The following is a 51,503-nucleotide window of genomic DNA, read 5'->3' as shown; positions in this document are numbered from 1 at the left end:
GCTCAGGCGGCAGCTCCGGCAGAAAACCCGCCCGGCAGCTAGGCCAGCTGTACGGTTGCTCTTGATTTTCCCTTTTGAACCAAATATTCCGCGCGCGCAGATGCTAACCGGGACCTGGGGTCCCCCAAAACGCAAAAGGGCGCCAAGGACATGGCAAAGGAAAAGTTTGAGCGTAATAAGCCGCATGTGAACATTGGCACGATTGGCCACGTTGACCACGGCAAGACGACGCTGACCGCAGCGATCACCAAGTATTTTGGTGACTTCAAGGCGTATGACCAGATTGATGGCGCGCCGGAAGAGAAAGCGCGCGGGATCACCATCTCGACGGCGCATGTCGAGTATGAAACCGACAACCGTCACTACGCCCATGTCGACTGCCCCGGCCACGCCGACTACGTCAAGAACATGATCACCGGTGCTGCCCAGATGGACGGCGCTATCCTGGTTGTGAACGCCGCGGACGGCCCGATGCCGCAGACCCGCGAGCACATCCTGCTGGGCCGCCAGGTCGGCATCCCGACCATGGTCGTGTTCATGAACAAGGTCGACCAGGTTGACGACGAAGAGCTGCTGGAACTGGTCGAGATGGAAATCCGCGAACTGCTGAGCTCCTACGACTACCCGGGCGACGACATTCCGATCATCGCAGGCTCCGCTCTGGCCGCGATGGAAGGCAACAACCCAGAGATCGGTGAAGAATCGATCAAGAAGCTGATGGCGGCCGTGGACGAGTTCATCCCGACCCCTGAGCGCGCGGTGGACCAGCCCTTCCTGATGCCGGTCGAGGACGTGTTCTCGATCTCGGGCCGTGGTACGGTTGTGACCGGTCGTGTCGAGCGTGGCGTGATCAATGTGGGCGACGAGATCGAAATCGTCGGCATCCGCGACACCCAGAAAACCACCTGCACCGGTGTGGAAATGTTCCGCAAGCTGCTGGATCGTGGTGAAGCAGGCGACAATATCGGCGCGCTGCTGCGTGGTATCGACCGGGACGGCGTTGAGCGCGGTCAGGTTCTGTGCAAGCCGGGTTCGGTGACGCCTCACACCAAGTTCGAAGCCGAAGCCTATATCCTGACCAAGGATGAGGGTGGCCGCCACACGCCGTTCTTCGCGAACTACCGTCCGCAGTTCTACTTCCGGACCACGGACGTGACCGGCACCGTGACGCTGGCCGAAGGCACCGAGATGGTGATGCCGGGCGACAACGTGTCGTTCTCGGTTGAGCTGATCGCGCCGATCGCGATGGAAAACGGCCTGCGCTTCGCCATCCGCGAAGGCGGCCGCACCGTCGGCGCCGGCGTTGTGTCCAAGATCATTGAGTAACAACGCTCACGCGTTGTTACAGCGGTGACAGGCGATTGTTCACAGAACAATCTGCCGAGAACCGCACCAAAGAACAAAGAAGGCCGCTCCAAAAAGGAGCGGCCTTTTTCGTGGCCACCACTCGTTCGGCCTTGAACGGCACCGGCGTTTTTGTTGCCAAGACATCTGATTTCACGCCACCACGTCCAAAAAAGATCGCTTCGGTCGAGATGTTTCTCTACGAATTATCCCGTATTCTTAACTCGATAGCATGGTTAAAGAGCAACAGGATGATCAGCATTCCCCGGGTACCAGTTTTCCTGCTTCTCTCGCTATTGGCCGCCGCCAATATGAGCAGCAGCTTAGCGGCCAAACCCCTTCTGACGGATTCTCAGTCTACATACGCGTCTGCCTGTATCGCCGGAAACGACGCGCAGACCCGGTTGATCGAAATTTGCCAGCGTGGTCTCGAAGACATTGGCGCATCTGATCGCCAACGGATCACTATGCTGGAGAACCTTGCCTGGTCTTATATCGGTATCGACGATCTGGACCAGGCGGAGAAGAGCTTCGGAGAGATCCTTGTAATTGATCCCTAGGCTGAACCAGGGCTGCAAGGGCAAGCCTGGATTTTCCATATGCGTGATGACTACGCGTCCGCGATCAAGTTGTTCCGAGCGGCGGCGGCCCGCAAGCCAAGCGGGGCGAACATGGCAGGGCTGGCCTCAAGTCGTTACCATTCCGGTCAGATCAATCTTGAGGAATTCGAGAAAGATATGCGCGTAGCAATGGCGCTTGACCCCGACTACCTCTGGGCGGTTCGTGAATTGGGCTGGGTGCAGGCGTATGCGGGCCGATACGATGCCGCACAACAGCAATTTCAGGCGGCCATCGCAAAAAATGAAATGGATTCGAATGCGCAGTACGGATTGGCCTATGTCCTGACAGAGCAGCAATCCTGGGATGACGCATTCGATCATGTGACCCGCGCGCTGGAACTGCAGCCGGACTATGTTTCTGCTTTGTCGTTGCGGTCGTTGATCCTGCTGATGCTGAACCGTCCGAAACAGGCAATCAAGGATGCCGACGCGGTCATTGCCGCTTGGCCAGATGACGACGACGGTTATGTGCGCAAAGCACGGGCATTTGACGCGCTCGGGCGCCGAAGCGAGGCCAATGCCGTGCTGACCGCTGCCTCGCGCAGGGCGGATGAAACCAGCTACTTGCTGTTTTGGCAGGCGCGGCTTGCAACTGACGAGTGTGACTACGCAACGGCCCTGAAATTCATCGAGCGCAGCATCAAGCACGAAGATGCAAGCTTTCACGACCATCGTTTACATGCCGAAATCGCGCTTGGGCTGAAGTGGGTCTCACTTGCGCGTGAGGCGATAGATCAGGCGCTGTATCTGCGGCCGGGCGATTCTTTTGTGCTGTACACCAACGCTTTGGTTCTGATTCAGGAGCAGCGGTTCGAAGAGGCAGAGAGCGCTTTCGATAGTGCGATAGATGCCGGTCTGGACGCAGAGTATCTTGGTGATTTTCTGTCTGCCCTGGTCGGCAAGGGCCGTTTCATGCAAACCATTCAGGTGCGGGTCCGATATAGTGATCGTAAGACTAGCTCGCCCGAAGGGAAGTCTCTCGACATCTCCAACTAGAACGGCGCTCTAACCGTGCTAGAAACCGTTGTCCGGCACCCAGGGCTCGCGCCCCACCATCCGGTCGGCCTCGGCCGTGATGTCGTTCATGTGCTGTTCCAGGCTTTGCCGTAGCGCCTCGATCTGTTCCTCGCTGGCCTTGCGTGGCACTGTCTCGGTCCATTCCCGGCAGATCAACACGCCCTCGTTGCGCCAGGGGCGTGGCAGCAGCAACCGGTCCCAGGTGCCCGCCTCGGAGGCATGGCGGCTGGAATAGGTGATGCCGAACACCCGCTTGCCGGAACTGCGCGCCCAGACCAACGGCACGGTGGAGGAGACCCGTTCCGGCCCGCGCGGGCCATCGGCCGCGATACCGATCGAGATACCCTCTTTCATCTTGCCCAGCACTGCGCGCGAGAGCGCCACGTGACGGGTACGGCTGGACATGGCGATGGTGTCCATGCCGAAGAGCTTCTGCACCCGACCCACCATACTGCCCGCGCGCGCGGCCGAGGTGATCGAGCAGATGCGCCCCTTGTCTAGCGGGAAGAAATAGGGCGACTGCGCCAGCCGCTGATGCCAGAGCACCACAATCACAGGCTCGCCCTGTTCGGCAAGCGCGTCCAACTCCTCATACCCGATCCGTTGCCAGCTGGAATGTTTGCGCACCAGCCGGATGTACCACGCGATCCGGCGCGCGGCCCAGTTCAGGACCATTTCGCTATCGGCGATCTTCTTGCGCAGGCTCACGTTTGCTTTCCCCGGAAAACCGGCCCTTGTCTTACCCGATCACCGCAGCAGCGCAATCGGTTTTCTGAACTCTGCCAAAGTGGGACGTTGGAAAATTATGTGACATGAGGTCGAAACCCTCTTGAGTCCCGCGCCCCGCTGGCCTATTCCAAGCGCGGCCTTAGGGGTATAGCTCAGTTGGTAGAGCGACGGTCTCCAAAACCGTAGGTCGCGGGTTCGAACCCTGCTGCCCCTGCCATTTAAAATCAATTACTTACGGCATTTTGTGGCGGACCAACCTGGACCAGTTGGGAGCTTAGTTGGGAGTTTTTGTTCCCATTTCGTGCCGTTCGAGCTTGCGGATTGCTGATTCCGCGAGCTGCGAATCCCGGCTCAAATAGTGTTCATCCAAGATCGCGCCCACGTCTTTCAGGCTGTGGCCCGTGATGGTCGCTATCTCCGCTTCACTGCATCCAGCGATGGCCAGGCGCGTCACGGCGGTTCCTCTCAGGTCATGGAAGGTCAGGCCGGTCACCTTGGCTTTTGCCACGGCCTTGCGCCAGCTGGCGCTGAAACCGTGGCTTGTCCATGATGTGCCTTTGGATGTGGTCAGAATGGTGACCGCGCATTTTGATTTGGCTGCTTCGTCCAGGCGGGCCTTAAGGGGCGCAGCAACCGGGATGACAACCCGCCGCTTGGTCTTGCTCTGCCGCAACCGAATATGTGTACCGTCGTAAGCGGTCCATGGAAGTCGCAAAAGGTCGCCCTGTCGTTGCCCGGTCCAGACCGCAAGCATGTATGCAAGCGTGATACGTTCCGGCGCGGATACCATTAGGGCTTCTTCATCTGCGGCGGTCCATATGCATTCGGCGCGTTTAGACTGATAGAGCTTGCCCGGCTTTTCACACGGGTTTGCATCGGTCAGCCCGCGATCATAGGCCCATGCGAGGATCGAGGCGAAGGTGGCAAACACATAATCCGCCTGCCTTCGCGATTTCACGGCCATCTTGTCGCGCCATGACAGGAACTCTGCCCGCGCCCGTCGGTCTATGAGCGCATCAAGCGGGAAGTCCCCGAACTGTGTTTCAATCTTTTTGATATGCTTAGTGTAGTCGTCCAAGGTTCGCGGTGCGAGGCTCAACCATTTCGGTGTGTCCTGATACTTGTTCAGAAGTTCTTGGATGGTCCCCGTTGGCCCTTTGACCTTTTGCGCGTGGGCCTCGTTGTAAGCCGCAACAAAATCGGGGTCTCCAGGCTTGCCCGGCAGCGGTGGACCGCCTTTCCATGCGTAGTAAAAAACCTTGATTTCACCGCTGGCCAGCGTCTTCTTGACCCGGTTTATGCCCTTTAGCTTAACTCTCAACGTGCTTGGCCTTCCATTGGTCAAAGGGGCTTTCTATTGCGCTATCTCGATAGGGCAGACGGTCTGCCCATGCGTCAAGGTCTGAGCGATCATACAGCACGTTTCCACCATCCACCCTGCAAGGTAAATCCAGCCCGCGAAACTTGGAGGCAGACACCCCCAAATAGTGCGCCGCTGCCTTTGCCTGCATGAGTCTAGGTGGAAACTGGTAGGACATCACTCCCCCTCCGGTGTCTCTGGCATTCCAGCAAGCGCATTGTAACAAGCTAAGAAGGACTGCGCCGCATCTTGGTACTTCCACCAGATCGGAATCATCGGTGCGTTTGGATATCCGTTGTCCTCAACCAATTGGTACGGATCGCAACCCCTTTGCTTGCATATTGCTTTGGCTAGGTGCGCCACCTGCTCATTTCCCCGGTCTCTATAGAATTGCTCAGGCATCATGCTCCCCCCTCCGGTGGCTCGGACATCATGGCCAACACTCTGTTCTTGTATTGCTCCTGCATGTCTGGCCAGAGCAGGCGGAACTCCATGACATTGATAGAGCCTGCGAGCTTTGCTGCGGCGCGTTCAAGCTCGTACATGTTTCTCGGTGCTGGGTTCACAGGGTCGTTGATTGGCTTCCAGGTCATGGGGTGTCCTTTCCAGTCTCCATTCTCTCGAACTTTGGGCACTTCCGGCAAATGCGCTCCAATTCGAGATCACCACTCTCGTACCAGTCAGACCATTCGTGTTTGCACAGTGACAAACGCCACCTTCTGAAGCGCGGCAACAACCACATCAGAATGAGGTAAAACGATGTGCCACTAAGCACGCCCAGAATGAAGTCCATTCACCCATCCTCACTGGGGGAGAGAGCGGCGCGGGGTTTATCCAGCCACTCTCGGGAGACAAGTTTTGCGCCTGGCTTGAGACCTAGAGACTTCCTCAATCGTACGTTCTCCGCCCGCAGGTCTTTGATGGCTTGGGCGGCCTCCGAGTAGACCGCAAGCGCCGGATCACGAGGGTTCTCACCCAGACATCGACAGCAGATTACTTGCTCACGGTAGTTGATTTCCAAGGCAGGTGAGCCGCAATGAATGCAGGCTTTGTCATGAGAAAAGGCGTCCAACTTCCGCACCAGTTCGTCATAGTCAGTCATTGTGCTCTCCCTCAGATAGCAGGGCGCGGAGGCTATGGCCGCAGCATGGACATTTCGACAGACACTTGGCCTTAATGAGCTTTTTGATTGTCGGAACGTCTATTGTTCTGCCTGCCTTGAACCGGCCCGCAGTTGCAGGTGAAATGTCAGCGGCCCTGGCAATCTCTCGCACGCCCATGGTCTCGTATGGTTCGAGGCCATCCAGCTCGGCTTGTAGTTTGGCAATCCGCGACTTTATCTCTTCCGCCCTGTTCATGTGTCGCCTTCCTCTGCCAGAGCGCGGAGGGTGGGCGGCATTTCAGAGCCAACATCTTTCAGTGCTTCATCAAAGTCGGCAAAAACACCGATTAAGGCCCGCTTGAAGTCACGAGCATCTCCGTGCCATGACTTGTCCGCAATTGCCTCAAGCCTGTTTCGCGCCCACTGAGCCGTTTCGATTAGGTTCACGATTGCCGCCTCCCTCAGCCCTGTCTGGGTGTACTGGGGAAGTGGTGAATGCTTCGGCTTGGCTGCCTGTTTGGCTCTGATCTTCTCGACCTTGGTCCAGACGCGCGCCAGTTCGCGCTCAGCTTCGGCGTCTAGTGAAACCCCATGCGCGGTACAAAGGGCGGCGAGCGTGTTCATGACGCCACCTACTTCTTGCCCAAGCTCGCCAATCTCACGGCCATAGACGTAATCGACGAGCTGCATAGCCTCCGATTTTGTGCATCCACCTGCCTGAACAAGCTCAAGCGCTTCCTCTAAGAAGCGGTGATTTCGTTCGACCTTGTCTGCGCCAATCTCCTCGCCAAAGCACGTCAATATCCAATCGTGCACTCGGCTTTGATACGCCTTCACCTGCGCGGTGGGGCGGGCATCGGCGCGGACGAACTCAACGCCTGGATCTTCACCCGGCCAAGGCTCGTCACTGAGGAATTCAATGAACCATTCGTCGTCTTCATCAAGCTCGCAGTGAGCCCAAATGCGGGGTGGCGCTTTGTCTGAGTTACTCATGGTTGGGTGTCCTTTGCGGGAACATTAGTGCATCCAAGTTGAAAGGCGTCTGACGCGGCGCGGTTGCACATGTGAACGACAAGCTCGGTTAACTCGTTGACCTGTGAGACCGTCATTTCAGTGAGCCCGCTTCCAAGACACCAGCCCTGGATCAGTTCTTTGTTTTTTCGGTTGGCGCGCTCGCGAAGCTCTTTGTAGGCCTCTATCTTTTCAGGTGTTTGACCCATGCTCGCCTCCCTTCTTGAGGGCGCGGATGGTGTCGTAAGCCTCCCCTCGTGAAATCATGGAGCGCAGCATTGGGTACATCGCTTCTGCCGCTGCCTCTAAGGGCTATTCCATGCCGCATCGCGTTCGGCGCATGCCTCGCAAAACTCGTTCCAAACCTTTTGCAGGAAGTTGCAGGCCTCCTCGTGGTTGCCTTCCTCTCGGATTGAATTGATGAATGCGGCGGGAACGTGTGGTGCGTCCTTCTGTCTCTGCTCAGTCATGGCGAGCCTCTCCTGGATTTCTCATATGCGTCGATCACGGCCCAAGCCTCGTCATCGTTCAGCGGTATTGTCGCCGCCAATTCCCCATCGACAGACAAATGGTCCAGCGCATCGCAATTATCTTCAAGCACCTGCTCTGCACTGGTGCCGTAGAGCGTGATTGCGAACCTCTTGCCGTCCTTCCAGTGGCTGCATGTCCACGGCTTCATTCCACCAATCGTGGGCGTGTCGAATGCCGGGTGGTCTACCGGCGCTGGCCCTCTGTCCGTCATCTTTCTTCCTTTCATGGCATATCGGGGTGCAAGTCTCGCAGGGCGGTTATGAGGCGCTCGGGGTTGGGCATCAGAGGTACACAGAGTCCAAATCTCCGGCCTCGATGGCGGCCAGATACTTGTCCATCTCTTCCACTGTTTGTTGACTGGACTTGATTTCTCGCTGCGCCTCTGCGCGCTTCACAAGCACGTTCTCCCGCATTGTCTCGGGGTCTTTTTGGGCTCCAGCCTTCAAGTAAATCGGAGCGCTGTAGTCGTTGGAGTGCCGCGTATCGACAACGTCGTCTGGACGGTAGTAGGGCACTTTCCATTTATTGATGACGGTCATCTCGTTGGCATTGCCGAGAAACCTCAGATCAACAGCGGTCACATCAACCGGCTTGCTGTTGTCTGACCAAAACGTGTCGTACAGCTTTCCATCTCTGGCGATAGCGATGCGCGAGTAACAGTGATAGGACTGGAATGCGCCGAAGTCGTTGCGCTTCATTCCGTCCTTCCAGAGCCAGTTGTAAATGTCGCCGTCCTTCATCTGCTCTGCTCCTCTCATGGCATGTCGATTAGGCGTTCTCTGGTTATTGGGCAGGGATGGCCGGTGATTTCCTCGCCATCCGCTTTGACGGTGATCCTGCCATCCGGCTCTGTGCGCACGTACTTCCTCCTGCACGTATGGGCCATTGGGGCCGGAGGGCATGATGGTGCAGATCATGACGGGTTCTTTCGTTCGGAGAACAAGGCGATCTCCGCAGCGCGTAAACAGCTTTCACAAACCAAGAGATCGTTGATCCCGTCGGAGAGAGCTGCCGCGCGCTCAACTGAGTCGTCACACAGATCACATGAAACCCGCGTCCATGTGTCATTCCCGATGATCTGGTCAATGCGCTCAGGCGTTCTCTCTTCCAGAGTCAGCCCATTCAGTTTTTCTGTGATCCTTTGTTTTTCGTCGGATCCGCTTCCCTGATATCCTGCGTATCGCTGCGCCCACCTTTTCGGAGCACCAAGAGCTTTGCCTTTCCGTGTAACGATCTCGGTCATCACATCGCCTCCAATATCTGCGCCAGGAGCGTGCGGGTCATTGCGGACCTCCGAGACTGCGCAATTCCACGGGGATGCCCGCCTCTTTGGCGCGGTCGATGCCGTACTGCATTCCCTTGGTGATGCCGCGATCCGTGTAGACGACACTTGCCTGCGCCACGTCACGCCATGCGAGACCTGCGTCGATGCCCCAAGCCCTCTCGGTGGGTATGTCGTCGTCTAAGATGCCCGGCTGGGTGTAGAGTAGGTGCGATGCTATCGGGGCCTCCCCGCGAGACAGGCTGTCTCTGACGCACGCACGCGCGTATTTCACATTTCCCTCGACGTCTCCCGCATATGGGCTTTCGACAATCACAAGTCTCAATAGTCCAACTCCATATCGCTAAGGGCCGCGCGCACCACTGGGATGAACCCATAATCGGGGCCATAGAGCCGCTCCCAAGTCTCTTGAGCGTTATGGAAGCCCACTTTGTCCTCATCGCCGGGGTAGGGTCGCAGCTTGTTGTGGTGTGAGTGGCAGAGAGGTATTGCCTCACTGTCCGGCGTTCTCTTCTGTCCGTAGCGACCGCTTTTCCAGTGGTGCACTTCGGTCGGGCTATTCTGGGTCATTCCGAACAACTGGCAGATCACGCATGGAAGCTGTTTGACCCGACCCATGTGCTTCTTGCCCTCGCGCTTTTCCTTCGCGGTGAGCGGTTGGACCTTCTGGCCGATAGGGGGTAAGCCTGCGAGGTTCATTACGAGAACTCCCCGCAGCCGTTATGGAAATCCAAGACCTTCAGCTTGAACGTCTTTTGTCGGTAGTGGTTAACGAGATTGACGCCGCGCTCGTCCCTCATCTGGTACTCAGGGTGAGATCCAGATGTCTTTACCCATGTGAAACCCGTGTCTGCGCCGTCAACGAAGATGCGATTATCGCGCTTCAAAACTACTCTGTAGGCATCGGGGTTCACGGCGCTCTCCTCAGATTGGCATTCAGAGACCGGAACACCTCAACCAGCGTCTCAGCGGCCTTTCTCAGCCCCATAGCTTCCTCATGGGCGACGATGGCTTGAACGTGTTCTTCGACTGCCTCCAGGTATCTGTCGGACCCCTTGGCGGCCTGTCTGCGAGCCTCTGCGCTTCCGGTTGCCAACTCAAAAGCCAGAGCCTCGGCGCGCTTCACCATGTACTCCGCCCGGTCCCGGTTGCCCTTAAGTTGGGCAATCAGGGCGGCGTTATGCACAAGCCATTCGGTTGCGGCTTCGGCGCGTTGGGCGGTGATGGGGCCTTTGAGTTGGAATTCCATCAGACCTCCCTCCGCATCATGGCCAGATCGTATTTGACGATGGAGTTGGACACCTTCAGTGCACGGGCGATCTTGGCGGTAGTCAGCCCCTGTTCACGCAACCCCCTAACGGCTTCCCGACGCTGAACGATGTGTTTTGACACTTCACGCGGGGCCACCCGCTCCGGGGCTTTCCCAAATATCCCGAATGATCGACGCATACGGCGATTGCAGAGCTGGGCATCGGCCTTCATGGCGGCGAGGGGAGACATCATGCGGCCTCCTTCTTGTATTCTCGGTTGAGGTTGACGACCGTCTCATCGACCTTTGCTAAGAACTGCGTCACTGCCTCGGTAATCTGCTCGGAAAGCTCAGGGTCCAGCGGGACAGCCTGAACGAATAGCTGCATTTCCGGGGGCAGAGCGGGTGAGAATGAGACGAAGTCACACACTGTTCGCCCCGTGCAGATCATCTGCCAGTGCATTTGCAGGATGTATTTGCGGTCAATGTTTGCGCCGCTGAGCGTCTTGATGTGCGTGGCGGGCTGCGGGCACTTGATTTCAACAAGAGCATCCGCGCCAACCAGTCCATCGGGGCTCGCACCGGACATTGACAGGGTCGGGTGCGGGATAAATCCTACCTCTTGAACATCCACCCCCATCGCCAACTCATACATCGCGCGGGCTTGTGGCTCGGTCTCGGTGCCGTGCAGCATGGCCGCTGACTGAAACGTTTCTGTCGGCTCCCCGGTCAGGCGCTCACAAACAAGCTGCGCGTGATAGTTCTGGTACCCGGCTGTGGTGGGCTTCATCATCACATCAACGATGCGCGACGCCGTAACCTTTCCGAGGCGTTCATTGTGCCACTCGATAGTCCGTTGCTCAGTCATTGGCTTTGGCCTCCTGGTATTTTTTCAGGCGGTCCATTGCTTCCTTAAAGCGGGCGGCGGGGAACAATTGTAGATCAGCGCTGTCAGGGTCTTTGTGTCCGAACGCCAAATGGAATTTGCGCGGGTCCATCCCGCTTTCTTCCAGCTTGTCGCGAAGCTCCACGAACTGCTCAGACGAGACGGTTTCCGTTTGCTTGGGAATGTTGCCATCCGTGTCGTCACCGATAGCAATGTCCCATACTGCGCAGAACAGATAGCGCCGACCGTAGGACGTGGTGCTGCCATAGGCGTGCGTCTGTGTCTTGTTGACCGTACCTTTCGGTCCCTTGTCGTCAATCGGCACCTCGGAAACGTCGCTTTCTGAGTGCGATCCGCGCCGCAGGGTCCAGCGCATATTCAGATATCCGTCGCGACCGCCAGCTACCGGTACTGCGTTGAAACTAAATCCGTATTGGGTTGCAATCGGCTTGCATTCGTCGTAAATATTGTTTAGTTTCGCGTACTTACTGCTGGTCTGGTCATTGTTGTGACGCGCGGCGATCTTCGGCATTTCTGCCTGCGCCTGCGCAAACGCCTCATTGAAGGCCGTCTCTGCGGCCTTGTCCTCAAGACGCTCTTTCATAGCGAGCATCCGTTCCAGCTTGTCGATATCGGCGTTCGGGTCCATCGCAACCCGCTCGATCATCGTCACCATGGGGTCAGCGGGCAGCAACGAATGATCCTCGGTGCCCGGTACCGCTGTCGTCTCTTGCACTTTCGCGACTTGGTTCATTCTCTTATCTCCTCGCCCCGCACCCGAAGGCGCGGGGACTTGCTGTGAGCCCTTGGGCTCGGTGGGCCACCGGGGGTGGTGGTTAGTCGTTGAAAAGGTGCTTGGGCCAACTGACGATGAGGCCACGGCCAAGGCTGTCGATATGCGGGGTGTACTGAGCCAGGTCGGCGCAGACGCTATCGCCGAGCGCGGCTCCCAGCTTCACCATCTGGGCCTCGCTATCGAGCGTGACCGCGTATCCCTCGTGAGATGAGCGACCGAAGTATTCGCCGTAGAACTCACCCTCTATGCCGGAATTCATCACGGCCATTTCGAAATCTTCGAGGTCTAACTTTTCCATCATCATCTCCATTCGGTGTTCAAAAGACCCGGTCAGGCCGCGCTGTGGTGTGGGTTAGTCGTACCGCCAGCGAAGGCGCTCGTTCAGTTGCTCGACCTCCTTTTCAAGGTCGGCAATGCGCGCATCTTTGATTTCGTCTGCGTAGAGCTTTGCGAGTGTTTTGCGCACTTCCTCGGTGCGGTAACCTTCGGGGCTGATGTACTTTCGGTTCGCCCATTTCTCGCCACCAATCAGTGCTTTGACGCTGTTCTCAACCATGTCCCGCATGACACCAGCAGCGTTGTATTCGGTGTCGCAAAACAGGTAGTCCCGGAAAGCGTCCCAGACCTGAGACTGTATCTCGTCCATGAGCGGCTTCATGACCGCTTTGGCCAGCTTCTCGGCGTGCTCTTCTTGCCAGTGAACAAGGAAACGGTTCGCCACTTCTGACGCCGCTTTGTACTCTGCGCCAAGGGTTGGGCTGCTCTCAGCAAATTCAGTCTGTTCTTGCGAGTAGCCCATCCTCAGTACCTCTCTTCTTCATGGTTCAGCAGGACGTCGTTCACGTCTGTTATTGCTGTCGTCAGTATCTTTCCGACCTCAATCCCGAGCATGAACGCGATGGCCATGGCTAAGAGGGTCAGGCAGAACTTGTTCATGCCTCGCGCAAGCTCACGGCGGCGGAGTTGGCTTGCTGTGGGGAGGGTCATGCGTCACCTCGGGCGGCGAGCCATTCATCCCAGGTCAGGACCTTGCCATCCACGATGGTCTTGGCCACCTTGACGTGAAGGGCTACGTCCTCACCGACCAAATCAAGAGTGGCTTCGAACATGGCTTCCGGCTCACGGCGATCAAACGCGCACTCACCGCAATATTGAAAGGAAACCGGACCGAGCGCGGAGCAAGCAGCACCAAGCGCCTCTTTCTCTTGGCAAACGTCGCAAAGATATGTGGGCGTCTCACTCATCACTCATCACCTCCAAGGGGTCCAATAGGGAACAAATCCCAGTTCGTTTCGCGGTCGGGGGTCATGACTTGCCCCACGAGAGAAGAGGAACGGAATGGACGTCCCGGTAGGTTAGATTGAACCGGGCTACGGCCCTTTCGCGGTCCGCTTGGCTGAGAGACGCAAGGGCATAGAATGCAGCCTCCACAGGGTCTCTTTGCTCTGCTGCACGCATGCGGCGGGCATTCTCGGTGTATTCAAAACGCGTCATCACTCGTCTCCATTCTCAGGTCTAAGTATCCGGGCCACGTTCGGGCCGTAGAGCTTGGCAGGGTCGGTCATGACGCGCCTGCCGACTTCTTAACGCCGTCCAAATCCTTGATGATCTTCGCTAGGGTTGCGCGTCGGTGAAGCCGTCCAGCCTTCTGACTAAAAACTCCGCCGAAGCTGTGATTGGGCGCGTCTGCATGCTCAAACCACACGAGCACCTTGCGGAAGCCGCGACGCTTCAAGGCCGCCTTGAATTGACTATCACTCATGTCACGCATCACTCGTCTCCATTCTCAGGTCTAAGTATCCGGGCCACGTTCGGGCCGTAGAGCTTGGCAGGGTCGCGGAAGGTCATGCGTGCCAAAAAGTGCGAATTGTAGGAAACGCGATGGAACGCATCGAGCGTCGCTCTGGTTTCTGGGTGCCGCGCGCGGTTCATCACTTCGATGAAATCGAGAACGAACAGGCGCTCCTTCAAAGTTCTGTCGTTGCACCGCAGCAGCCAAAGCAGGGCTGCAACAGCAACACCAGCCAAGGCGGCGGCAGGGGGTATGGCGTAATAGGCGGTCATTGCTCGCCCTCGGGAAGGAGGGACTTTAGGAACTCGACCTCGGCACGGGCGGCTTCGTGAAAGGCTGGAAGAAACACGTCCAGCGCCTCCACAGCATCGTCATACGGGGTATCATCGCAGGCAGGCTTTCCTGTGCGCTCCATCACCGGACAGCCGCGACAGCAGGAATCCATGAAGAGTTTGCAGAGTGGGCAACTAATGGCTCCAACCAGAGCCTCTGTGTTGCGCTCAACCGTCGCGTTCTTCTCCCACTTCTCAATACTGGCCTTGAGGGCTTCTAGAGTGCGCTTGTCCATGGTCAGATACCCTCGTCCACGGCTGTGAAATGGTCCTCGATCCGATCCACCGTTTCAGGTGTCAGAAACCGCATGGCGATTTCGCGGGGGTAGAAGTTGGTCAGTGAGCCGCTTTCGACCTCAACGCCAACAAGCAGAAGGCCAGTTTCGGTTTCATCGAAGTAACCAGTGCAACCCTCGTTCTCGACGTTCTCTTTGTCGGTTTCTTCAATCCAGTTGTCAGTGATGTCTTCGGTGCGGTCGCAGAGCGGCGCGGTCCGTGTCCGGGCTATCTGTGTTCTGTCGAAAGGCATCGTCTCAACTCCCCACCAGATGACCACGACCGGCATCGATAATGGCCTGCTCAATGGAAGCTTCGCGCGCCTCAATTGCCTCTGCGTCCAACGGTTCGGATTCGGGCTCAGCCTCTACAAGCTCCGCACCAAAGAGTTCGGCCAGCTTTTCGATCTGCTCCCAGGCTTCCTGACGATGGGTCTTGGCCATGGCTTGGGCGAAATCATCATCGACCCCCTCAAGCGTGATGAACTTGGTGATGCTCTCGGAGATGCTCTGTGCGCAAGTCCTGGCGTAGTAGCGGTCAATTCCAGTTGGTGTTTGCATCGTCTCAACTCCGTTCTGTTGAGATCAATGTAGGGGGACAAAAGTCCCCTGTCAATTAAAAAGGGGATAATAGTCCCCTAAAAGTTTGCGGCCAAAAATTGGACTTTCAGCCAGAGCGCAAGAATCAGTAACCACTGACTTATCTGCTGCGCGTTTCTGCCCGGTCAGGATCGCCCAACAAAAAACCCCGCCGGAGCGGGGTTGGTGCAGTCCCCTGGTGGGGGAAGATCAGGTTAGGCGCACGTTCCGCCAGATCGACATAAAGATAATCACGGCAGCATAGATCAGCGCTAAGAACAGTGTGACCTCACTGCCCGCTGTAGAGTCGATTGCTGGTGTGAAAGAGGGAGCGCCTTTCATTTTGTCCAGTGCGTCCATATCGAACTTCTCTGGGAAGGAAAGCTTATAGGAACTGTACAGCATGTTTAGCAGTAGGCACACGATAGGCACCAGCGCCATGCAGTTGGAGACCAAATTCAATGTTAGGTCTACGCTGGATTTATCGCGCTTCTTGTAGTGGCACCAAGCCACGACGCAAAGCGCAATCACTGGCCCCGCAGTTATCGTAAAAAAATTTATCTGAGCGGGCGAAATAAGCAGCACAGTGGGGAGGTTAGATCACATGCGTAAGCTTGGCCGCAGCCAGACCCAAGGCTCCCACCAGCGCACTAAGCGCAATTCCGGTCACCGGAACCAAAAGCGCCGGACCGCCAAATGTGCTCAACATGACGGATGCCGTTACCGCGACGATGAAGAAGATACGAAATGCTTTAATATACTTAATCACAACATAGGCTCCTGTATCTTTCATTCTGGGCATAGATAGTTGCGCCTATCAAGCTTGACAAATCACATTTTCCAGCGCCGACGACAGAAAATCACACAAAACTCGTGAGCAATCCGTTTCTCCATAGATTCCAGATAAGTGCAGATTCGGCAACCTGACACAAAAGCGGTCAACTACTTAACTGGACAGGTATTTCCCGCTCGCGGTATCGTGAGGTGGGGGTGCGCATGACAAGCGTGAAGTGCCGGGAACGCCGTGAGTTCCTGAAGCGATACGACGAGGTTACGAGGATGCTGGGGGTTGAGCAGCCTGCAAGATGGCTGTTTCAGGCACTTGACCTTGAGCCGATAGGTTGGTGGCGCAAGGACTTAGCCGAAGGCGCAGGAATATCCCGAGGCAACATGGACGGTAAGATAGATCGCAATATCGAGGCGGGTTACCTGTACGTAAAATCCCGTAAAATATACATTTCAGATGCAGGTTCACGCGTCCTTAGTCAGGTTGAACAGCAGACAACCCAGATAGTCCTCGGCAACCAGAGGGGGTTCACGGACGACCTGATTCGTCATTTTCGCGATCTACCCCGAAATACGATTGATCCCCGAGCGAGAACAATTCGTTACGAACGGCGCATCAATCCGATTTTCGAGTAAATTGAGACTCTTAACCGTGTCATTTTTGTAATCGGCGTTTTTGGTGTGTTCGTTGACCCAGTGTCAACATGACAGATATGATTTTGAAAGGCTCATTGAAATCATGAGCTTACTAGCATGTTAACCATGCTGGTTTTTTCCTGACAGGAGGCACAACCCGTGCAGGGGGCGCTTTGGAGCGCATGGGTAGGCTTTGTTCAGGGTGGGGAATATAGGGGAAGTGATGCACGACCAAGAAATTGTCTCTAGCGCGCGTTCAATACGCGAAAAGAGGGCTCAGTACATTAAGATGCTGAAAGAGGTAGTCAGTCTGACCCTTGGCTCTTCCGCCCGGCGATCCCTCGTCCAGAAGCTTTCCAGAACTGACGCTCTTCAGGAGATAGCCGATTGTAAATCGAGACTAGCTCAGCTTGGTCTCCAATGTCCTCATCATCAAGAAACTGATCAATCGTCAGGCCCAGAAATTTAGCTACCTTCTTCGCGTCGTCTATGTTGGTTGAGCGCTCTGGTTTCTGGTTCACCTTCTTTAGCTGTTCATACGAAACACCAGACCCCTCAGCGATCGATTTAAGCGAGCGCTTCTTCCCATCTGTGCCTCTAGTTTCTACCGCTTTCTTGAGCGCTTGATGGAATGTGAGTGTCATAAGGGGACAGTAGTCCCCAAGCATTGGCGAATAAAGGCGACAATAGTCCCTTGACTAAAGGGGATAAAAGTCCCCATATTGAGGTCATGACACAAAATGACCTTCTGGATCAAATTCGCGAATTCGCGTCCGCAAAGGGCTGGGCACCGGCGACGGTGACAAGTCGAGCTGTGGGAAACAGCCGTCTCTTCGCGAGGCTTGAGGAGGGGGGAAGTTGCACCTTCTCCACCGCTGATCGGATCATCGCGTTCATCAAGGACAATACGGAAGTAGCGGAGGCCAACCAATGACCTCCGCCCTTCACACTCAGTTTCAAACTTCGAACTCGTCACAGGTTCGAAATAGGAACGGGTGTACTCAAATGTCATGGTCAAAAGTTATGGAGCCGCGCGACTTCCGCGCTTTTTTTGCTCTGCGTTGGTCGCAATTCCTGCATGAAAACTACCGGAACGCCGAAGAGGTCTCGGTAGAGTTCGGGGTCAGGTATCAGACCGCACTCAATTGGTGGCAAGGCACCAACCGCCCATCGGGTGACGTTGTTGCAATGGCCTTTCTTTCTCACGGCGAAAGTCTCGCAAAGCACATGAGGGCAACCGCTTGACCCCAATTCTATACGCAATCCGCGCAATGGTTCGCGGCCTTATCCGGCTCTTTCTCTGGGCCGGGTTTCGGTTGGAATGGGTCGCTACGCGACTTGTTCCTCTGCAAAAAAATTTGACCAAACGAATTGAGGGGAAAGTCGGTGGCTAATTCACCTGAAAATCCCTCCCCAGCATCCCGCCCGCGCCGGGTAAGCGCGCAACAGAATTCGGCACCCCTCTCACGGAACGCCGATAGGACAGCAGGCGAGCGGTTTTCTCGTACTCCTGACGCAAGCCTGAGTGCAAGCCTCTACCCGGCGGGGTGTCCGAAGCCGGGGTCACACATTGGAGGGCGTCATGGGTGAGCGCTTAACGGTCGATCTGCTTGAATTGATGCGCTTGGCCTTCATTGAGGGCTTCAAAGCATCTGGCGAGGGTTACAACGGCGAGTATCCATTCGACTATTGCGACAGCCGGATTTCCCGTGAGCTTTCAGAAGACGCAGAGCGCTCAGTATCAGAAATCCTATCCGCGCTAAGAGCAGAGCAAATCGACACCCCCGCCCCAGCACATACAGGGGGAACGGCACATGGGTAAGTTGAAAGTTCTCGACCTCTTCAGCGGCATAGGCGGCTTCAGCCTTGGCTTGGAACGCACGGGCGGGTTTGAAACCGTGGCCTTCTGCGAGATCGAGGAATTCCCGCGCAAGGTCCTGCGCAAACACTGGCCGGAGGTGCCGTGCTATGAAGATGTCCGGAAGCTTCCCTTTCATTTGGAAAGGCTCCAAAGCGCAGACGTTGTTACGGCGGGCTTTCCGTGCCAGGACATATCATTCGCTGGAGATGGTGCCGGACTTGCCGGTGAACGTTCCGGCCTTTGGTGGATGGTGCGCCGAACCCTTCGCATGGTACGACCACGGCTCGCGCTGCTGGAGAACGTGGCAGCGCTGCTTAATCGAGGAATGGGAACGGTACTCGGAAGCTTGGCCGCGATCGGGTATGACGCGGAATGGCATTGCGTACCGCTTTCGGCCCATGGCGCTCCCCACAGACGGGACCGAGTTTGTATTCTTGCCTACCCCGAGGGCGAACGCTTCTCAGAAGCGTGGAGAGTTCGATATCAACAACAAGCGGAATGGCTTTCCCGCTGCCGTGAAGCGGCTGTTTCTGCCGACACTGGGCAAAAACGAGACCAAGGGCGCAAGCAGGAAGAGGTATCTGGGGTCACCGCATTTTCGTGGTGCAAAGATGTCCGAGGGGTTGCGGACCTGCGAGAGCGATCCGACCTACCTACACCCCTCTTTCGCGGAGGCTGTGATGGGGTTCCCGATTGGGTGGAGCGAATCGCCGCCTGCGGAAACGCATACTCGCCCGTAGCGGTTGAGGGTCTTGGCCACGCCATTCTCCAAGCGGAGGCAGGCCAATGACTGAGCATCTCGCCCTTGTGGCTGAGTTCGTAAAGCGAGGGCAGGGGCAATGAGACGTGCTGCAAAGGTAGATGACAATCAGCCCGAGATCGTGAAGGCGCTGCGCAAAGCGGGTGCGACAGTCACCCCTACGCATGCGGCAGGAGATGGCTTCCCGGATCTGGCTGTTGGCTATCGGGGCTTCAACTATTTCCTCGAAGTCAAGGACGGCAACAAGCCACCTTCAGCACGCAAGCTTACCAAAGACCAAGTGGAATGGCACGACAAATGGCGCGGTCAGGTTGCCGTAGTGAAGAGCGTTGACGAGGCGCTTGAAGTGCTGGGAATCGAGCTTCGGGGGTCCGTGCATGCAGGAGATTGGCAGCACGTTGCAGACTTGGCGCGAAAGATAGTCGAGGGGCAAAAATGAATGGACGGATGGTTCGCGGTCAAGCACGGCATCAGGAAGCACCCGATATTCAAGGGCAAACCCGCACGTCTTGGGGCATGGGTCGCAATGCTTGATGAAGCCGCATATTGCGACACCGAGCAGGACGTTGGCGGAGTGCTTGTGTCGGTGAAACGAGGCGAGCTTTGTGCATCACAGGCAATGCTTGAGGATATCACCGGGCTAAGCCGTCAGCAGCTTCGCACGCTTCTTTCGGCGCTTGAAAGGTCCGGGGCCATCCAAACACGACCTGCCACAAAATCAACCAAGAGTCGAACCATAGTAACCTTTTGTAATTACGACAAATATCAGACACCCCAACCAAGCACCAACCAAACATCAACCAAAGACCAACCAACAAAAGAACAAATAAACAATATTCCCGTAGGGACGGGCGATGAAACGCCGTCGAAATCTTCGGGTTCGATTTTATGGGCGGAGGCGAAGTCAGTCCTATCGGCAGCCACCGGAAAACCACCAAACTCATTCGGCGGGATGATTTCGAAGTGGATATCCGACAGCAGTGAGACAGAGGCGTTCAACGCGATCTGGGCGGCACGGGACAAGGGGACCGGCGATCCTGTCGGATACGTCAACGCCATACTGAGAAACAAACGCCAGTCTGGCAGCGGCAGCAAGCAGAACGCTGGGGCATTTGGAATTCTGAAGGAGGTCGGGTGATGGATATCGACGCCTTCGAGGAGCGGGCAGCAATCATGGAGTACGATGGCGGGCTATCCCGGTTCCGGGCCGAGACGCTTGCCGCCAGGGCACAGGGATTTGAGCGGCATGAAGCGATCCGCATCCGAGATTCTCAGCAAGCACGGGATCACCGTGAGGCGACAACACGGCACGGTCAGAACGACATGCCCCGAGTGCAGCGACGGCAGGCGGAAGAAAAAGGACCCCTGCCTGTCGGTCAGCTTCTTGGCGGATGGGGTGGTCTGGCACTGCTGGCATTGTTCGAACTCGGGGGGAGAATGGTATGACGATGGACGTTCAGACATGGCTCCAAAGCGTTCGCAAACTGGACGGCGCTGTCTTGGCGGATATGGGGGTAAAGGCTATCAGCCATCCGCAACTCGGGGAGTCGGTGGCGTTTCCGTATCGTCGCAACGGCGAGCCCTACGCGGGTAAGTTCCGCTCTGTTGAGGGCAAGGATTGGCGCTCAACGCAAGGGGTGCCGCGTGGGCTGTTCAACGAGGACGCGCTCAAAGACGAGGGGCCGATTGTCATCACCGAGGGGGAGATTGATTGCCTCTCGGTGATGCAATCTGGTTATCTGCGTGCCGTATCCCTCCCCGATGGGTGGACCGAGGATGGCGGCAAGCGGGATTGCTTGCTTGCAGAGGAAGCGCGACTGAGGAAGTCGCCGTTTGTCATCGTGGCGGGGGATAACGATGCCGCAGGGCGAAGCCTGCCAAAGACCGTTGCCAACATTCTAGCCGGGCATGAGGTCAAATACGCAGTTTGGCCGGATGACTGCAAAGACGCCAACGATGTGCTGGTCAAGCATGGGGAGGGTGAGCTTTCCCGGTGCTTGGTTGAGGCCAAGACGGTAGATCCTGAGGGGGGATTTATTACCGGTATTTCTGACATGCCGCCCCTGCCACCAAGGCGGGTACTGAGGGTGGGTATGACGCCCTATGACTTCTGCTTAGCCTTCGAGGTTGGAGCTATGTCGGTGGGTACAGGCACGCCGGGATCGGGCAAGTCCACGTTCACGACGTTTGCGGCGTTTCACATCGCCAAGCACGAAAACATCCAAGTCGGCTTTCTCTCGTTTGAAACCCATCCGCACAGGACCAGAGACCACCTTGCACGGCTCCAAACCGGCAAGCCTTGGGATGCGCTTTCGGAGCCGCAGCGTGTTGAGTGTGGCGCGTTTCTGGATCGTCACTTCCGCATCGTTCACCGGACCTACGATGACACGCCGGGCCATAACCTCGGCTGGCTACAGTCCATGATTTACACGTTGGCGGTTCGGGATAACTGCAAGCTGATAATCGTGGACCCGTGGAACGAATTGGAGCACATGCCCGAGCCTGGGGAGAGTGTTACCAACTACATCAACTTCGCGCTTCAGCAAATACGGACGTGGGCAGAGAAATACGACACGCACATCTGTGTCATTGCCCACCCCCGCAAGATGATGACGGACGGAAAGCCGCGTAGCCCGACCGGGTATGACATCGCGGATTCAGCGGCTTTTGCGAACAAGCCTAGCCTTGGCTTTACGGTTCACCAGGAGGTGGACGAGGACGCCGGTGAGCAATGGGTACGCCTGTCAACGTGGAAGGTCAGGGACACCCAGCTTTACGGGTTTGAGAAGGGGTATGCGCGCCTGTCGTTTGACTCCGACCGCATGAATTACCGCAAATTCGAGTCCGCAGCGAGGTACAAGACATGATCCGCCGCCGCTCCGTTCAGGTCGAGATGCCCGAAACCGCTGGCAGCAGCAAAATCGCGCCATCAACAGCAAGCGTCACTGTTGCGGCTGCACCCTGGGAAGAAGAAACCAAGGACGAACGCAAGGTTTGCGCGCATCCGGACTGCTCAAAGGTTTTGTTCGACAACAACATATCGGGCGTTTGTCGCGAGCACTTTCACACCGAGTACAGCAAGTGCTTTGGCCGTAAGCGCGCAATCGGCAGGAGGGCAGGGTCGTGAGGGGTTGGATAGGTGCGATAGTCGCGGTGGCACCATTCAGCGTGCTCCTGGCTCTTATTTTCGATTTCTCGGATTGGGAGGCTTGGGCGCTTCTGGCATCGGCTTTTTGGTGGAGTGCGCAGCAATGAGGAACACAGGCAGATGAGCATACACGAGGGACAGTGATATGGGCAAAGGTGACAGACGCGGCAAAGCCAAGAAGAAGTTCGAGTTCACTGAACTGGCCGAGGCTCCACGCAAGAAAGCCAGGGGCCGAAAGCGAATGGAACAAATCCAGCGTGAGAAGGTGGACCGCAACCCCGGCAAGGTGGCCTTGCAGGTGCGCGCACGCCAAATGGGGCAAGATGACTGGCGGCAAATGCAGGCACAGGCCCTCGGAGAGCCCGCAGGACGGGCGATATACCTCTCTCACAAGCCAGACGACGCTGCGAAGCTCTGGTCGGTCTACGCGGGGCTCACAGCGAGCGAGGCGCGGTACCACAGAATTGTTCTCGGCAAGAGCATGGCGGCAAAGACCGCGAAGATAGAATTTCTGCCGGATAGGTTTGAGGCACGCGCCGACGACCAACCAGACTTGCGTAGCGAGGATGAGCGGCACAGGGATGCCACCAACGCATGGGATTCATGGCTCAATATGCTGAATCTGTTAAGTTTAGGAGATAGGGCGGTTATCGAGTCCGTATCGAGGGGCTGGGTGGAGCCCGTGAAGGACGGTGAAGTGACTATTCGGGGCAGGCAATTCGTGGTCGCAATAGAAAAACTACAAGCGGTGGTTGACTGATGTTCGGGAACGCCGTAGTATCATGCCAAGGGCATGGCGTGTTTCAGTGACGGGACGCGCCTTTTTGATTCAGGAGTTCGCAATGATCGAGGGTCTAGCATCCAGTGTTCTTGGCGGCCTTCTTGGCGGCGGCTTGTCTCGCCCGGAGTATCGTAGCCCACCAGTTAGTGCCCGAGACGAAGCGGAGCGTGCCTCAGCAATGGCGGAGGTTCTCAGGATTCAGAGGTCGGGCGGCAAGGTGAGCGTCCGAAAGATTGAGGGTAAGTGGACAGTAGTTCGCCAAGTGTAACCGCCTTCCTGTCGCCACACACGGTGTGTCGTCACGAGCGCGGCGCTTCACGCGGAAAGGCAGAGGTGCAACAGACTCGGTAGGTTTGGCAAAATCGCTGTCAGTCATGAATGGCAGCGAGAGTCGCTGAACTGAAGGCGGGATCAGGTCCGCCCCGCGCTCATACCTACACACCAAGGTACCACGTGTAGGTAGCAACTAGAAAAATCGTGTAGGTCCTAACGTACAAATGGTGGAGCAAAGTCAGGAATTCTAACAATGCCTTTTACATCCGACATGGTGAACAAAGAGTGGCTCAAGCAAGCAACGCCGGATTGGATGAACACAGACCTGACGGCAACTGATCGGGTGGCGGCTTACTTTGAGCTAATCACTGGTCGCAGGCTCACGAGGCAAGAGAAGATTGCGTTGCCTGCAGTTATCTCGGGTGATTTCGACCATCAGTGAACATCATAGCAATCACGGCAGATATGCAGGGGTGTCGATTGTAGCGACCCCCTTTAACGATATCGGAATTCCGATAACGGGTACGCCCAGCCTCCGGGGCGGGAGCGGGGGCGACGAATTCACAGCTTGCGATAGATCAGAACAAGCAAGGCTAAGTTAGCGGCCCCAAGGACCAGGGTCAGAACCTCAATCATTGCTCACCTTTCTCCACGCGGGAAGGCCATAAGCAAGAGCAGCACAGGCTAGGCCAATATATTCCGGGGCACCTTCACGTTTGTATTTGGTAATAGTATCTGGTGCCACGTTCAGGCGTCTATGGGCTTCTCGGCCTGATATGCGCATGTGATCGAGCCAAGCGTTGAAGTCGTCTGCTGTCATTGATTTGGCCTTCCGTTGTGGTTATCTTTCTGGAGAGGCCGGAGGCTTTCGCCCCCGACCCGCTTGGTTACTTCCTTCTGGCGGTTATCAGTATGGCCACCGAGACCGCCAGTTGGAGAACCTGAAGCGCTAAGCTGATGTAATCCATCTTCTTAACCTCCAGTGTCCGATCATCTTGCCTGACCGTGTAGCGTGGTTGGCCTCATTGCCTTCCATGTCCTAAATATAGGACGAATAGACCGGCAGTGCAATAGCAAATGTCCTAAAAATGGGATGAAAACGCGGGAATTTATCCCGATAACCAGAGGCACGGCACCCCGAAAGGGACTGTGCGGGCAGCAAAGGAAAAACCATGGCACGTGAACTTCGCATCTTTCAGCCGGACAACCTTCAAGGCCAGATGTCAGCATCAATCATCACCATTCCCGAGGACAACAAGATTTCCGGGATGCGGGTCATCGAAAACGACGGTGATCGTCAGTCTGCCATCGACCTGATGGACAAGCTTGAGGCCAGTGCGGGTCAGAGTGGGTAGCGGTGCCCGCATCAATCACATCTTTCCGTTGAGTTCTTGAAAACTTGGGGTTGTCTTTGCGCTAGATCAGAGACAGCCTTCGGGTATCAGATTGACATGTTTGATACGGACAGAACTACGGAGGCGGAATGCCAGTTTTCAAGGATTTTTTGGCAGGTTTTGACTACGACAAGCCGAACGTTATGAACCGGCTTGAGCAGAGGTACAGACATATCGTGGAGCCCTTCAAGGGCGATATCGAAGGGGGCAGGGTTCTAGACCTCGCCTGTCATGATGGCCGTTGGTCTTATGCGCTCGCCCACGCCGGGGCAAAGAGCGTCGTTGGTGTTGAGGGGCGTTCCGACGTTCTTGAGAGGTTCAAGACCTACCGCCAGTGCGAAGTCACTGAGCGCATCGAGCTTCGGTGCAACGATCTGTTCGCCGAGCTAGAGTCAGAGGTTGAGGCCGGTGAAAAGTATGACGTCGTCGCGATTTTCGGCGTCTTCTATCACCTCGTTGATCACTTCAGGCTGCTTGATCTAGCTAGGTCACTGGGGCCGAAGCTGATCATTGTAGACAGCAACTTCGCATCCAGGGCGCACCCGGTCATCCTGTTGAGCCAGGAAGGCACAAAGAGCGACCTGAACGCAATTCCGGGGAAGTATGGGCAGGACGCCGCAGTTACTGGCACACCATCATTCTCCGCAATGGAGTTAATGGCCAAGTCTATCAACCATAGTATCGAATGGATCGATTGGGGCAACTTGGCGGAAGATCAAAGGGGCGGGCTGAAGGACTACTTTCAGCCGGTCAACCGAAAGAAGATGCTGGATGATCCTTTCTGGGTAAAGCGTGCCACCTGCGCATTACGCCCGAACACACTAGCTAGTTAGCCAGGAGCAAGTGACATGCCGGGTTGGCACAGCACCAGCAGGCATGAGCGTGGGTATGGATACGAATGGGTCAAGCGGCGCGATCGCATTCTGGCAAGGGACGGCTACCTTTGCCAGCCATGTCTGCGCAAGGGCAGGCCGACACCAGCGCAGGAAGTAGACCACATCATCCCCAAGGCCCAAGACGGCACGGATGACGATAAGAACCTACAGAGCATTTGCACTCCATGTCACAAGGCCAAGACCAAGGCAGAGAACAGTACCAAGCAGCAGATAGGTGAGGACGGATGGCCATTGTAGGTATCTCGCAATCGGGAAAGCGCATGCGGGCACAGTATCGGCGTCGCCTTTGGGAGTCGTTTGTCTCGCGCTTAGATCGGTACGTTGATCGCGCCATAGAGGGCACAGTGCAGGCCGTTGTGTTCTGCTTTGTGCTTTGGTTTCTGGGGGCAAGCATCGCCATCAACCTGTAGGGTGGGGCCTCCAATCTTTACAGCCTTTAGTCTGGGGACCGGCGGCGGGAGCCACTTTTTCATAAACCGTTACCGAAAGGTTTTACGTTATGGGATCTCGCGGCAGGAAATCTAACGCGGAGCTAGAGGTTGTCACGGCGGGCGTTACAGAAAAACTTCTGCGACCTGATCCGCCAATGACGCTCACGCAAGAGCAATCGGAGATATGGTGGTCGGTGGTTGAGAGTCTGGCAGCTGACTGGTTTCAGCCCGACACCTACCCGCTGCTTGAGTCCTATTGTCGGCACGTCATTTCGGCTCGAAAAGTTGCGCAGTTGATCGCGGCTGCTGAGGCGGCAGAGGAATTGGACGTAGGCGAGTACGACCAGTTGTTGAAGATGCAGGAGCGAGAGGGACGGGCGCTGTCATCCCTGGCGACGCGGATGCGGATTTCTCAGCAATCAACGACCAACCATCGGGGCAACAAGGACCCGAAGAAGAAAAAAACACCTTGGCAGAAGTGAGGGTCTACGCGCCGTCTGAACGGTCGGAGCGCAACATAGAATGGATCGAGACCTACTGCCGGGTTCCAGAGGGGAAGCTGGTAGGCCAGCCGATCGTTCTGCGTGAATGGCAGCGAAACATCCTGCGCGGGATATACGATGGCAACACGCGCCGGGCGATCATCAGTTTCGGTCGAAAGAACGCAAAGACCGCCCTGACAGCGATGCTAAATCTGTTGCATCTTGTCGGGCCTGAAGCGGTTGCGAACTCTCAGTTGTTCTCGGCGGCACAATCTCGGGATCAGGCGGCAATCTTGTTCAACTTGGCTGCCAAGATGGTGCGAATGAATGGGACGCTGTCCGAGTATGTGATTGTGCGTGATACGGCAAAGGAGCTTGCCTGTCAGGAATTGGGGTCAAAGTACAAGGCCCTCTCAGCAGAAGCGGCCACCGCATATGGCCTTTCGCCTGTGTTCGCGGCTCACGATGAGCTTGGTCAAGTCAGGGGGCCACGGTCCGATCTGTACGAAGCCCTCGAAACTGCGAGCGCGGCGCAGGAGATCCCGCTTAGCATCGTGATATCCACGCAGGCCCCGAACGACGATGACTTGTTGTCGATATTGATTGAGGACGCCAAGGCGAACCCAGACGGGAGAACAAAGCTATTCCTATTTACAGCGGACCCGGATGCTGACCCGTTTGAGGAGGCAACCATTCGGCAGGCCAACCCTGCGTTTGGAGACTTCCAGAACGCGGATGAAGTGCTGGAAATGGCTGAGGCGGCGCGGCGTATGCCCTCGCGGGAGGCCGAGTATCGCAATCTGATCCTCAATCAGAGGGTTGAGACGAATGCACCGTACATTGCCAGAGGTATCTGGGAGAAGAACGGCAATCCTCCGGCGGATTTCGACGGCCCAGTGTATGCGGGGCTTGATCTGTCGGCCACGGCAGACCTCACGGCCTTTGTACTGGTTGGCCAGACGGGTGATCAGGTTAGCGTGGAATCGACGTTCTGGTTGCCCTCTGAGGGGCTAGCGGAGAAGGCCAGAGCAGACCGTGTGCCCTATGACGTGTGGCGCGATCAGGGCTGGTTGCAGACCTGCCCTGGCAAGACAGTCGATTATGAGTACGTGGCGGCATTTCTGAAGGATCAGTTGAGCCGATACGACATTCGGAAGATTGCGTTCGACCGATGGAACATGCGCAACTTCAGGCCCTGGCTGGAAAAGGCAGGCTTTACGGAAGACGAGTTGGAGCGGTTCGTGGAGTTTGGGCAGGGCTTCCAGAGCATGTCCCCTGCGCTGCGTGATTTGGATCAAATGCTGCTGAATGAACGGATGCGGCACGGCAAGCACCCTGTTCTAAGCATGTGTGCCGCAAACGCTGTTGTGAAGATGGACCCGGCGGGCAACCGCAAGCTGGTGAAGCTCACGCAGAACCGGCGGATAGATGGAATGATTGCCTTGGCGATGGCTGTATCGACCATGGCAGAAGCGGATGAGACGGATGGCCCATCTGTCTACGAGGAACGTGGGATTTTGATGGTGTGATATGGGATTCTTCAATTGGTTCAGACCTAAAGAACCCGCGTCGCAGCCGCAGGCAGCATATACCGGGCCAACTTACGATGTTGGAAGGATAGATAATCCGGCGGAACTAGAGGAGTTTCTACGAGGCGGGAATGTAACCCTTTCGGGCAAGGTGATTTCTCGTGAAGCTTCGATGAAGGTGGCGGCGGTCTATCGCTGCACAACCTTGTTGGCGGGAGTTGTTTCGGGATTGCCGGTCGAAGTGAAGGACTTGGGCAACACTCGCGACGAAGCGCATCAAGTATCACGTCTGCTAAATCGAAAAGCTAACCGCTGGCAGCATGGCCGTCAGTTCCGCAAGCAGTTGGAATTTGCTCGGCTGATGTACGGGAATGGGTACGCGCTGAAGGTTAGAACCGGCAATCGGATCACCTCTCTGCTCCCTATGCTGCCTCATGCAGTTACATGCGAGCAAATGCCGGATGGTTCACTTGATTACACTTATCGGGACAGGTTTGGGCGCGAATTCAAGCTAACACAGGAAGAAGTCTTCCACGTTCGCGGACCGTGCTTCGATGGGGTTACGGGGCAGTCTGTGCTTGGGTTCGCAAGGGAAACAGTTGGGTTCTCGCTGGCGGTTCAATCGCATGGCACAAACCTATTCGAGCGCGGAACTAACATTCGCGGTGCCTTCACTCACCCGGCCAAGCTTTCGCCGGAGGCATTTGAGCGTCTGAAAGAGTCAATGGACAAGTTCAATGGTGTCGATGGCGATCGCGCATTCCAGACGATAATTACCGAAGAGGGAATGACTTATCAGCAGATGGGCATGACCTCTACGGACGCTGAGTTTGTGGAGAATAAGAAGCTAGGAATCACTGAAGTCTGCATGTTCTTTGGTGTGCCGCCACATAAGGCCGGGTTCACCGAGAACCAGACATCCTACGGGCAAGGCGTCGAGCACCAGAATATCGGCTTCATCGATGACACGGTGAGCCCAATTTTGGACGAGTGGGAAGGTGCAATCGAGCGCGACTTGATGCCGAACGAACTATCGAAGCGCTGCGAGATCAACACCTACAAGCTCCAGCGTGGTGACCAAGACACTCGTTGGAAGGCCAACCGTATCAAGCTGGAAATGGGCACACATAGCCCCAACGAAATCCGCCGCCTTGAGGGCGAGCCAGAAAGACCGGGTGGGGATGTTTACTACGATCCACCGGGTGTTCCCCAGAAAGGAGAGGGCGATGTCGTTGAAGACACTGCCGGAAATCAAGGCGTTTGACGCCCTGTCCCAGAAGAAATGGTCGTTGCGCAATGACGCCGTGAGTAATTGGGACAACAGCATCCACGCTCGCGAGAACGGCGAGGAAGAAATCGACATTTACGGTGTTATTGGTGAGGACTTCTGGGACGAAAGCACCTCCATGAAGGATGTTGCGACGCGGCTTGAGGAAGTCGGCCCTGGCGATGTGGTTGTGAATATCAACTCTCCGGGTGGTAGCTACTTTGACGGCGTCGGGATCTACAACGCGCTGCGCCAACATAAGGGGAAGGTGACGATCCGCGTTCTGGGTCTCGCTGCATCTGCTGCCTCTGTGATCGCAATGGCGGGTGATGAAATCCAGATGGGTGAAGCGTCCACCATGATGATCCACAAGGCCTGGGGCGTCACCATCGGCAATGCCGACGACAACCGGGACGCCGCCGAGGTGCTGGACAAGTTCGACGCCTCTATGTCTAAGCTCTACGCCACGCGAATGGATGAAAGCGCCGAAGACGTTCTGGCGATGATGTCCAAGGACACATTTTTCAGCGCCGAAGAAGCGATTGAGGCCGGTCTTGCCGATGGTTTCTTTGGTGATGCGGAGATTGAGCAGGATGCTAAGGCGTCCAGCAATTTGGCTGCGACACGTGCCGAGCTTCTGTTTGAAGACGCACTTCGCGCCCAACATCCGAACATGACCCGATCCGAACGCCGCGCGCTTCGCTCGGACATGAAAGGGGGCAAGCTGAACGCTGCCCCAACCGTCAAGCCGAGCGCTGACGACCTCACTGCCGCTCTAAATGAGTTGGCGAAATCAATACATTCATAAGGAAACGGGACATGAAACACTTCATCCCCCCTCAAGAGGCGCGCGGCTTGGTCAAAGCGCGTGCTGAAACTGCCATGACGCCGGTTGCGGCTGTCGAGGCGGTCAATAAGGCCTTTGACGCGTTCAAGGCCGAACTGGACACCAAGCTGAAGGAAGAAATCAAAGCTGGTGTTGCGGACGTCATCACGACCGACAAAATCGGCAAGATCGAAGCGTCCATTTCGGATGCAATGGACGTCATCGAGACTCAGAACGAGAAACTCGCGGCGTTGCAGATCGGTCAGCCTGGTCCTGATGGTCCCTCGAAGGAAGAGCAAGCCTACGCTGGGCACTACGAGACCTACATGCGTACTGGTGACGAGACCCAGGTAAAGGCGGCCATCAAGGCTGGCGATATCCGGGCTGCTGCATCTGTAGGAACTGACGCAGACGGTGGTTATACATCTCCTGTCGAGTGGGATCGCACGATCACTGATAAGCTGGCTGAGGTCTCTCAGATGCGCAGTTATGCGTCTGTGCAGACCGTGACGGGTCAGGGCTTCAAGAAACTCTACAATCTGCATGGTGCATCGTCCGGCTGGGTCGGTGAAACCGACGCGCGCCCGGAAACCAACACTCCGACGCTCGGTGAATACACCTTCGCCTTCGGTGAGATTTATGCCAACCCCGCCGCCTATCAGCGCATCTTGGATGATTCCGAGATTGATATCGCTGCATGGCTGGGTGAAGAGGTTCGCTTGGAGTTCGCACAGCAGGAAGGTACTGCATTCCTGACTGGTGACGGTGTCAACAAGCCGAAGGGCTTCCTGAACTACGACGCTGCTACTGAAGGCGGCCTGCCTGCCGCCCAGCAGCATCCGCTGGGGCCGATTGGCGAGGTGAACACCGGCGCTGCGGCTGCTCTGACGGTCGATGGACTGATTGATCTGGTCTATGACCTGCCGGATGAGCGTATGGCTGGTGCCGAGTTCTTCATGAACAAGTCCACCGCCGCCGTGGTTCGCAAGTTCAAGGATGCGGACAATAACCTGATCTGGAACCCGCCGGTTTCTGCCGGTGAGCCTTCCACGCTGTTGGGTTTCTCTATCCGTCGTCTGTCGAACATGCCGAATGTCGCAGCCAGCGCCATCCCGATTGCGTTCGGCAACATGATGGAGACCTATCGCATCTTTGATCGGTTCGGCGTCCGCGTTCTGCGTGACCCGTACACCGCAAAGCCGAAGGTGCTGTTCTACACCACCAAGCGTGTTGGCGGTGGGCTGTGGAACCCCGAATGGATGCGCTACCACCGCGTAGCCGCGTAAGTTGGTTCTTTGGAGGGGCGGGCGCCCGCCCCTCTTGTCGAGCCAATGGAGGTCGATATGCCCAAATTCAAGAAAACATGGTTTCATGTCGTCCCTGGCGACAAGTACAAGCGCCAGTTCAACACCGGCGAGGACTGCCCAGAAACCTGCGTCGATGCGGCGGCAAAAGACGGCGTGATTGATCTTCCGAAGCCAAAGCGAAAGCCCAAGGCTGAAAAATGAAGCCCGTTCTCGTCACGCCCCCCGGCCACTACCCGGTGACACGGGAAGAGGCCAAGATGCACCTGCGGGTGGATGATTCAGACGAGGATAGCCTTGTCACGGGTCTGATTGCGGCTGTGACGGCGTATCTGGACGGCTGGAGCGGCATTTTGGGTCGGTGCATTGTCACGCAGACGTGGCAATTCGGTGTTTCGGGTTGGTCAGGCTGTATCAGGCTGCCGTTTCCCGACGTGTCTTCGGTCGAGATCAAATACCAGGACGCGGACAATGTTGAGCAGACGGTTGACCCGTCTCTGTATGAGGTCGTTGCGGACGCTACGGGCGTCTCTGTGTGGTTCAGGGACGGCTTTTCGGGGCCCGATCTTTACGACGACATGCAAGAGCCCATTACCGTGTCGCTGACGGCTGGATATGGCGGCTCTGAGGACGTCCCAGCGCCCATCAAGCAGGCGATCCTGCTCATGGTCGCGCATTTGCATGAAAACCGGGCCTCGGCATCTGATCTTAGGCTGATGGAGGTTCCCATGGCGTTCAACGCGCTGGTGCAGCCTCATCGGCATATGGTGGTGGGATGATCGGCAAGCTGCGCGAGCGTGTCGCGTTCGATGCCCCCATTGAGGTCAATGACGGATATGGCGGGCGCGAAGAGGGATGGGATGAGCAGTTCAAGCGGTGGGCTGAGTTCATTCACATGCGTGGTAATGAGACGGTTGATGCTGCCCGGTTGCAGGGACACGAAATCTACAAGGTAAAAATCCGGCAGAGCAAAGAGGCGCAGGGCATCCTGTCCGGTTGGCGGATGAGGGATACCCGGCGCGGCACCGAATACAATATCAGGTCTGTCGATAACGTTGCCGACAAGCAGTGGATATATCTGACGGTCGAAAGTGGGGTCGCGGTATGAGCGTTTCCGCTGAGCTTCAGAAGGCCATCTATGACACTCTCATCGCCGACGCGGCTGTTTCCGCGCTGATTGATGATCGGGTTTATGACGGTCGCCCGAAGGCAAGCAACTTTCCGTGCATCACTTTTGGTCCGTCTGACACGCGGGCAGATGACATGGAATGTATCGACGGAAGATTTGAGACGATCCAGTTGGATGTGTGGTCGCGCGATCAAGGTAAGATGCGGCGTTGCAAGGAAATCATGGATGCTGCCCGCAACGCGCTCCACTTTGCGGATTTGTCTCTGACGGTTAATGCGTTGGTTTTGATCCGCGTCGAGAGCATGAGGATTTTCATGGAAGGCGGCGGTTTGACCGCCCACGGAGTGATAACCGTTGAGGCGGATTTGGAGCAGGCCTGATGGTCGAGGGGTTAGACAAGCTCAACCGCAGGTGGAAGGCCATTCCTGAAAGGGTGAAGGTTAATGTTCGTGCTACTATGGAAGATTTGGCGAACGATATCGTTGAGGAAATGTGGAGTCGGGCACCTTATGACGACGGTGTTCTACAGGCGTCCATAGGATGGACTTGGGGCGAAGCTCCAGCGGGGGCGCTGACGATAGGAACAGTTGGTGGCCGCGAGTTTGGCACTATGCGGATTACGATCTTCGCCGGTGGTGGAGAAGCTTTCTACGCAAGGTTTCAGGAATTTGGGACCGTCGAAATGGCAGCTAATCCATTCTTCTTTCCGGTATGGCGAGCCCATAGGAGGGGCGTTAAGGGCCGAATTTCCCGCGCGATCAGTAAAGCAATCCGAGAGAGTTAGGGCCTCAGTGACTGGCAGTATGCCATTAGTCGATTTTCATATTCTCGCATGAAGCTCATACCCTGTTCATTCAGCGTGATTGCCCCCCGAGATATCCCTTCAACCTGAGATTCAGACGCAACACCTTCGTTCACCTGACTGACAATGAACTGATGTTCATCCCAAACGAACTCACTGTAGTCGTGAAGGAAAATTCGCACACCTGCGTGGTGATCCAGGCACGCAGCGAAGTCGTTCGCGAGCGCGCCTGAAGCAAACGTGCAGAACACTACGGAAATCCAACGCATATTGGGTGCCTCATGAAAATAAAGGTTCTTAGTAACACTACATATCGTGTTTCTTCGGCGCTGTCGCAAGGCTTCACGGCTGGCAGCGAAGTTAACGTGCCAAAGGCTACCGCTGAAGCGCTGATAGCGCGCGGCGTTGCTGAGGCCATTCAAACCCCATCCAAAAAAGGAGACTGATCTTATGGGAACGGGTAATCAGACCACGCGGTTGGTCGTCCAACTCGGTGATGGCGCAACGCCAACCGAGAACTTCGCACATACGTGCGGGGCAAATAGCTTTGGCGTCACGCTGACGAACAATCTTGGCGAGAACACAGTTTTGGATTGCGACAATCCGCTTGACGTGCCCGCATCGATTGTGCGGCATCTCGAAAGCCAAGACACCAGCGTGACAATTGCTGGTATGGTTGCAACTGAGGCGTGGCCGACATGGCGTCAGTGGTCCGACAATGGCACGGAAAAGAATATCCGCATCTTCCTGGATGAGAGCGCCGCCGACAACGGTGGTTACTGGGGTCTTCCAGCGTTTTGCCAGCAGCTTGAACTGAACAAGGAAAGTTCTGGCAAGGTAACCTTCTCGGCTACGATCAGTGGTGCCGGTCAGCGCACATGGACTGACGCGACCTGATGGTCGAGGTTGTAACGGAGTGGGCGGGAAAAGAGCGCTTATTCTGCCTTGATTTTGGGCGCGTTCTGGACCTTGAAGAGGCTTGCGGTGACGCGATTGGCTCAATCTTCGTTCGCGTGGCCTCCGGTCGCTACAAGGTGTCGGACGTGTATCACACAATGCGCCTCGGGCTTGTCGGGGGTGGTATGTCGGTCATTGATGCCAAGCGTATTATGGTGGCGCATTTTGACACGCGGCCTTACGCAGAAAATGCTGTGATTGCTGGTGAAATCCTAGCATCTCTTATGGTTGGCGTTGAGCCTTCGGATGAACAGACTTCGGAAGCAGAGGCTATAAAGTTCTCCGAAGTTAGTCAGATTTGCCGGGAGTTCAATATGTCTCCCGAGGACTTGCGGCGGATGCGATATTCTGACTTCGTGAACCTCGTTCGAGGTTTCAACGCCGCTTCCAGCCGTCAAGCCGATCACATCAGCGAAGAAGAGTTCGTAGATATCCTCAATCGGTATGAACCGGAGGCGGGTTAATGGTTCAGTCAGTCGAGGATAAGCTCGTTGTCCGTATGGAGGCGACGCTTCGCAAGTTCGAACGTCAGATGGAGCGTGGTCGGCAGGTAGCAGAGAACTCGGCTAAGGGTTCCGAGCGCGCTTGGCGGCGGGCTGGCGAGCAAATCACGGCAAATTCAAACCGTGCCGCGACAGGGCTGCAAAGGCTTACAAACATTTCTGGACGCGGTCGCTTCGTGATTCAGAACACCGCCAACCAAATTGGCGATATGGCGGTTCAGTTGGAATCTGGCACTGCAAAGAGCCGCATACTTGCGCAGCAGCTTCCGCAGTTGTTTGGCGGATTTGGGGCTCTTGGTGGCGGCCTTGGTTTGGTAGCACCTTTGCTTGGCACAGTGGCCGCCCTCGCTATCCCGATGGGTGCCGCGCTACTTCGAAGCTCGGGTGATGCTGTTAGCCTCGATGACGCAATGAAAGACCTGAATAAAACGCTTGGCGATATGGATCGCGTTGCGGAAATCGCCAGTGCTAGTTTGGATGAGTTGCAGGAGAAATACGGCCAGAACGCTCTAGCGGTGCGTGAGCTTTTCCAAGAGCTTGTTGCGGTAAACCAACAGCAAGCACTCAACGCCGCTCAAACAGCTATTTCTGCCGCTGGTGACGAACTGGCGGGCATCGAAGAAAAGCTGCGTGATTTCGCGGGCGCGCGGCGGGAACTGCTGCAGGCGCAAGACTTGCAGGCAGATAGCTCGTTTGCTGTTCTGCCGTCCGAAATCCAGGCCCTGGAAGAAGAGATGCGTCTCTCGTTGCAGGCGCTACAAGAGGAATTCAATCTAACATCCGCCCAAGCGTTTCGCATAGTGGATGCGCTGGATGCCATAGAGCAGGCGAACGGGCCGGAGGCGGCAGCACAAGCCGTGCAGGGATTGGCTTCGGCGATTGCTCAGGCGGCAAGCGAGGGTGCCAACCTAAGCGATACTCTGACCGGCGTAGCCTCTGCCGCCGCGACTGCATTTGCTGCCGTTTCGCGCACCGTGGAACTTGGTCGAAGGGTAGTCGAAAACACTGAGTCGGGCGTACCATTGTTTGACCAGCTTGGTCCGGGGGAGAGCTTACTGCCGCCTCGTTCGGATAAGGCTCCGGCGCGCAAGCGACGCACTGGAGGGGGGCGATCACGTGTTGATCCCGGTCTGGCGCAAGCTAAGGCCCTGATTCAAAGCACTCGCACCGAGGCCGAGAAGTATGCTGATGAGCTTGAGCGTATAGAAGACCTGCACAGGCGCTTCCCCCAACTGGTTACTTCAGAAATACGAGACAAGGCAGTGGCCGCGCTGAACGAAAGCATGGATACTGTCAAGGATGCCGCCAAATCGATGGAGACAAGTTTTGAGAGTGCATTCGCCAACTTTGTGACTGGTGCAGGCAGCGCTCGTGATGTGGCGGCGCAATTGCTGAACGATCTTGCTCGCCTAGCAGCGCAGTCGGCATTCAGTTCCATTGGATTCGGCAACCTATTCGGTGGCATATTCGGGAACGCCAACGGCAACGCCTTTCAGGGCGGTCGCGTCACGCCCTTTGCGACCGGTGGCATCGTTAACTCGCCAACGCTGTTCCCGATGCGTGGCGGCACTGGTTTGATGGGTGAGGCTGGGCCGGAGGCTATCCTCCCGCTGACGCGGATAAACGGAAAACTCGGCGTGCGTGCAGAAGGCACAGGTGGCGGCACATCGCATGTCATGGTCGAGCTTGGCCCCGGTTTGGAGGCGAGAATCTTGCAGCAGGCAGCAAATCAGTCTGTGCGCATCACTCAGGCGGGGATGGCAGCGGTTGAGCGCAACACTGGCCCCGTCGTTGATAATCACTTGGCTCGAAAGTCCTGATCCATGCAGCGTCAGTTGATCAGAGTCCCGCCCAGCCTAATGCGGGCGATGAGTTTTGACTGGGATATCGATTGGCGTGGCCAGCCTGCATCGGATCGCACAAGCGGCAACAGTCAAGTCGTCTACAATGCCTTCCCGCGCTGGGTTGGGTCTCCACAGATACTTTTGCGTAAGGAGCAAATCAGGAATTGGCGCGCCTTTCGTGCAACTGCTCAGGGTCGCGTTGGTATATACCGAATACGGCTCTGCGATCCGGTTGGATTTGGATTGAGCGAGACAGGCGCGGGCATTGGCTCCAAGGGCGTGCCATTCTCGACCAGCACCTTCTTTTCTGCTGACGTTGGCTTTGCTTACGACCCGAAGGCCACGGTGAACATCGCTGCGGATGCGGGATCAGAGCAATTGACGATCACGAGCCCTGATGTCGCACCCAAGGTGGGTCAGATCATGAGCTATGACGACTGGCCCTTTCAAGTGACGACAGTTCGAACAACGGGTGCTGACACCTACAGCATTGGCATTCAGATGCCGCTGCGTTCGGCAATCACAGCGGGAGAGTCAGTCAGTTTGGCCGGGATTGGTCGCTTTGAAGCTGTCGAAGATGGAATGGGCAATCCCACTTATGGTGCTGCACATGTCAGCACGCCTCGCCTTCAGTTTCGGGAAGTCCTGACGCGATGAGCTTTTTCCCTGCCGACTATAACCCGCGTGATCCGGTCATCGCGGCGCTTGATCTATGCGAGATCGATACGCCGGACGGGCCTGCGCGTTTCATGGTTGGCGTTGATGCCATGTTTGTGGATGTGAACCAGAACGAATGGTGGGGCTCGCAACTCATCGGCGTCACCAGTTTATCTGCGGCGATTGACGGCGCTGCGCCTGAAGGCAATGTCACGTTGTCCTATTTCCAGGACCCCAACGCAGACAACCTGGTTGGGCAGGTGCGAGAACTGGGACTCGACTATGTGAAGGGCCGCCCCATCACGTTCTACTTTCAGCCGATCCGGTCGCAGGCTGAGTTCATGAAGCCAACGACGCCGCCAATTCAGTACATGCAGCGCACCATGCGAACGATCACCACTTCGCGCACTGGCGCGCAGGATCGATCCATATCGCTGACCTTTGAGGCGTGGTCAGAACAGCGCCGCGCTGCCCGTCGGATTGTGCTGAACACCGAGGGGCATTCGAAGTTGCTGGGAGTGGATAATCCCTCCCTCGAGAAGATGCCAACCACCGACTTCGAAGAACAGAAGTTGTTCGGATGACGCCGCTTTATCGCGAGATTCACAGATGGAAGACCCTGCCTTTCATCTGGGGAGAGACCGATTGCATCATGTGCCTGAGCGACTGGGTGCGGCAGGTTCGCGGCGTTGATCCGGCTGAGAGCGTGCGCGGCACATATGACAGCCGTGGCTCCTGCCACCGCGAGACCGGGTATTTTCGCGATCCTGTCGGCGTATTGGATGGCTATCTGCGGCCTTGCGGGACTGAGCGAACGGAAGACCCAAAGCCGGGCGATATCGGGCTCATTCTCGCGCGAGAGCCTGATGGCCGGATCAGCCCGTGTGGAGCGCTGTGGCTGGGGGAAGCTTGGGCCTGCCGCAGTCCCGGTCTGACAACGACAATCAGCCCGAAAATGGCACCTGATGCGCTGGCAATGTGGAGCGTAGGTTATGAGGCGTAGCTTGCTCATTGCGGCCTTGCTGGGCTCAACGATGCTCACACCGGAACCTGCCGAGGCTCAGCCGCCGGTGGTGGGTTTTGTCGCGGGGGCGCTTGGGGTGGGCGCGGGTGCAGCCGCAACTATCGGTATTGCCACTGCGACAGGAACCGCGTTTGCAGCCGGGGCTGCCTTTGGCGGCTCCCTCCTTGGGGGCTTTTTGGTCAAGACAGTTGTTGCGGTCGGCCTATCGAAGCTCGCACAGAAACTGCAATCCCGCCCCGAGGTCTCGCAACTGCCGCCATCGGCCAGGATGGTGAACTTCGCACAGCCAAAGGTTTATGCCGAGACGGTCTACGGTATCACGCGGAAAGGCGGGCCTCTGGGCTTCACCGGGTTCAAGAATAGCCGACGCTATTATGTGCCGATCCTTGCGGCGCATCCCATCAACGGGATTGTGCAGCACTGGCTTGATGAGCGGATCGTTGCCCTCAACGGCAACACGAACCAGAACAGCAGCAACGTAACGACGTCACCCATATCGGGTCATGGCCGCGTTGATGTCTTCACAGGTGATCCGGGCCAGACGGCCAATCCGGGCCTTGTGTCGGCGTTTTCGGAGATCACAAGTGCGCACGACTTCGCAGGTCTGGCGGGTGCATATCTCTGGGCAAAACGGCCTCCGCAAGAGAACTTCACGAACATATACCCGTCTGGCCGACAGTGGGCCTGGGCACCGGTCTTGGAAGGCAAGAAAGACCTCTACGATCCGCGTGACGACACCACGAAGTACGAGAACAACGCCGCGCTTGTTCTGGCGAACTGGATCACTGACAAGCTCGGTCGCGAAGTGGATTGGGATGAGGTTTCCATTGAATCCGACGTTGCAGACGAGTTGGTCACCATCAAGGATGGCGGGGTGCAACCACGCTGGACGCTGAATGGCACTATCAGTGATGAGCAGGAGTTTGAAGAGCAAAGGGCCTTGCTGGCGGCTAGCTGCGACGCCTTCATCTACGAGCGAACCGACGGGAAGGTCGGTTTTACGCTGGGCCGCTGGATCGAGCCAACCATAACGCTCACCCCGGACGATTTCGACTCCCTCGAAATCACCGAGGGGCAGTGGGGTGGGGGCGCTCCCGATGAAGTGGCTGTTACCTACATGGAGCCCATCAATAACTGGCGGGAGGCTCCGAGCGGCACATGGATCGAAGAAGAAGTCGCAAAGCCAATCAGAGACGAGCCATCGCTTCCGCTAGTCAACAGCCACAACCAGGCCGCCCGTCTGAACAAGCGTTTCGCAAAGGCAAAGCGGGCCAAGTATCAGCTTCGCGGCCAGATCGGACTTATGGGCTATGAACTTCTGGGTGGTGGTGAGAACGGAAAGGCGCACCGGTTCTTCCGTGTCAATGACGGCGAAGGGCTGGATGCTGTCTTCGAGGTTGGGGAGATCGCGAAAGAGGGGATAGCCACCTTCACGTTGGAGGCGCGCAGTGCCGAGGAATCGGATTTCGCCTTCGATGCTGCCACGGAAGAGCCTGATCGCCCGGAATACGGTGAGGTTGAGAATGACGGGACGCTTCCGACGCCTTCTAATGTGCAAGGCGCTGCGCTTGCTGCGTCAGTGATCGCAGTCACATGGGACGCCCAAGCTGATCCGATCTATGATTTCGAGGTGCGCTATCGCGTCACGGGCGCTGCCGAATGGAAAAGAGACTTTGCCGCCCCGACTGCTACCTCGATAGCGCTTTCCGGCTTCATGACCGGGGAAACCATCGAGATTCAGGTCCGGCACACGAAGCTGGGCATCGGTTCCAGCGATTGGGAGCCAGACCCGGCGCTCGAAGTGACAACGCTCTGATCGCCTGATCCAACCCACAATAGAACAGAGGCCAGCATGGTAAGAAAATCCGTGGAGGTTGCCTATTTTGGCAACCCTAGAAGTGATGCGTATTTGCCGGATCGTGACGACCTTGAAGTGGTCATGTCTCGCGCGCCTCTGAACTTCGACCTGACCGCCGACTTGCTCGCAGACAACGAGTTGACATACCTGCTCGGTACTCGAAACACCGTCGAGGCGGGCGAGCAGATATGGGCAGATCATGCGCTTTACGAAGTCGCGGCCTCGGGTGCGTCGGATCATCACGAGACAACGGCAGGCGGTATAAAACTCTACGAATCCGGTTACGTCTTTTCCAATGAGACGCGCCTGCTTGCCGCGATATCGCGCATCGGGGCGTCCTACCGGGATGGAACAATCATTTCTTCGCCGGAGGCGCGATGGACCAAGGCAAGTGGGGTTTGGACTGAGCTATACACCGTTGAGGATGCAATTGCCCTGATCGGGGCGAAGCTCGATGACGCCGTAAATGCCGTTGCGATCAACAGGCTTCAACAAATGTCCGCGCGTACATTTGTTGGCAATCCTTCAGGTGCACTCGCTACTCCAACATCGATGGGTCTCACACAGGGCCTCGATATGCTGGGCTTCACCGGCGTGAATAACGGTGCGGAGAGGTCTCTTGGCCTTCCCTCCGACTACACGGACGCGGCGGTTACCGAGTTTCGCTTCGGCAGCCTGACCACGAATGCGTCTGGTACCACCAATCACGTTTATACCGACCCTTTTCCCACTCAGTGCCGAGGCGTATTCTGCCAATCGCAAGGCCCCATCGACACCAACGTTTATGAAATCCAAGTCGCCAACTTCCAGAACGCGACAAATTTCGACGTCGTGGTTAACCAAAAGAACGACACTGGCAGCACGCGCGTCGCTCGCGCTATCTCGTTCTGGGCCTGGGGGGACTGACGATGTTCCCGCAGCGCGTCAACGAGCTTTCAGTCCGAGCGGGCGGCAATACCACCCGGTTTGGTGAGTTCGACGGGATGGGGGCGCTGGCCCCTGGTGAAAGCATCCTGGGAGATACCGTCTATGTCTTCTATCGCGGCTATGACAAGAAAGAGACCATAGGCGGGAAGTACCAGCTCAGCCTGATGACCGCCCCCAGATCGGAGTACGCGAAACCTGGGATCAATGGTGACTGGAGAGTCACCCCTCTGATCCCGCCGCCCTCGGACTATGCGCTCATTGAACCCGCATTTTCTGCCGCTGCCGATGACCAATGGCGCGACCTGCTTTCAATTGTCGTGGATGGCACGATCTACATCTATTCGATGGTCGTTGGTGCCACCCAGCGGATGGTTCGTTTCTCCTTCGATGAAGTGGGGGAAATCATGACATACGACGGTGAATGCCTTTGGAATGGCGGCAGTTGGGGCGCGAACATTGGGGCGGTGTACCACCACAACAATAACTGGTTCGTGGCCTGTGGCGTGAATGCGGATGATGCAGCACTTGGACAGGCCAAGCGGATGAGACGCTCAGCTACCGGTGTTGGAGATACCTGGACCGGGCAAAACGACATCATGCAGCCCACGGGCGCTGATGGTGACATCGATCGCTACAGCTATGTGACCGGGTGGGGCTGGCAGGACGCCAGTTACGCCTACATGATGGTGCCCTCGATCGGGCATGTCGATCACATCGACTGGCCGGAAGGGATTACGCTGTTTCGCACGCCGCTGTCGATACTCGATCAGACCGATAACACTTGGGAGAAATACCCGTATCCCATCATGCTTCGAGACCCCAATGAGAGCGCCACGTGGCAGCTTTCCTACGCTGATATGGGAGATGGCTTTCGTGGGTCATATCTTCATTGGGGTATCGACAATCTGGAAGCGGTCGGTGCTACCGAAATGCTGGATGATCGGGACATTCCCTATAATGGCAACGACGCAGATTTCTTTCCGACCAGCTACAAGAACGTGATCAACGTCAAATGGGGCAGTCGGCTTGCTCTTGAGGACTGGAATGCCCCGCCGGTCGTGCCGGATCGCTATCGCATCCAGAACGTTAAGACCGGGCAATATATGGTGGCAACCGATGTCACGGAGAATGCCCTGTGCCAGGGGCAGGCGCTATCGGGAACGGATCGTGACTTCTGGGACATCTCGTATGAGAACGGCTTTTCGATCCTGACGAATGCCGCATCAGGGAAGATCCTCCGGGTGCGCGACAATGGGCGCGGCAACAACAAGTTCTGCGCGGTGTTCGACAGCCCAGGCACAGGTAGCGCCAACTATTCCGGTCAGTGGCTGATCAACCCTGTCCACGACATTCGCTCGAAGGATGGAACGTTCATTGCCGGGGGGCGAATGGTTCAGATCACGAACCGATACAGCAGCCTCCGGCTCAAGATCAATGAAACCGGCGATCAGATCACGCAGCGCAAGGACGCGCACGGGACCGACGGTTGGTGGCGATTGCTGAAGGCGGTGTGACGTGAAGAGGTTCGCACTTGAAGTCCTGTCGGTTGTTTCCCGGCTGATAAATGTTCTGCTGGGCGGAAGTGCCGATATTACTTTCTCAGCCCGCTCTCACGTTGAAGAACTCTGGACAGAGCGTTGGATTGACGCGCTTTTCTCTCTGTTCGGCGAGAAGGAACATTGTCGCAAATGGTGGGAATGGGAAGTGAAGCGGTCGCGCCGCAACGTGGAGCGCCACGAATTTGAGGACTGGTTAAGATGAGCGATGGTAAGTGGCATCTCGATAAGCGCGTTCCGGTGGCGCTTATTTTTGCACTGGCGGCACAGTTTGCGATGGGGGCCTATTGGGTGGCGACGACTGAGGCCAGGCTCGCAGGGATCGAAGAAAAGGGCGCGGCTACCATTCGTGAGATTCAGTCTCTTGAGGCGGCGGATCGCAGGCATGAGCAAGAGATTTCACAGACACAGCAACAGTCATCCATCTTGGTTGAGCGGTTAAATTCAACAATCGACAGCGTGAACCGACTTCAAGGCGAAGTTGAAGAGACCAACGACCTCCTGCGTGAAGTTCTGCGCGGACAGTAAGGAAACATCATGACATTCAGATTTTCGAAGCGCTCGCTTGAGCGCCTTAAAGGCGTGCACCCTGACATCGTCTCATTGATGCATCTTGCCATCAAGGAAACGCCCATCGACTTCACTGTTTTGGAGGGCCTGAGGAGCGTGGATCGGCAGAGAAAGTTGGTTCGCTCGGGCGCATCCAGAACTATGAATAGCCGCCACCTGACCGGTCACGCGGTAGATATAGCACCGTACGTCGATGGTCAGATTTCGTGGCATTGGCCGCACTACCATGAGCTAGCGCCTGTCGTGAAGCAATGCGCCAAGAAGCTGGGCATTCAGCTTGAGTGGGGCGGTGATTGGCGGAGCTTCAAGGATGGGCCTCACTGGCAATTGCCATGGGCCGTCTACGGAAAAGACGACAAGACCTCCAAAATCAAAACCTGAAGGAAAACCCCATGACATTGAACGAGTTCAAGGCATGGCTTGAGGGCTATCTTGAAGCTGGCGGCAGCGACCTGAATGCCATCCAAGGCAGGCTGGCAAAGGTTCACGAAATGCCGGTGACCATTCCCCCGATCTACGCCCCGTCCGATCCGTTTCGGCCTTACTGCACGACCCCAATCGTGCCGCCCTATACCACCTGCTAACCAAAGGAAAACCCCATGAAACGTATGATTGCCGCCCTCATGGCGGTCCCAATTCTTGCGGCCTGTTCCGACCTCACACCGGAGCAAAAGACAGCGCTTGTTGCCGAGGCCGTGTTCATTGCCGATGCGATGCAAGACGAAGGCGAGACCATCGTTGATCTCAGCCCTGAGCAGTTGGCGGTTCTGGAAAGTGCCTGCCGCCTTGGTCCGGTTTTCGCCCCGGAAGAAATCGCAACTATTGAGACGGTTTGCGCTGCTGTGAAGGAGGCAACCCAATGACCGACGTGAAGAGCTTCCTAACATCCAAGACAGTGTGGGGTGCGATTATCGCTATCCTGCCTCAACTGGCGCTGATCTTCGGCTTCCAGTTCACCGAGGCGGACGCGGCTGACCTGCAAGAAAAGGTCTCTGCAATCATTTCGGCCCTCGGTGGCATCTACGCAATGTATGGCCGGGTCGTCGCCAAAGAGCAGATCGGCCTGAAGTCCCAATGACACCCGAAACTGCGGCGCGCCTCCTAATTGGTCTTGGCGCGGCGTTTTCCTTCGGCGCTGGCTTTGTGCTGGCGCTGGAATTCATCCCCTGCGGCTGAGCCGCATTTCCCTAAAACTGGAGAAAGACTATGGCTACAGGTGATATTACCTGGTTCAACGAGGCTCGCACGCTGGATTACTTTGCGGGCTGGGCATCAACCGACGACATCAAAATCGCAGTTCTGGACAACACCACTGCACCCACCGCTGCGACAGCAACACCTGCACTTGGTGATTTCACTGAAGTTGGTACAGCGGGCAGTTACGTTGCTGGGGGCACTTCGGTTGGCGATTGGGGCACTGTGTGGTCTCAAGCTGGCGGCACCGGGACCATGGACTCTGCGACAAACCCGACATGGGCGCAGAACGCATCCAATGACACTGATGCGCATTGGGGGCTTGCCTACAACGCCACGCAGGCGGGCAACCCTGCCATGTTCTTTGTTGAGCTTGGCGGCCCCGTGAACATGACCACAGGTCCGCTGACTGTGACCTGGAATGCGTCAGGCATGGCAACGCTCACGCAGGCTTAAGGGGGTATCGCTATGTGGCCTACACAATCTCTGTCCCTGAAAAAGGGCTATGAGAGCGCCGCGAACCAGATCGACAGCATCAAGCGGATTGCTCAGAACAACCGCGACACGATGGCTGCTGGTCCGGTGCAGGCGAGCTACTTCACCGCTCTAGGTGAGAACCTGTCGTCGGCACTTAAGATGCTGTCAGAGGTTTCGCACCTCGCTGGCATCTTTGACTACATCTCCAAGGAGGAGCAGGGCGCGCGGACGGCTCTTGCAGTCGAAGAAAATATGACCGCCATCAAGGCTGCATTGTTCACCGCGCTCGGCGAAATAAAGGCGAAAGCACCAATTGATGCCGACAGGTACCTCTTGACGGTGAAGCTGCTGGAAGATGGCACGCTTGAAGAGCGCACGTTCGACGCAGCCGAGACGGAGACCTTGCGCGGACTTCTTGATGCGCTGATTGCTCTGATCGACTGAGGTGAGCCATGGCCGCACCAGTCATTGAGGCAAAAACAGAGTATGTAAGCTCTTCCGACAGCACGTCTCACGTCGCCAACGTCCCAACTGGGCTTACATCTGGTGAATGTCTTGTTGCGATTGTCAGCCCCGACGTCACGGCCAGCATCACGGCCCCCGCAGACTTCACGACGCTCATTCACAGCAGCACCAGCCAGCGACGGATTGGTGCATACTATCTGGAAGCAGACGGTACAGAGCCCGGCACCTATACCTTCACTCTAAGCACGTCAGAGCCTTGCATTATCACGATGTATCGGATTTCTGGGTGGGATTCGACTGAGGCTATCGTTGTCACCGCAGCGTCCATAACGGGCAATTCTACAACTCCGACCGCGCCGAGCATCACTACGACCGTTGATGACAGCCTGGTCCTGCACTTCAATACACTGCGGGGTGGCAGCAGGACACAGACGCCGCCAACCGGCACAACAGAGGAAGCGGATAACTCCGAAGGCCCTGCAAACGATTCAGGTGTCGCGCAAGCCGTTGCTTCAGAGGTTGTCGCAACAGCAGGGGCTACGGGGTCCAAGACTTGGACTGTATCGTCCACCACGCAGACGCTTGCTGCGGCTATTGCAATTGCCCCAACCACCGGCGGCGGCGGAACAAACGTAGACGCCTCAACAGCCTCGTTGCAGATCGCGACTCATGCTGCGTCTGTCTCAGTGCCGGTGGACGTACCAGTCGCCGCTGCGGCCCTGTCCATCACGACATACCCGGCAACGATTAGCCAAGATGTCAATGTATCGGCATCCTCAGCCGCGCTCACAATTACCACGCATCCGGCAACCGTTAGTCTGGACGTAGACATCCCTGCGGCCTCCGCAAACCTCCAGATCACCACGTACCCTGCTAACATAAGTCAGGACATCAACGTCTCGGCTTCTGTCGCCGATTTGATCCTGACGACATACCCGGCGACGGTATCGGTCGATGTGGATGTGCCTGTTTCTGTGGCTCAACTGCAAATCACGACCTATCCGGCTAACGTTGAGATAGGTTCCGGCATCGCTGCCTCCACAGCAGACCTGCGACTGACAACCTATCCGGCGACAATCTCTCTGCCGGTTGATGTTTCCGCCTCCATCGCGCCGCTTCAAATCAGCACATACCCCGCCACCATTACCTCCGGAGCAAACGTGCAGGCCGCAACGGCTGATCTGTCGTTGACAACGCATCCTGCGACTGTGTCTTTGGATGTCGATGTCCCGGCCTCGACAGCGGCATTGCAGATCACCACTTATCCCGCAACGATTTACACGAGCGTAGCAGTCAATGTGGACGCAGCCACAGCGCCGTTGGTTATCACCACCTATCCGGCCTCTATTTCCGCAGCTATCGACGTTGCGGTGGCAACTGCCGGGCTTGAGATAACCACATACGCGGCAACAGTTACGCTGGGAACATTGGCAACCCCACCAGAGCGCACCTTGTTCTTACCTGCCTCAAACAGAACTCTCCGCATCCCCGCAAGCAATCGAACACTAAAGGTTAGCTGACATGCCCGACCCAAAAGACCCAGACGCCATTTTGGACTATTACTTCGACTGGTCGGACGAGATGACGGAGTACAGCGATAGTATTGCAAGTCACTCGATCCTGCCAACCTCTGGCTTGGCAGTCGATTCATCCAGTCATACGGCGAACATCGTCACGGTTTGGCTTTCTGGCGGTATTGCGGGACGGACCTACCGCGTCACTTGCCGGATTACGACAGCAGGCGGGCGCACCGACGACCGTTCCATGAACATCTTCGTCATCGATCAATAAGGAGACCACCCATGAAACTCCTAGCAACCGCTGCGGTGGCCCTTTTGGCGACTCAGGTGAGTGCGCAAACGCAAAACTGCGCCCCTCGGGATGTGGTGCTGGACCGGCTGTCCGAAAAATACGGCGAAAGCCGCCGTGGCATCGGGCTGGTGCAGCAAGGCTCGGTGATGGAGGTCTTTGCCTCGGATGACACCGGGACCTGGACCATCACCGTCACGCTGCCCAACGGGATGACCTGTCTGGTTGCTTCCGGCCAGTCCTATGAGGGGCTGAGCGAAGCGCTGGTGGACGGGGACCCTGCGTAAGCCATGACCCCCAAGCAGCAGGAGGCGGTGGATGCAATGCGCATCCATGGCAGCCAACGGGCGGCGGCGGCAGCGCTTGGTGTCAGCCGTTCAACGCTTAGGTCGCGCCTGGATTCGGCTAAGCGGTGGGAAGACGCCCCTGAAGGCCAGAAATCGGCCATAGCGGTCAGCGGCCTTGATATCGGCACGGCCAAGCATGGCTGGCGCGTTATACAGCACGACGACGGGTCACGGGATAGTGTGTTCTGGAAGGCGGAAGCTCCGGCACCGGAAGAAATTATTGAGAGCGTCAGGGGCGCATTTGAGGGGCTGTCTGTAGCCCCCAACATAGACCCACCGTCACAGGTCATGTCTGACCTTTGCACCGTCTACCCCGTCATGGACCTGCACTACGGGATGTTGGCGTGGGGCAAAGAGACGGGCGGGGCTGATTACAGCCTCAAGGAAGCCGACAGGGACGTGGCCTATGCCTTTGCGAAGGTCATGGCGCTAACCCCAGCGTCGGACACAGCGGTGCTCCTGCTGCCCGGAGACACCCTGCACGCAGACGACAACAGGGCAGAGACCCCCCAATCAAAGCACAAGCTGGACGTGGACACCCGGCTCTGGAAGGTTCTGGACAATGGTATCGAGATAATCGACGCCATGATTCAATACCTGCTGGCCAAGCACGCTCGTGTGATTGTGCGCGTCATGCGCGGCAACCATGATGAGCACTCCCACTTGGTTCTCAGTTTTGCCATTGCCGAACGCTACCGGGAACACAGCCGGGTTGAGATAGAGAAGACACCGCGCGACCTGTTCATGCACCGGTGGGGACGCAGCGCGATTTTCGCTCACCATGGGGATAAAGCGAAACCCCAGCAGCTCGCCCTGTATCTCAGCGACGTTTGCGAGTTCTGGTCATCTACACGCCACAGATACGCCCTCACAGGCCACGTACACCACGATCAGGCCAAGGACGTTGGGCCGCTTCGCTGGGAGTCCTTGCGCGCCTTCTGCCCACCTGACGCCTATGCAGCAAGCATGGGGTACGGGGCGAGACGAGCGTTGCAATCCCTGACATTCGACAAAACCGACGGCCTTGTTCTCAGGGCCTTAGACCCGATTGAAAGAGTAGCATGAACCGAGCCGAAATTCTCAGCACAGCAACCGAATACGTCACCAAAGACCGCGCAGCGGACCATGGCGACATGGAAGATAACTTTGGTCGCATTGCTGGCCTTTGGACCGCCTATCTTGGCGTTGATATCACATCGGTTGACGTATCAATGCTGATGGTCCTGTTGAAGGCAGCGCGCGTCAAGTCAAACCCCAATCACGAAGACTCATTCATTGACATTGCGGGATATGCAGCGTGTGGCGGGGAGGCGGCTACTCGTCGCCCTCGTTCAAACAAGTTGCCCTCCAAGACATAGTTTTACTGAAGCTCTCACGCCCGCACCGGGTACACCGCGCCCTTGGCAAGGTCATTTCCTTGAACCTCCTCACAAGCTCCGGGTCTTCAAACCCTTTCGAGTGCCCGCAGACACAGTGGAAGTATACGACAAGCGGCATTCAGAACATATGGGGAACATTTGCGAGTCGGGCAATGGAAAAGACACCGTTTTCGGTTGGGAAAACGCCTGTAACTCTTTGTTCTATATGGGTGCCCTTTTTGCCCGGTTGGAGATAAAGTCTAGTAAATTCAACAATCCTTAGCGGTCTCCAAAACCGTAGGTCGCGGGTTCGAACCCTGCTGCCCCTGCCATTAAAATCAGCCACTTACACGTAACCTACGGATTGTCGGCACCGGTGTCTGTGCGTTTTTTGTGCGTTTTGCGGAAAAACAGCGTGAATCGGGGCTGCCGGTCACGTCTTGGACGGGGTAGGGCACCGGCCACAAAGCCATCCGGTCACTTGACGCAATCTCCGCTGTGCGGTGCCTGGCGTCCCGCACCAACGCGCCTCGCAAAAAGAGAACGGGCACGGCCTGTTGCGTGCCCGTATCCTTTTTGGGGAAACTATTGAACCAACGTTTTACTGACGTAACCACTTAACGATTCCAGCGTGGCCCAATACGCTGCTGGCCGTATGTGAAGTGGGTCACGGTCGAGCAAAAAAACTGTTCCGCTCTCACGCTCGCGTCACAACCAACGGCGGATCATTTTGGGACGACAGGATATCGAACCACTTGAAGCAAGTCCCATCCGGATTCCACTTATCGCCCGCACGAATGAAGCTGCCGTTAGCTCCAAGACGGATGAGAGCGGCCCTGAACGCCCGTAAGTCGATCAGCCACCAGTTCTGTAGCGACGCGCCGTCAACGCCCGCGTGATCAAAAACATCCAGTCGCTAAATCCACTCACTATCTTGGATAGCTCTGTCTTGTTACCTGCCGGCACCTGTGCGCGGATAGTGAACTGGTTGGGATGCCTTGGGCAGTGTAGCAACCTCGGCGGTTGGGGTCAGCCTGCTCATCAGCCTGGATCAGACCGGAACGATCTGAGCGCGTGACGAACGGCGGTGTGGCACGCCCTCTTGGTGCCGGGCTGGGCCTGTATTACTGATGGCGCATCCGGGTCCCAAGATGGGTGTGCAATGTCTGTTTTCGATGTCTCCAAGCTCATCCTGCACCTTGCAGGCCCGATGAGCGCGATGAAGCTGCAAAAGCTCGTCTATTACGGTCAGGCCTGGCATCTCGTCTGGCATGATGCGCCGCTGTTTGACGCGCGGGTCGAGGCATGGGCCAACGGCCCGGTGGTGCCCGTGCTTTACCATGTGCACCGGGGCAGGTTCACCCTGACAGCGGACGACATCGTCGGCGATCCCGGCAATCTGACGTCGGATCAGATCGGCACGATCGAAACCGTGCTGGGCTTCTATGGTGCGAAATCCGCGCAATGGCTAAGCCATCTGACCCATGTCGAGGCACCTTGGCGGAACGCCCGCGCGGGTATGGATCATGACCATCGGGCCAGCCAGGAGATCACCCAAACGGCGATGGCCGACTATTACGGCGGGCTGTGACGATCATGGCAAAGAAGCACAAACACCCCAAATTCGCCAAAGACCCGATTGCCGCAAAAGCGGCGCTTTATGCCCATCCCCCCAGTTTCCATGGCGCGGTTCTGGCCTGGCGGTTCAATGCGGTGGACCGGGGCGGACCGTTTGCCTGGTCGAACCTCACCGACCCCGCGCATTACAAGGCCGCTGTCGAAAAGCTGGCTGGGTTTGAGGTGATGTCCGAAGCGGATCTTTCGGCGGCGGGCTGCCATGCGATCCCGCTTGAGCACCTGTCGAAAGCGGCGCAGCACAGGTTGATCGAACTGGAACTGGACGATCTGGATGCGCTCTATTCCTTCCGGTTGACTGGCAAGGCGCGAGTCTTTGGGGTGGCGCGTCACCATTATCTGCGGGTGCTGTGGTATGATCCGGACCATCTGGTCTGCTCATCACACAAGAAACATACCTGACAGCAGATCAGGGTTTGCAGGAACCCGCCTACTTCCTGCAGGTCTCAGCCACAGGCCGCCATCAGGCGATAGACGATCTGGGCGGCGGTAAAGTCCCAGGCCGTGTTGCCGTCAGGGGCCAGTTCCACCACGTCGAAACCGACGCAGGTCCGGCCTTTGAGCGCGTGTTCCACCAGATGCAGCGCCTGATAGTATCCCAGCCCCCCGGGCACGGGCGTGCCGGTGGCGGGCATCAGCGAGGGGTCGAGCCCGTCCACATCGAAGCTGACATAGACATGCTCGGGGAAGTCCTCGGGCAGGTCGACCCGGTGGAAGTCATGGGTCACCAGATCCTCGGCATCATGGTAGAAAACGTGATGCGCGGCGCGGCTCTCGGCCTCTTGCTGGCACAGCGCGCGGACACCGAACTGTGCCAGCCGCACGCCGTCTTCGGCCAGCAGATGCATGACCGAGGCATGGCTGTGTTTTTCGCCCTGATAGGCCACCCGCAGATCGGCATGAGCGTCGATCTGCACGATGCCTACCGGCTTGCCCAGGGCGCGCGCCACACCTGTCACAGCGCCATAGGTCAGCGAATGCTCGCCACCCAGCGTGACGGGGATGGCCCCCGCGCGCAGCGCCGCCTCGGCCCGTTGTGCCAGGCTGTCCATGATCTCGGGCAGCGCGCCGGTGCAGTCCAGCGGCGTTTCGGTGAAGATGCCCGCCGCGCA

General features: G+C 56.9%; 80 protein-coding genes and 1 tRNA gene (2 of these 81 running past the window's edge). 52 read left to right on the top strand and 29 right to left on the bottom strand.

All coding sequences use genetic code 11. The features are described from left to right. The 4 genes from AB1E34_RS00690 to AB1E34_RS00675 form a co-directional block, all read left to right on the top strand. On the top strand, nt 1–42 hold the 3' portion of the coding sequence (locus tag AB1E34_RS00690; RefSeq protein ID WP_372570417.1) for a hypothetical protein. Its footprint begins 555 nt before the window's first position; the window shows 42 of its 597 coding nt (coding positions 556–597); its start codon lies beyond the left edge, outside the window; its stop codon occupies nt 40–42. A 108-nt stretch (nt 43–150) separates the two neighbouring features. Then, on the top strand, nt 151–1,326 hold the full coding sequence (tuf, locus tag AB1E34_RS00685) for an elongation factor Tu (RefSeq protein ID WP_372570416.1): 1,176 nt from the start codon (nt 151–153) through the stop codon (nt 1,324–1,326). Between the two features lie 35 nt (nt 1,327–1,361). Beyond that, on the top strand, nt 1,362–1,904 hold the full coding sequence (locus AB1E34_RS00680) for a hypothetical protein (protein WP_372570415.1): 543 nt from the start codon (nt 1,362–1,364) through the stop codon (nt 1,902–1,904). A gap of 39 nt (nt 1,905–1,943) precedes the next feature. Continuing rightward, the gene (locus tag AB1E34_RS00675) at nt 1,944–2,960 is read left to right on the top strand and encodes a tetratricopeptide repeat protein (protein WP_372570414.1); all 1,017 of its coding nucleotides are present in this window, start codon (nt 1,944–1,946) and stop codon (nt 2,958–2,960) included. An 18-nt stretch (nt 2,961–2,978) separates the two neighbouring features. Here AB1E34_RS00675 and AB1E34_RS00670 read toward each other — a convergent pair whose 3' ends face one another. Further along, the gene (locus AB1E34_RS00670) at nt 2,979–3,689 is read right to left on the bottom strand and encodes a lysophospholipid acyltransferase family protein (protein ID WP_372570413.1); all 711 of its coding nucleotides are present in this window, start codon (nt 3,687–3,689) and stop codon (nt 2,979–2,981) included. Nucleotides 3,690–3,851: 162 nt separating this feature from the next. On the opposite strand from AB1E34_RS00670, the gene AB1E34_RS00665 reads away from it, so the two are divergent. Then, nucleotides 3,852–3,927 (top strand) — tRNA-Trp (locus tag AB1E34_RS00665). 57 nt (nt 3,928–3,984) lie between these two features. Here the strand turns inward: AB1E34_RS00665 and AB1E34_RS00660 are convergent. The 26 genes from AB1E34_RS00660 to AB1E34_RS00535 form a co-directional block, all read right to left on the bottom strand. Further along, nucleotides 3,985–5,031 carry a tyrosine-type recombinase/integrase gene (locus AB1E34_RS00660; RefSeq protein WP_372570412.1) on the bottom strand — a complete coding sequence of 349 codons (1,047 nt, stop codon included), beginning with the start codon at nt 5,029–5,031 and terminating at the stop codon, nt 3,985–3,987. 440 nt (nt 5,032–5,471) lie between these two features. Then, nucleotides 5,472–5,663 (bottom strand): hypothetical protein, encoded by a 192-nt coding sequence (locus AB1E34_RS00655; protein WP_372570411.1) that lies wholly within the window; start codon nt 5,661–5,663, stop codon nt 5,472–5,474. 200 nt (nt 5,664–5,863) lie between these two features. After that, nucleotides 5,864–6,172, bottom strand: coding sequence for a hypothetical protein (locus tag AB1E34_RS00650; protein ID WP_372570410.1), 309 nt, complete (start codon nt 6,170–6,172; stop codon nt 5,864–5,866). A 252-nt stretch (nt 6,173–6,424) separates the two neighbouring features. Continuing rightward, nucleotides 6,425–7,165, bottom strand: coding sequence for a hypothetical protein (locus tag AB1E34_RS00645; RefSeq protein WP_372570409.1), 741 nt, complete (start codon nt 7,163–7,165; stop codon nt 6,425–6,427). Further along, nucleotides 7,162–7,392 (bottom strand): hypothetical protein, encoded by a 231-nt coding sequence (locus AB1E34_RS00640; RefSeq protein WP_372570408.1) that lies wholly within the window; start codon nt 7,390–7,392, stop codon nt 7,162–7,164. The genes AB1E34_RS00645 and AB1E34_RS00640 overlap by 4 nt, the downstream gene beginning before the upstream one ends. 257 nt (nt 7,393–7,649) lie before the next feature. After that, nucleotides 7,650–7,925, bottom strand: a complete 276-nt coding sequence (locus AB1E34_RS00635; RefSeq protein ID WP_372570407.1) for a hypothetical protein — start codon at nt 7,923–7,925, stop codon at nt 7,650–7,652. Between the two features lie 70 nt (nt 7,926–7,995). Beyond that, complete coding sequence (locus AB1E34_RS00630; RefSeq protein WP_372570406.1) at nt 7,996–8,454, bottom strand: hypothetical protein; 459 nt, start codon at nt 8,452–8,454, stop codon at nt 7,996–7,998. A 173-nt stretch (nt 8,455–8,627) separates the two neighbouring features. Beyond that, on the bottom strand, nt 8,628–8,957 hold the full coding sequence (locus AB1E34_RS00625; RefSeq protein ID WP_372570405.1) for a hypothetical protein: 330 nt from the start codon (nt 8,955–8,957) through the stop codon (nt 8,628–8,630). 37 nt (nt 8,958–8,994) lie between these two features. Further along, nucleotides 8,995–9,312: a DUF7768 domain-containing protein gene (locus tag AB1E34_RS26105; RefSeq protein ID WP_445758211.1), complete on the bottom strand. Its 318-nt coding sequence runs from the start codon at nt 9,310–9,312 to the stop codon at nt 8,995–8,997. 5 nt (nt 9,313–9,317) lie between these two features. Beyond that, the gene (locus AB1E34_RS00615; protein WP_372570403.1) at nt 9,318–9,695 is read right to left on the bottom strand and encodes a Ref family recombination enhancement nuclease; all 378 of its coding nucleotides are present in this window, start codon (nt 9,693–9,695) and stop codon (nt 9,318–9,320) included. Continuing rightward, nucleotides 9,695–9,910 carry a hypothetical protein gene (locus AB1E34_RS00610; protein ID WP_372570402.1) on the bottom strand — a complete coding sequence of 72 codons (216 nt, stop codon included), beginning with the start codon at nt 9,908–9,910 and terminating at the stop codon, nt 9,695–9,697. The genes AB1E34_RS00615 and AB1E34_RS00610 overlap by 1 nt, the downstream gene beginning before the upstream one ends. After that, nucleotides 9,907–10,245: a hypothetical protein gene (locus tag AB1E34_RS00605; protein WP_372570401.1), complete on the bottom strand. Its 339-nt coding sequence runs from the start codon at nt 10,243–10,245 to the stop codon at nt 9,907–9,909. Before AB1E34_RS00605 ends, AB1E34_RS00610 begins: the two co-directional genes overlap by 4 nt. After that, nucleotides 10,245–10,496: a hypothetical protein gene (locus AB1E34_RS00600; RefSeq protein WP_372570400.1), complete on the bottom strand. Its 252-nt coding sequence runs from the start codon at nt 10,494–10,496 to the stop codon at nt 10,245–10,247. The genes AB1E34_RS00605 and AB1E34_RS00600 overlap by 1 nt, the downstream gene beginning before the upstream one ends. Beyond that, nucleotides 10,496–11,113, bottom strand: a complete 618-nt coding sequence (locus tag AB1E34_RS00595; protein WP_372570399.1) for a lambda exonuclease family protein — start codon at nt 11,111–11,113, stop codon at nt 10,496–10,498. The genes AB1E34_RS00600 and AB1E34_RS00595 overlap by 1 nt, the downstream gene beginning before the upstream one ends. Continuing rightward, a complete protein-coding gene (locus tag AB1E34_RS00590; protein WP_372570398.1) occupies nt 11,106–11,885 on the bottom strand; it encodes an ERF family protein in 780 nt (259 codons plus the stop codon). The genes AB1E34_RS00595 and AB1E34_RS00590 overlap by 8 nt, the downstream gene beginning before the upstream one ends. Before the next feature lie 82 nt (nt 11,886–11,967). Beyond that, complete coding sequence (locus tag AB1E34_RS00585; protein ID WP_372570397.1) at nt 11,968–12,237, bottom strand: hypothetical protein; 270 nt, start codon at nt 12,235–12,237, stop codon at nt 11,968–11,970. 42 nt (nt 12,238–12,279) lie between these two features. Next, entirely contained in the window at nt 12,280–12,726 is a 447-nt protein-coding gene (locus tag AB1E34_RS00580; protein ID WP_372570396.1) for a hypothetical protein, read from the bottom strand. A 2-nt stretch (nt 12,727–12,728) separates the two neighbouring features. Continuing rightward, nucleotides 12,729–12,914 carry a hypothetical protein gene (locus AB1E34_RS00575; RefSeq protein WP_372570395.1) on the bottom strand — a complete coding sequence of 62 codons (186 nt, stop codon included), beginning with the start codon at nt 12,912–12,914 and terminating at the stop codon, nt 12,729–12,731. After that, nucleotides 12,911–13,171, bottom strand: coding sequence for a hypothetical protein (locus tag AB1E34_RS00570; protein WP_372570394.1), 261 nt, complete (start codon nt 13,169–13,171; stop codon nt 12,911–12,913). The genes AB1E34_RS00575 and AB1E34_RS00570 overlap by 4 nt, the downstream gene beginning before the upstream one ends. A 317-nt stretch (nt 13,172–13,488) precedes the next feature. Beyond that, nucleotides 13,489–13,698, bottom strand: coding sequence for a hypothetical protein (locus AB1E34_RS00565; protein ID WP_372570393.1), 210 nt, complete (start codon nt 13,696–13,698; stop codon nt 13,489–13,491). After that, nucleotides 13,698–13,991, bottom strand: coding sequence for a hypothetical protein (locus AB1E34_RS00560; protein WP_372570392.1), 294 nt, complete (start codon nt 13,989–13,991; stop codon nt 13,698–13,700). Before AB1E34_RS00560 ends, AB1E34_RS00565 begins: the two co-directional genes overlap by 1 nt. Then, nucleotides 13,988–14,287, bottom strand: a complete 300-nt coding sequence (locus AB1E34_RS00555; protein ID WP_372570391.1) for a hypothetical protein — start codon at nt 14,285–14,287, stop codon at nt 13,988–13,990. The genes AB1E34_RS00560 and AB1E34_RS00555 overlap by 4 nt, the downstream gene beginning before the upstream one ends. Before the next feature lie 2 nt (nt 14,288–14,289). Further along, complete coding sequence (locus AB1E34_RS00550; protein WP_372570390.1) at nt 14,290–14,580, bottom strand: hypothetical protein; 291 nt, start codon at nt 14,578–14,580, stop codon at nt 14,290–14,292. A gap of 4 nt (nt 14,581–14,584) precedes the next feature. Further along, nucleotides 14,585–14,887, bottom strand: a complete 303-nt coding sequence (locus AB1E34_RS00545; RefSeq protein WP_372570389.1) for a hypothetical protein — start codon at nt 14,885–14,887, stop codon at nt 14,585–14,587. Between the two features lie 228 nt (nt 14,888–15,115). Next, complete coding sequence (locus AB1E34_RS00540; RefSeq protein ID WP_372570388.1) at nt 15,116–15,490, bottom strand: hypothetical protein; 375 nt, start codon at nt 15,488–15,490, stop codon at nt 15,116–15,118. A 10-nt stretch (nt 15,491–15,500) separates the two neighbouring features. Further along, nucleotides 15,501–15,698, bottom strand: coding sequence for a hypothetical protein (locus tag AB1E34_RS00535; RefSeq protein WP_372570387.1), 198 nt, complete (start codon nt 15,696–15,698; stop codon nt 15,501–15,503). Between the two features lie 203 nt (nt 15,699–15,901). Between AB1E34_RS00535 and AB1E34_RS00530 the strand changes: the two genes are divergently transcribed. Then, nucleotides 15,902–16,327: a hypothetical protein gene (locus tag AB1E34_RS00530; RefSeq protein ID WP_372570386.1), complete on the top strand. Its 426-nt coding sequence runs from the start codon at nt 15,902–15,904 to the stop codon at nt 16,325–16,327. A gap of 305 nt (nt 16,328–16,632) precedes the next feature. Here AB1E34_RS00530 and AB1E34_RS00525 read toward each other — a convergent pair whose 3' ends face one another. Further along, a complete protein-coding gene (locus AB1E34_RS00525; protein WP_372570385.1) occupies nt 16,633–16,971 on the bottom strand; it encodes a hypothetical protein in 339 nt (112 codons plus the stop codon). 938 nt (nt 16,972–17,909) lie between these two features. Between AB1E34_RS00525 and AB1E34_RS00520 the strand changes: the two genes are divergently transcribed. The 46 genes from AB1E34_RS00520 (at nt 17,910) to AB1E34_RS00295 (ending at nt 50,793) form a co-directional block, all read left to right on the top strand. Further along, nucleotides 17,910–18,149, top strand: a complete 240-nt coding sequence (locus tag AB1E34_RS00520; protein WP_372570384.1) for a hypothetical protein — start codon at nt 17,910–17,912, stop codon at nt 18,147–18,149. Continuing rightward, nucleotides 18,142–18,978, top strand: a complete 837-nt coding sequence (locus tag AB1E34_RS00515; protein WP_372570383.1) for a DNA cytosine methyltransferase — start codon at nt 18,142–18,144, stop codon at nt 18,976–18,978. The genes AB1E34_RS00520 and AB1E34_RS00515 overlap by 8 nt, the downstream gene beginning before the upstream one ends. A gap of 49 nt (nt 18,979–19,027) precedes the next feature. Then, entirely contained in the window at nt 19,028–19,387 is a 360-nt protein-coding gene (locus tag AB1E34_RS00510; RefSeq protein WP_372570382.1) for a hypothetical protein, read from the top strand. Beyond that, the gene (locus tag AB1E34_RS00505) at nt 19,388–20,086 is read left to right on the top strand and encodes a hypothetical protein (RefSeq protein WP_372570381.1); all 699 of its coding nucleotides are present in this window, start codon (nt 19,388–19,390) and stop codon (nt 20,084–20,086) included. Then, complete coding sequence (locus AB1E34_RS00500) at nt 20,086–20,394, top strand: hypothetical protein (protein WP_372570380.1); 309 nt, start codon at nt 20,086–20,088, stop codon at nt 20,392–20,394. The genes AB1E34_RS00505 and AB1E34_RS00500 overlap by 1 nt, the downstream gene beginning before the upstream one ends. Continuing rightward, on the top strand, nt 20,391–21,815 hold the full coding sequence (locus AB1E34_RS00495; RefSeq protein WP_372570379.1) for a toprim domain-containing protein: 1,425 nt from the start codon (nt 20,391–20,393) through the stop codon (nt 21,813–21,815). Before AB1E34_RS00500 ends, AB1E34_RS00495 begins: the two co-directional genes overlap by 4 nt. Beyond that, the gene (locus AB1E34_RS00490) at nt 21,812–22,075 is read left to right on the top strand and encodes a hypothetical protein (protein ID WP_372570378.1); all 264 of its coding nucleotides are present in this window, start codon (nt 21,812–21,814) and stop codon (nt 22,073–22,075) included. The genes AB1E34_RS00495 and AB1E34_RS00490 overlap by 4 nt, the downstream gene beginning before the upstream one ends. A 166-nt stretch (nt 22,076–22,241) precedes the next feature. Next, nucleotides 22,242–22,856, top strand: coding sequence for a hypothetical protein (locus AB1E34_RS00485; protein ID WP_372570377.1), 615 nt, complete (start codon nt 22,242–22,244; stop codon nt 22,854–22,856). A 547-nt stretch (nt 22,857–23,403) separates the two neighbouring features. After that, on the top strand, nt 23,404–23,592 hold the full coding sequence (locus tag AB1E34_RS00480) for a hypothetical protein (protein WP_372570376.1): 189 nt from the start codon (nt 23,404–23,406) through the stop codon (nt 23,590–23,592). A gap of 730 nt (nt 23,593–24,322) precedes the next feature. Next, nucleotides 24,323–24,505, top strand: a complete 183-nt coding sequence (locus AB1E34_RS00475) for a hypothetical protein (RefSeq protein ID WP_372570375.1) — start codon at nt 24,323–24,325, stop codon at nt 24,503–24,505. 128 nt (nt 24,506–24,633) lie between these two features. Next, nucleotides 24,634–25,377 (top strand): class I SAM-dependent methyltransferase, encoded by a 744-nt coding sequence (locus AB1E34_RS00470; RefSeq protein ID WP_372570374.1) that lies wholly within the window; start codon nt 24,634–24,636, stop codon nt 25,375–25,377. Nucleotides 25,378–25,392: 15 nt separating this feature from the next. Next, nucleotides 25,393–25,677, top strand: coding sequence for an HNH endonuclease (locus AB1E34_RS00465; RefSeq protein WP_372570373.1), 285 nt, complete (start codon nt 25,393–25,395; stop codon nt 25,675–25,677). Nucleotides 25,678–26,026: 349 nt separating this feature from the next. After that, the gene (locus AB1E34_RS00460) at nt 26,027–26,353 is read left to right on the top strand and encodes a hypothetical protein (RefSeq protein ID WP_372570372.1); all 327 of its coding nucleotides are present in this window, start codon (nt 26,027–26,029) and stop codon (nt 26,351–26,353) included. Next, nucleotides 26,350–27,882, top strand: a complete 1,533-nt coding sequence (locus tag AB1E34_RS00455) for a terminase large subunit (protein ID WP_372570755.1) — start codon at nt 26,350–26,352, stop codon at nt 27,880–27,882. Before AB1E34_RS00460 ends, AB1E34_RS00455 begins: the two co-directional genes overlap by 4 nt. A gap of 1 nt (nt 27,883) precedes the next feature. Further along, nucleotides 27,884–29,146 carry a phage portal protein gene (locus AB1E34_RS00450; RefSeq protein WP_372570371.1) on the top strand — a complete coding sequence of 421 codons (1,263 nt, stop codon included), beginning with the start codon at nt 27,884–27,886 and terminating at the stop codon, nt 29,144–29,146. Continuing rightward, nucleotides 29,115–29,957 (top strand): head maturation protease, ClpP-related, encoded by an 843-nt coding sequence (locus AB1E34_RS00445; RefSeq protein ID WP_372570370.1) that lies wholly within the window; start codon nt 29,115–29,117, stop codon nt 29,955–29,957. Before AB1E34_RS00450 ends, AB1E34_RS00445 begins: the two co-directional genes overlap by 32 nt. Before the next feature lie 11 nt (nt 29,958–29,968). After that, on the top strand, nt 29,969–31,261 hold the full coding sequence (locus tag AB1E34_RS00440; protein WP_372570369.1) for a phage major capsid protein: 1,293 nt from the start codon (nt 29,969–29,971) through the stop codon (nt 31,259–31,261). A 57-nt stretch (nt 31,262–31,318) separates the two neighbouring features. Continuing rightward, nucleotides 31,319–31,483: a hypothetical protein gene (locus AB1E34_RS00435; protein WP_372570368.1), complete on the top strand. Its 165-nt coding sequence runs from the start codon at nt 31,319–31,321 to the stop codon at nt 31,481–31,483. Continuing rightward, nucleotides 31,480–32,058, top strand: a complete 579-nt coding sequence (locus AB1E34_RS00430) for a head-tail connector protein (protein ID WP_372570367.1) — start codon at nt 31,480–31,482, stop codon at nt 32,056–32,058. The genes AB1E34_RS00435 and AB1E34_RS00430 overlap by 4 nt, the downstream gene beginning before the upstream one ends. After that, nucleotides 32,055–32,387: a phage head closure protein gene (locus AB1E34_RS00425; protein WP_372570366.1), complete on the top strand. Its 333-nt coding sequence runs from the start codon at nt 32,055–32,057 to the stop codon at nt 32,385–32,387. Before AB1E34_RS00430 ends, AB1E34_RS00425 begins: the two co-directional genes overlap by 4 nt. After that, on the top strand, nt 32,384–32,788 hold the full coding sequence (locus tag AB1E34_RS00420; RefSeq protein WP_372570365.1) for a DUF3168 domain-containing protein: 405 nt from the start codon (nt 32,384–32,386) through the stop codon (nt 32,786–32,788). The genes AB1E34_RS00425 and AB1E34_RS00420 overlap by 4 nt, the downstream gene beginning before the upstream one ends. After that, entirely contained in the window at nt 32,788–33,192 is a 405-nt protein-coding gene (locus tag AB1E34_RS00415) for an HK97-gp10 family putative phage morphogenesis protein (protein ID WP_372570364.1), read from the top strand. The genes AB1E34_RS00420 and AB1E34_RS00415 overlap by 1 nt, the downstream gene beginning before the upstream one ends. Before the next feature lie 468 nt (nt 33,193–33,660). Beyond that, nucleotides 33,661–34,107: a phage tail tube protein gene (locus tag AB1E34_RS00410; protein WP_372570363.1), complete on the top strand. Its 447-nt coding sequence runs from the start codon at nt 33,661–33,663 to the stop codon at nt 34,105–34,107. Continuing rightward, the gene (locus AB1E34_RS00405; protein ID WP_372570362.1) at nt 34,107–34,631 is read left to right on the top strand and encodes a gene transfer agent family protein; all 525 of its coding nucleotides are present in this window, start codon (nt 34,107–34,109) and stop codon (nt 34,629–34,631) included. Before AB1E34_RS00410 ends, AB1E34_RS00405 begins: the two co-directional genes overlap by 1 nt. Then, nucleotides 34,631–36,490, top strand: a complete 1,860-nt coding sequence (locus AB1E34_RS00400; protein WP_372570361.1) for a phage tail tape measure protein — start codon at nt 34,631–34,633, stop codon at nt 36,488–36,490. The genes AB1E34_RS00405 and AB1E34_RS00400 overlap by 1 nt, the downstream gene beginning before the upstream one ends. Before the next feature lie 48 nt (nt 36,491–36,538). After that, complete coding sequence (locus tag AB1E34_RS00395; protein WP_372570360.1) at nt 36,539–37,171, top strand: hypothetical protein; 633 nt, start codon at nt 36,539–36,541, stop codon at nt 37,169–37,171. Then, nucleotides 37,168–37,755, top strand: a complete 588-nt coding sequence (locus AB1E34_RS00390; protein ID WP_372570359.1) for a hypothetical protein — start codon at nt 37,168–37,170, stop codon at nt 37,753–37,755. Before AB1E34_RS00395 ends, AB1E34_RS00390 begins: the two co-directional genes overlap by 4 nt. Then, entirely contained in the window at nt 37,752–38,174 is a 423-nt protein-coding gene (locus AB1E34_RS00385; protein WP_372570358.1) for a DUF6950 family protein, read from the top strand. The genes AB1E34_RS00390 and AB1E34_RS00385 overlap by 4 nt, the downstream gene beginning before the upstream one ends. Next, the gene (locus tag AB1E34_RS00380) at nt 38,164–40,011 is read left to right on the top strand and encodes a phage tail protein (RefSeq protein WP_372570357.1); all 1,848 of its coding nucleotides are present in this window, start codon (nt 38,164–38,166) and stop codon (nt 40,009–40,011) included. Before AB1E34_RS00385 ends, AB1E34_RS00380 begins: the two co-directional genes overlap by 11 nt. Nucleotides 40,012–40,047: 36 nt before the next feature. Continuing rightward, nucleotides 40,048–40,959 carry a hypothetical protein gene (locus AB1E34_RS00375; RefSeq protein WP_372570356.1) on the top strand — a complete coding sequence of 304 codons (912 nt, stop codon included), beginning with the start codon at nt 40,048–40,050 and terminating at the stop codon, nt 40,957–40,959. A gap of 2 nt (nt 40,960–40,961) precedes the next feature. Continuing rightward, the gene (locus AB1E34_RS00370; RefSeq protein ID WP_372570355.1) at nt 40,962–42,494 is read left to right on the top strand and encodes an RICIN domain-containing protein; all 1,533 of its coding nucleotides are present in this window, start codon (nt 40,962–40,964) and stop codon (nt 42,492–42,494) included. Between the two features lies 1 nt (nt 42,495). Further along, nucleotides 42,496–42,741 (top strand): hypothetical protein, encoded by a 246-nt coding sequence (locus AB1E34_RS00365; RefSeq protein ID WP_372570354.1) that lies wholly within the window; start codon nt 42,496–42,498, stop codon nt 42,739–42,741. Continuing rightward, nucleotides 42,738–43,064, top strand: coding sequence for a hypothetical protein (locus AB1E34_RS00360; protein ID WP_372570353.1), 327 nt, complete (start codon nt 42,738–42,740; stop codon nt 43,062–43,064). The genes AB1E34_RS00365 and AB1E34_RS00360 overlap by 4 nt, the downstream gene beginning before the upstream one ends. A 9-nt stretch (nt 43,065–43,073) precedes the next feature. Next, entirely contained in the window at nt 43,074–43,487 is a 414-nt protein-coding gene (locus AB1E34_RS00355) for a M15 family metallopeptidase (RefSeq protein WP_372570352.1), read from the top strand. Nucleotides 43,488–43,498: 11 nt separating this feature from the next. Continuing rightward, nucleotides 43,499–43,690, top strand: coding sequence for a hypothetical protein (locus tag AB1E34_RS00350; protein ID WP_372570351.1), 192 nt, complete (start codon nt 43,499–43,501; stop codon nt 43,688–43,690). Between the two features lie 15 nt (nt 43,691–43,705). Next, on the top strand, nt 43,706–43,969 hold the full coding sequence (locus AB1E34_RS00345) for a hypothetical protein (protein WP_372570350.1): 264 nt from the start codon (nt 43,706–43,708) through the stop codon (nt 43,967–43,969). Beyond that, nucleotides 43,966–44,184 (top strand): hypothetical protein, encoded by a 219-nt coding sequence (locus tag AB1E34_RS00340; protein ID WP_372570349.1) that lies wholly within the window; start codon nt 43,966–43,968, stop codon nt 44,182–44,184. Before AB1E34_RS00345 ends, AB1E34_RS00340 begins: the two co-directional genes overlap by 4 nt. A 128-nt stretch (nt 44,185–44,312) precedes the next feature. After that, nucleotides 44,313–44,756, top strand: coding sequence for a hypothetical protein (locus tag AB1E34_RS00335; protein ID WP_372570348.1), 444 nt, complete (start codon nt 44,313–44,315; stop codon nt 44,754–44,756). A gap of 12 nt (nt 44,757–44,768) precedes the next feature. After that, nucleotides 44,769–45,221, top strand: a complete 453-nt coding sequence (locus AB1E34_RS00330) for a hypothetical protein (protein ID WP_372570347.1) — start codon at nt 44,769–44,771, stop codon at nt 45,219–45,221. A gap of 8 nt (nt 45,222–45,229) precedes the next feature. After that, nucleotides 45,230–46,762: a hypothetical protein gene (locus AB1E34_RS00325; protein ID WP_372570346.1), complete on the top strand. Its 1,533-nt coding sequence runs from the start codon at nt 45,230–45,232 to the stop codon at nt 46,760–46,762. A 1-nt stretch (nt 46,763) separates the two neighbouring features. Next, entirely contained in the window at nt 46,764–47,033 is a 270-nt protein-coding gene (locus AB1E34_RS00320) for a phage fiber-tail adaptor protein (protein WP_372570345.1), read from the top strand. An 11-nt stretch (nt 47,034–47,044) separates the two neighbouring features. After that, on the top strand, nt 47,045–47,338 hold the full coding sequence (locus AB1E34_RS00315) for a hypothetical protein (protein WP_372570344.1): 294 nt from the start codon (nt 47,045–47,047) through the stop codon (nt 47,336–47,338). Between the two features lie 3 nt (nt 47,339–47,341). Further along, complete coding sequence (locus AB1E34_RS00310) at nt 47,342–48,463, top strand: hypothetical protein (RefSeq protein WP_372570343.1); 1,122 nt, start codon at nt 47,342–47,344, stop codon at nt 48,461–48,463. Continuing rightward, nucleotides 48,460–48,756 carry a DUF6378 domain-containing protein gene (locus AB1E34_RS00305; protein ID WP_372570342.1) on the top strand — a complete coding sequence of 99 codons (297 nt, stop codon included), beginning with the start codon at nt 48,460–48,462 and terminating at the stop codon, nt 48,754–48,756. Before AB1E34_RS00310 ends, AB1E34_RS00305 begins: the two co-directional genes overlap by 4 nt. A gap of 1,162 nt (nt 48,757–49,918) precedes the next feature. Further along, nucleotides 49,919–50,347, top strand: coding sequence for a Panacea domain-containing protein (locus tag AB1E34_RS00300; protein ID WP_372570341.1), 429 nt, complete (start codon nt 49,919–49,921; stop codon nt 50,345–50,347). A 5-nt stretch (nt 50,348–50,352) separates the two neighbouring features. Next, a complete protein-coding gene (locus AB1E34_RS00295; RefSeq protein WP_372570340.1) occupies nt 50,353–50,793 on the top strand; it encodes a hypothetical protein in 441 nt (146 codons plus the stop codon). A gap of 44 nt (nt 50,794–50,837) precedes the next feature. Here the strand turns inward: AB1E34_RS00295 and speB are convergent, their stop codons facing one another. Continuing rightward, nucleotides 50,838–51,503, bottom strand: the 3' portion of a protein-coding gene (gene speB, locus AB1E34_RS00290) for an agmatinase (RefSeq protein ID WP_372570339.1). 180 nt of this gene lie beyond the right edge of the window; 666 of the gene's 846 nt are visible here — the last part of the coding sequence; its start codon lies off the right edge, out of view — the gene reads right to left on this strand; the stop codon is at nt 50,838–50,840.

The sequence above is a fragment of the Ruegeria jejuensis genome (genome assembly GCF_041537905.1).
In the GTDB taxonomy this organism is placed as follows: Bacteria; Pseudomonadota; Alphaproteobacteria; order Rhodobacterales; family Rhodobacteraceae; genus Ruegeria_C.
The sequence above is the reverse complement of the archived record's forward strand: the minus strand, read 5'-3'. Positions and strand labels throughout refer to the sequence as shown.

Coding starts and splice junctions, on each gene's coding strand:
- AB1E34_RS00490 (WP_372570378.1), top strand. CDS start 21,812: ATGATCCGCCGCCGCTCCGTTCAGGTCGAGATGCCCGAAACCGCTGGC.
- AB1E34_RS00480 (WP_372570376.1), top strand. CDS start 23,404: ATGCCTTTTACATCCGACATGGTGAACAAAGAGTGGCTCAAGCAAGCA.
- AB1E34_RS00675 (WP_372570414.1), top strand. CDS start 1,944: ATGCGTGATGACTACGCGTCCGCGATCAAGTTGTTCCGAGCGGCGGCG.
- AB1E34_RS00630 (WP_372570406.1), bottom strand. CDS start 8,454: ATGAAGGACGGCGACATTTACAACTGGCTCTGGAAGGACGGAATGAAG.
- AB1E34_RS00650 (WP_372570410.1), bottom strand. CDS start 6,172: ATGACTGACTATGACGAACTGGTGCGGAAGTTGGACGCCTTTTCTCAT.
- AB1E34_RS00345 (WP_372570350.1), top strand. CDS start 43,706: ATGAAACGTATGATTGCCGCCCTCATGGCGGTCCCAATTCTTGCGGCC.
- AB1E34_RS00320 (WP_372570345.1), top strand. CDS start 46,764: ATGCCCGACCCAAAAGACCCAGACGCCATTTTGGACTATTACTTCGAC.
- AB1E34_RS00340 (WP_372570349.1), top strand. CDS start 43,966: ATGACCGACGTGAAGAGCTTCCTAACATCCAAGACAGTGTGGGGTGCG.
- AB1E34_RS00385 (WP_372570358.1), top strand. CDS start 37,752: ATGACGCCGCTTTATCGCGAGATTCACAGATGGAAGACCCTGCCTTTC.
- AB1E34_RS00645 (WP_372570409.1), bottom strand. CDS start 7,165: ATGAGTAACTCAGACAAAGCGCCACCCCGCATTTGGGCTCACTGCGAG.
- AB1E34_RS00580 (WP_372570396.1), bottom strand. CDS start 12,726: ATGGGCTACTCGCAAGAACAGACTGAATTTGCTGAGAGCAGCCCAACC.
- AB1E34_RS00515 (WP_372570383.1), top strand. CDS start 18,142: ATGGGTAAGTTGAAAGTTCTCGACCTCTTCAGCGGCATAGGCGGCTTC.
- AB1E34_RS00415 (WP_372570364.1), top strand. CDS start 32,788: ATGGTCGAGGGGTTAGACAAGCTCAACCGCAGGTGGAAGGCCATTCCT.
- AB1E34_RS00410 (WP_372570363.1), top strand. CDS start 33,661: ATGGGAACGGGTAATCAGACCACGCGGTTGGTCGTCCAACTCGGTGAT.
- AB1E34_RS00400 (WP_372570361.1), top strand. CDS start 34,631: ATGGTTCAGTCAGTCGAGGATAAGCTCGTTGTCCGTATGGAGGCGACG.
- AB1E34_RS00315 (WP_372570344.1), top strand. CDS start 47,045: ATGAAACTCCTAGCAACCGCTGCGGTGGCCCTTTTGGCGACTCAGGTG.
- AB1E34_RS00500 (WP_372570380.1), top strand. CDS start 20,086: ATGGATATCGACGCCTTCGAGGAGCGGGCAGCAATCATGGAGTACGAT.
- AB1E34_RS00570 (WP_372570394.1), bottom strand. CDS start 13,171: ATGAGTGAGACGCCCACATATCTTTGCGACGTTTGCCAAGAGAAAGAG.
- AB1E34_RS00470 (WP_372570374.1), top strand. CDS start 24,634: ATGCCAGTTTTCAAGGATTTTTTGGCAGGTTTTGACTACGACAAGCCG.
- AB1E34_RS00575 (WP_372570395.1), bottom strand. CDS start 12,914: ATGACCCTCCCCACAGCAAGCCAACTCCGCCGCCGTGAGCTTGCGCGA.
- AB1E34_RS00565 (WP_372570393.1), bottom strand. CDS start 13,698: ATGCGTGACATGAGTGATAGTCAATTCAAGGCGGCCTTGAAGCGTCGC.
- AB1E34_RS00395 (WP_372570360.1), top strand. CDS start 36,539: ATGAGTTTTGACTGGGATATCGATTGGCGTGGCCAGCCTGCATCGGAT.
- AB1E34_RS00535 (WP_372570387.1), bottom strand. CDS start 15,698: ATGAAAGATACAGGAGCCTATGTTGTGATTAAGTATATTAAAGCATTT.
- AB1E34_RS00640 (WP_372570408.1), bottom strand. CDS start 7,392: ATGGGTCAAACACCTGAAAAGATAGAGGCCTACAAAGAGCTTCGCGAG.
- AB1E34_RS00450 (WP_372570371.1), top strand. CDS start 27,884: ATGGGATTCTTCAATTGGTTCAGACCTAAAGAACCCGCGTCGCAGCCG.
- AB1E34_RS00545 (WP_372570389.1), bottom strand. CDS start 14,887: ATGCAAACACCAACTGGAATTGACCGCTACTACGCCAGGACTTGCGCA.
- AB1E34_RS00330 (WP_372570347.1), top strand. CDS start 44,769: ATGTGGCCTACACAATCTCTGTCCCTGAAAAAGGGCTATGAGAGCGCC.
- AB1E34_RS00530 (WP_372570386.1), top strand. CDS start 15,902: ATGACAAGCGTGAAGTGCCGGGAACGCCGTGAGTTCCTGAAGCGATAC.
- AB1E34_RS00375 (WP_372570356.1), top strand. CDS start 40,048: ATGGTAAGAAAATCCGTGGAGGTTGCCTATTTTGGCAACCCTAGAAGT.
- AB1E34_RS00655 (WP_372570411.1), bottom strand. CDS start 5,663: ATGACCTGGAAGCCAATCAACGACCCTGTGAACCCAGCACCGAGAAAC.
- AB1E34_RS00460 (WP_372570372.1), top strand. CDS start 26,027: ATGACGCTCACGCAAGAGCAATCGGAGATATGGTGGTCGGTGGTTGAG.
- AB1E34_RS00305 (WP_372570342.1), top strand. CDS start 48,460: ATGAACCGAGCCGAAATTCTCAGCACAGCAACCGAATACGTCACCAAA.
- AB1E34_RS00590 (WP_372570398.1), bottom strand. CDS start 11,885: ATGAACCAAGTCGCGAAAGTGCAAGAGACGACAGCGGTACCGGGCACC.
- AB1E34_RS00430 (WP_372570367.1), top strand. CDS start 31,480: ATGAAGCCCGTTCTCGTCACGCCCCCCGGCCACTACCCGGTGACACGG.
- AB1E34_RS00525 (WP_372570385.1), bottom strand. CDS start 16,971: ATGACACTCACATTCCATCAAGCGCTCAAGAAAGCGGTAGAAACTAGA.
- AB1E34_RS00495 (WP_372570379.1), top strand. CDS start 20,391: ATGACGATGGACGTTCAGACATGGCTCCAAAGCGTTCGCAAACTGGAC.
- AB1E34_RS00595 (WP_372570399.1), bottom strand. CDS start 11,113: ATGACTGAGCAACGGACTATCGAGTGGCACAATGAACGCCTCGGAAAG.
- AB1E34_RS00625 (WP_372570405.1), bottom strand. CDS start 8,957: ATGACCGAGATCGTTACACGGAAAGGCAAAGCTCTTGGTGCTCCGAAA.
- AB1E34_RS00310 (WP_372570343.1), top strand. CDS start 47,342: ATGACCCCCAAGCAGCAGGAGGCGGTGGATGCAATGCGCATCCATGGC.
- AB1E34_RS00295 (WP_372570340.1), top strand. CDS start 50,353: ATGGCAAAGAAGCACAAACACCCCAAATTCGCCAAAGACCCGATTGCC.
- AB1E34_RS00420 (WP_372570365.1), top strand. CDS start 32,384: ATGAGCGTTTCCGCTGAGCTTCAGAAGGCCATCTATGACACTCTCATC.
- AB1E34_RS00300 (WP_372570341.1), top strand. CDS start 49,919: ATGTCTGTTTTCGATGTCTCCAAGCTCATCCTGCACCTTGCAGGCCCG.
- AB1E34_RS00560 (WP_372570392.1), bottom strand. CDS start 13,991: ATGACCGCCTATTACGCCATACCCCCTGCCGCCGCCTTGGCTGGTGTT.
- AB1E34_RS00380 (WP_372570357.1), top strand. CDS start 38,164: ATGAGGCGTAGCTTGCTCATTGCGGCCTTGCTGGGCTCAACGATGCTC.
- AB1E34_RS00635 (WP_372570407.1), bottom strand. CDS start 7,925: ATGACGGACAGAGGGCCAGCGCCGGTAGACCACCCGGCATTCGACACG.
- AB1E34_RS00425 (WP_372570366.1), top strand. CDS start 32,055: ATGATCGGCAAGCTGCGCGAGCGTGTCGCGTTCGATGCCCCCATTGAG.
- AB1E34_RS00440 (WP_372570369.1), top strand. CDS start 29,969: ATGAAACACTTCATCCCCCCTCAAGAGGCGCGCGGCTTGGTCAAAGCG.
- AB1E34_RS00350 (WP_372570351.1), top strand. CDS start 43,499: ATGACATTGAACGAGTTCAAGGCATGGCTTGAGGGCTATCTTGAAGCT.
- AB1E34_RS00325 (WP_372570346.1), top strand. CDS start 45,230: ATGGCCGCACCAGTCATTGAGGCAAAAACAGAGTATGTAAGCTCTTCC.
- AB1E34_RS00360 (WP_372570353.1), top strand. CDS start 42,738: ATGAGCGATGGTAAGTGGCATCTCGATAAGCGCGTTCCGGTGGCGCTT.
- AB1E34_RS00615 (WP_372570403.1), bottom strand. CDS start 9,695: ATGAACCTCGCAGGCTTACCCCCTATCGGCCAGAAGGTCCAACCGCTC.
- AB1E34_RS00465 (WP_372570373.1), top strand. CDS start 25,393: ATGCCGGGTTGGCACAGCACCAGCAGGCATGAGCGTGGGTATGGATAC.
- AB1E34_RS00370 (WP_372570355.1), top strand. CDS start 40,962: ATGTTCCCGCAGCGCGTCAACGAGCTTTCAGTCCGAGCGGGCGGCAAT.
- AB1E34_RS00505 (WP_372570381.1), top strand. CDS start 19,388: ATGGACGGATGGTTCGCGGTCAAGCACGGCATCAGGAAGCACCCGATA.
- AB1E34_RS00510 (WP_372570382.1), top strand. CDS start 19,028: ATGAGACGTGCTGCAAAGGTAGATGACAATCAGCCCGAGATCGTGAAG.
- AB1E34_RS00520 (WP_372570384.1), top strand. CDS start 17,910: ATGGGTGAGCGCTTAACGGTCGATCTGCTTGAATTGATGCGCTTGGCC.
- tuf (WP_372570416.1), top strand. CDS start 151: ATGGCAAAGGAAAAGTTTGAGCGTAATAAGCCGCATGTGAACATTGGC.
- AB1E34_RS00605 (WP_372570401.1), bottom strand. CDS start 10,245: ATGGAATTCCAACTCAAAGGCCCCATCACCGCCCAACGCGCCGAAGCC.
- AB1E34_RS00585 (WP_372570397.1), bottom strand. CDS start 12,237: ATGGAGATGATGATGGAAAAGTTAGACCTCGAAGATTTCGAAATGGCC.
- AB1E34_RS00355 (WP_372570352.1), top strand. CDS start 43,074: ATGACATTCAGATTTTCGAAGCGCTCGCTTGAGCGCCTTAAAGGCGTG.
- AB1E34_RS00390 (WP_372570359.1), top strand. CDS start 37,168: ATGAGCTTTTTCCCTGCCGACTATAACCCGCGTGATCCGGTCATCGCG.
- AB1E34_RS00550 (WP_372570390.1), bottom strand. CDS start 14,580: ATGCCTTTCGACAGAACACAGATAGCCCGGACACGGACCGCGCCGCTC.
- AB1E34_RS00435 (WP_372570368.1), top strand. CDS start 31,319: ATGCCCAAATTCAAGAAAACATGGTTTCATGTCGTCCCTGGCGACAAG.
- AB1E34_RS00475 (WP_372570375.1), top strand. CDS start 24,323: ATGGCACGTGAACTTCGCATCTTTCAGCCGGACAACCTTCAAGGCCAG.
- AB1E34_RS00600 (WP_372570400.1), bottom strand. CDS start 10,496: ATGTCTCCCCTCGCCGCCATGAAGGCCGATGCCCAGCTCTGCAATCGC.
- AB1E34_RS00555 (WP_372570391.1), bottom strand. CDS start 14,287: ATGGACAAGCGCACTCTAGAAGCCCTCAAGGCCAGTATTGAGAAGTGG.
- AB1E34_RS00335 (WP_372570348.1), top strand. CDS start 44,313: ATGGCTACAGGTGATATTACCTGGTTCAACGAGGCTCGCACGCTGGAT.
- AB1E34_RS00405 (WP_372570362.1), top strand. CDS start 34,107: ATGGTCGAGGTTGTAACGGAGTGGGCGGGAAAAGAGCGCTTATTCTGC.
- AB1E34_RS00485 (WP_372570377.1), top strand. CDS start 22,242: ATGGGCAAAGGTGACAGACGCGGCAAAGCCAAGAAGAAGTTCGAGTTC.